The sequence below is a fragment of the Streptomyces sp. GL_148 genome (assembly GCF_057834205.1).
The window spans coordinates 1,419,884-1,477,110 of record NZ_CM174396.1 but is presented as its reverse complement, the minus strand read 5'-3'; the positions used below and the strand labels follow the sequence as shown (position 1 = coordinate 1,477,110).

Below are 57,227 nucleotides of genomic sequence, written 5' to 3'. Positions count from 1 at the left end.
CGACGACGCCTTCGCGGTGGGGCTGACCTGCGGGGGAGTCCTCGACGTCCTGATCACGCCGGTCCGCCGACACGACGCCGTGCGGCCCGTCATCGGCGCGGTGCTCGACGCGGCCTGCTCCGGTGCCCGCTCCGCGCTGGGCCGGGTGGTCTGCGGGCCGCCGGAGCAGGTGGGCATGGCCATCGCCGTGCACTCCGACGGTTCCTACGAGGGCCGCCTCGGCGGGGGCGCCGAGCTGGACCGGGCCGCCGCCGAGCGGGTCCGGGACTGGCTCGCGGCCGGCCGCACCGGCACCGCCGAGCTGGGCACGGCGGGCGGCCTGTGCGGGCAGCCCCTGACCCTGCTGGTCGAATCGGCCGCCGAGCCGCCCCGACTGCTGGTCTACGGGGCCATCGACTTCGCCGCCGCCCTGGCCCGGATCGGTGCCTTCCTGGGCTACCGGGTCACCGTCTGCGACGCCCGGCCCGTCTTCGTCACGGCCGCCCGGTTCCCCGACGCCGACGAGGTGGTCGTGGACTGGCCGCACCGGCACCTGGCCGCGGAATGGGAGGCGGGCCGCCTGGATTCCCGTACGACGGTGTGCGTCCTGACCCACGACGCCAAGTTCGACGTCCCGCTGCTGACGCTCGCGCTGCGGCTGCCGCTCGGGTACGTGGGCGCCATGGGCTCTCGGCGCACCCACGAGGACCGGGCCCGGCGGCTGCGGGGGGAGGGGGTGGAGGCGGCCGCGCTAGCCCGGCTGCGCTCACCGATCGGCCTGGACCTCGGCGGGGGAACCCCCGAGGAGACCGCGCTCGCCATCGCCGCCGAGTTCACGGCCGTCCGGTACGGCGGAACGATTCTCCCGCTGGCCTGGAACCAGGGCCCCGTCCATCGCCGGGCGGACCCGCCGGTGCCCGGCCGCAGGACCAAGGTCCCGTAGGAAGAGACCATTCGGCCCCACATGTCCTGGACGATCGGCCGGGGCGGTGTGAACTGCAGGTCGTGTGAGAATGAAGTACGTGCGTTCCTCGACTGCCCTGTCGGGGTCACCTCCGAACGACTGGGATGTTCAGCACGTGCGTTTTCTCAATGACCTGAAGCCGCCGTACGACCTGACGTACGACGACGTATTCATGGTGCCGAGCCGCTCCGCGGTCGGTTCCCGCCAGGGCGTCGACCTGTCCGCGCCTGACGGCACCGGCACCACCATTCCGCTGGTCGTGGCCAACATGACCGCCATCGCCGGCCGCCGGATGGCCGAGACGGTCGCCCGCCGCGGCGGCATCGTCGTCATCCCGCAGGACATCCCGATCGACGTCGTCACCGACGTGATCTCCTGGGTGAAGACCCGCCACCTCGTGCTCGACACCCCGATCACGCTGGCACCCACCCAGACCGTCGCCGACGCGCTGTCGCTGCTGCCCAAGCGCGCGCACGGCGCCGGCGTGGTCGTCGACGCGGACGGCCGCCCGGTGGGCGTCGTCACCGACCACGACCTGACCGGCGTGGACCGCTTCACCCAGCTCTCCGAGGTCATGTCGAAGGAGCTCCTGCTCATCGACGCCGACATCGACCCCCGCGAGGCCTTCACCAAGCTCGACGCCGGCCACCGCAAGCTGGCCCCCGCCGTCGACCAGGACGGCAAGCTCGTCGGCATCCTCACCCGTAAGGCCGCGCTGCGCGCGACCCTGTACACCCCCGCCACCGACGCCAACGGCAAGCTGCGCATCGCCGCCGCCGTCGGCATCAACGGCGACTTCGTGGCCAAGGCCAAGCAGCTGCTCGACGCGGGCGTGGACACGCTCGTCATCGACACCGCGCACGGCCACCAGGAATCGATGATCAGCGCGATCAAGGCCGTCCGCGCCCTTGACCCGAAGGTCCCGATCGTGGCCGGCAACATCGTCGCCGCCGAGGGCGTCAAGGACCTGATCGACGCCGGCGCCGACATCATCAAGGTCGGTGTGGGCCCGGGCGCCATGTGCACCACCCGCATGATGACCGGTGTGGGCCGCCCGCAGTTCTCCGCGGTGCTGGAGTGTGCGGCCGAGGCGAAGAAGTACAACAAGCACGTGTGGGCCGACGGCGGCGTCCGTCACCCGCGCGACGTGGCGATGGCGCTGGCCGCCGGCGCCTCCAACGTCATGATCGGCTCCTGGTTCGCCGGTACGTACGAGTCCCCGGGCGACCTGCAGCAGTCGGCCGACGGCCGCCTGTACAAGGAGTCCTTCGGCATGGCCTCCGCGCGCGCGGTCCAGAACCGCACCTCGGAGGAGTCCTCCTACGACCGTGCCCGCAAGGGTCTCTTCGAGGAGGGCATCTCCACCTCGCGGATGTTCCTGGACCCGGCCCGCCCCGGCGTCGAGGACCTGATCGACTCGATCATCGCGGGCGTCCGCTCCTCCTGCACCTACGCCGGTGCGGCCTCCCTCGCGGAGTTCGAGGAGAAGGCCGTCGTCGGCATCCAGTCCGCCGCGGGCTACGCCGAGGGCAAGCCGCTGCACGCCAGCTGGAGCTAGTTCCTCTTCACCACTGCGCCGGGGTCCCCGTGGGGGCTCCGGCGCAGTGCTGTCCGGGCCCGGCTTCCCCGCCGGTGGGGGCAACCGCGCCCCATCGCGCTCCCGGGGCCGCGCCCGCGGAACCGACGGGCGGAGGCTGGTGTCCGGTGCCACGCTGGTCGTACTCGATCCGCGAAAGGCAGTCGTCATGATCACCACTGACTTCGTCCCCGGCTCCCCCTGCTGGCTCGACCTCGGCGCACCCGACGTGCCCGCCGCCGCGGCCTTCTACGGCGCCGTCCTCGGGTGGGACTACGAGTCCATGGGCGAGGGGGAGGACATGGAAGGGGGCATGTTCCGGAAGGACGGCAAGATCGTCGCGGGGCTGGGCAAGCTCACCGAGGAGGGTGCCCGACCGGCCTGGATGATCTACTACAGCGTCCCCGACGCCGAGGCCACGACCCGCGCCGTCCGGAGCGCCGGCGGCACCGTACGGGTGGAGCCGCGCAAGCTCGACGAGTGGGGCACGATGGCGCAGTACAGCGACCCGCTCGGGGGCCAGTTCGCCGTCTGGCAGCCCGGGGAGAACAAGGGCGCCGACCTCGTGGACCAGCCGGGCTCGCTGTCCTGGACCGAGCTGTACACGAGCGACGCCGCGGCCGCCCGGGAGTTCTACGGGGGTGTCTTCGGCTGGCAGTTCAGTGACATGCCGATGCCGGGCGGCGAGGGCACGTACACCCTGATCACCCCGGCCGGACTGCCCGAGGGACGCATGCAGGGCGGCCTCATGGAGCTCTCGGCGGAAGACCTCGCGGTGGCGGGCGGAAGGCCCTACTGGCACCCGGTCTTCCACGTCACCGACTGTGACGCGGCGGTCGCCGAGGTCACCGCGCGCGGCGGCAGCGTGCAGATGGGGCCCGCGGACGCCGAGGGCGTCGGCCGGCTGGCGGTCTGCCTCGACCCGTCGAACGCCGACTTCGTGGTGCTGCACCCCTCCCGGGACTGAGTCCCCGCCCCGGGCCCTGACCTCCGTCTTTCCCCCCTCCAGCCCCCTCCTTCCCCCAGGCCCCGTCGCCGTCCAACCGGACGGCGACGGGGCCTGCCGCCTGCCGCCCGCCGGGGCGTCCCGGGACGACCGTTCACCGACAGGGGCGACCGGTGGGCGCAGGCCACGGCGGGATACGTCAACTCCGCGTGCACGGTCCGGCACGCTCAGGGCAGTATCCCGACCCGGAAGGGGAAGCCCATGCCGCCCATGTCCGCGAACGCAGGCACCGTCACGGTCACCGGCCGCCGCACCGACGCGCACGCCCTCGCCCGGCTGGAGAGGGAACACGGCAAGGCGCTCTACGGATTCCTCCTCGGCCTCACCTTCGGTGACCGCCACCGGGCCGAGGACCTCGTCCAGGAGACCCTGTTCCGGGCCTGGAAGCACCCCGAGGCTCTGGAGAGCGGCGCCCACGCCTCCATGCGGCCGTGGCTCTACACCGTCGCCCGTCGCGTGGCCATCGACGCCCGCCGGGCCCGCCTGTCGCGCCCCGCCGAGATCGGGCCCGACGGGCTGGAGCATTCGCCGGCCGACGAGGACCGCACCGAGCGGTCCGTCGCCGTCCTCGACGTCCGCGAGGCCCTGCGATTACTCAGCCCCGGTCACCGGGCCGTACTCGTCCAGATCTACTTCCACGGGGCCAGCGTCTGCGAGGCCGCCGAAGCGCTCGGGGTGCCCGCCGGAACCGTCAAGTCCCGTACCTACTACGCCCTGCGGGCCCTGCGCGACCTCCTGCCCGGCTACGGGCACGGCCACCGCCTGCCGTGAACGCCGAAGGGGCCACCGGCGGCGTGCCGGTGGCCCCTTCAGGTTGCGCGCAGGCGACGGTCTACTCGCCCAGAAGGGTGAACAGGCCTTCCCAACGGCTCACGATCCGGTCGGTCGAGTAGCGCTGGATGTTCTCGCGGGCAGCCTCGCCCATGCGGTCCCGCAGCTCCTTGTCCGCCAGCAACCTCCCGAGCTGCCGGGCCAGTTCGGCGGTGTTGCCGGGTGACGCGAGCAGTCCGTCCTCGCCGTCGGTGATGATCTCCCGGACTCCCGGGGCGACGTCGAAGGCGACACACGGCACGGCGGTGGCCATGGCCTCCATGGGAGCGAGGGGGAAGCCCTCACCACGGGAACTCAGGACGAATACGGAACCGTCGCGCAGAGCCCCCGGGACGTCGCTGGTACGGCCCATCCACTCAACGGAGGACTCGATGCCCAGCGCAGCGCTCTGCTTGTGCAGCGCCTCCTGCTCCTCGCCCGCGCCGTAAATGCGCAGCGTCCAGTCCTCGTGGTCCGGTGCGACCTGGGACCAGGCGTCGAGGAGCAGGTCGACGCCCTTCTCCTCGTGCAGACGGCCGATGCTCACCACCGTCTTGGCCTCGCGCTTGGACGGCTCGTCGGGGAAGAACGGCAGGGGGTTGGGCATGAAGCCGACGTTGTCGAACCGCTGGCGTATCCAGAGGTCCGCGTCCTCGCGCGTGAGGGTGAGCATGCGGTCCACGTCCTTGTAGAACCGCTTCACGCGCTGGAAGCGCGAAGAGCTGCGGCAGGTCGTGAAGGACTCGTGGCTCATGCCGATCACGGTGAGCCCGGAGGTGTCGGCGAGCGACACCCATTCCATGGCCCAGACCTGGGTGACGATGACGATCCCACCGGGGCGGGCGGCCCGGAACAGTTCCGTGAGCTTCGCGGCCTGCTCACGCATGCCGGCGTCACGGGCGGCCTGCCGGCGCTGTTCGGCGAGGTTCAGCTTGCCCTTGAGCCCGCGAAGGGGCTTCGGGCTCGGAGGGTGCACGTCGTAGAGCGTGGTGGTCCGGTAGGGCAGGTGGTCGCCGAGTTCCTGGCTGCGCCCCTCGGGCGGCGGTGTGACGCCCAGGACGTGGACCCGGTGGCCCCGCGCGCTGAAGAGGCGGGCCATCTGGTGGGACCAGCTGGTGATGCCTCCCAGCTCGTTCACGCTGTTGGAGACGAAGAAGATGTCCCGGGTCGTGGCTGCGGTCTGCTGGGTCATTAACGCCTCCAGTGCGCGAAGAACTGATCGATGATGCTCCGGCTGGCATTGCCCTGGTCGTACTCGCCGAACCGCGCGCCGAACTGCTCCCGCTTCGAGGCGTACTCGGATGCCTGGGCGTCCAGAGAGCTCACGGCCTCGTGGAACTCGTCCTCGGTGTTGAACACCGGACCGGGCGCGTGCTCCAGCAGGTCGAAGTAGGTGCCGCGGTCCTCGTGGACGTACGCCTCGTAGTCGTACGTGAAGAAGAGCATCGGCCGGTCGAGCAGCGCGTAGTCGAACATCACGGAGGAGTAGTCCGTGATCATCGCGTCGGCCAGGTTCAGCAGGGGCGTCACGTCGTGGTGCGCGGAGACGTCGATGACCCGGCCGCGCACGGTGGGCGGCAGAACCACGTGGTTGAGGTAGTGCGCTCGGACGAGGAGCACGTAACGGTCACCGAACTCGTCGGCGAAGCGCTCCACGTCGAAGGGGAGCTCGAAGTGGGCCTGCCCACCTCCCGCCTTGCGGAAGGTGGGGGCGTAGAGCAGGACCTTCTTGTCGGCGGGGATGCCCAGCTCGGCCGCGAGCGGGCCCCGCTCGCGTGCTCCGCCGTCGGCCTCGCGCTGACGGGCCTGCGCCAGCGCGTCGTTGCGCGGATAGCCCACCCGCAGCAGGGCCTTCTCCGGCAGGCGGAACGCCTTGGCCAGGGTCTGCACGTCGTGTTCGGACCTGATCAGGAAGCGGTCGAAGCGGTCCAGGCCGGCCTGCTGTGCTTCCTGCCGGGCTCGTGTGGCGGCCTTGAGCTCGGGCAGGTCGAAGCCCATGCGCTTGAGCGCCGAGCCGTGCCAGGTCTGGATGTAGGTGGTCTCGGGACGCTTCGTCAGCTTGAGCGGGAAGCTCTGGTTGTCCACCCAGAACTCGGCCTGCGCGAGTGCCTTGAGGTAGGGCAGCGACCAGGCGCGCACCAGGGTGGCGTCCTTGGGGAACCCCTTCGGGCTGCCGCGGTAGGACCAGATCGCTTCGAATTCGAGGCCCTGGCGCCGCATCTCCTCGTAGATGGCGCGCGGGCTGTCGCTGTACTGCCGGCCGATCATGCTTTCGAAGACGACCGTGCGCTTCTTGATGGGCAGCCGGCTGAAGACCTCGTGGTACAGACGGAGCTTGGTCTCGGTGGACGTGAGGGTCTTGCGCACCGACTTCGCCTTGCGGTACCCCGACTTGGCCAGGGCTCCCGGCTTGCCCCGCACGCCGCGCTCGATCAGTTCGAGGACGCGCTCGTTCGTCTGGTTCTCGGTGACGAGGCGGAAGGCGAGGTGCCCCTTCGCGGAGGCGTGGGGCTCGAGGTGATCGGCCACCATGCGGGTCAGGCGGGGTCGCACGGGCAGCACGCCGCCGGACAGGTCGACGTCGCCCACGGTGAGCCGTGTCGTCGTACGGGTCCCGTCCACGTCCATGGCGAGGCGCACGTCCCACACGGTGTCGATGATCCCCAGCGGGCGCAGGTCCTTGGTGAGGTCCGCCTCCGCCTCCCAGTGGACCGACTCGCCGTCGTGCCGCAGGACCCGCACGGGGAACGCGAAGGACTGCAGGCTGCGGCGCCGGGCGCTGAACAGCAGCTCGCCCTCCAGGCGGGCGCCGGCCGCGATCACGCCCAGGGGATTGGTGATACGGCCGGTCATCCGGAGCGTGGTGCCCTCGGCGGTGAGCGTGGAGATCTCATTGCGCAGGAACATCTGGCCGACCGGCTTCTGGTGGTAACCGAGGTCGGTCACGTCCAGGACGCTGCGGGCGAAGTCGTCGTCGAGGTACTGGTCGCACCAGTAGATCCGGCCCTCGCGCTCGGCCAGGGGGGAGGAGATCTTGACGCGGTTCGTGAGGCTGTCGACCGCCGGGATCAGGCGCTCCCAGTCGCCCTGGCTGAGCAGGTAGGCGCAGATGGCCTGGATGGGCTGGACCTTCGCGTAGGCCTCCGGGGCGATGCCCGCGAGGTACTCCTGGGAGTGCTTGGCGAACTCCAGGCGGTAGGCCTCGTCGCGGAACGGCAGGTCGCGCAGGTGCAGCACCAGGTCGTGCTTGAGGAACTTGACGTCCTTGGCGAGCTTGAGGTCGCTCAGCCCGTGCCGCTCCAGCAGGGCGTCGATGCGACGGTGTATCTCCAGCCGGTGGACGTAGTTGGCCATCTCGTGCCGGCTGTTGGTCACCGACTTCTCTGCGGCCTGTTCGTGGACGTGCCAGAAATAGACCTGGTTGGGGATCAGCGTGATGCGCTTGGCCGCCAGGTACGCGTCGGCGATGAACATCAGGTCCTCGTAGAGCATCCCCTTGGGGAAGCGGAGATCGTTCTCGAGGAGGAAGTCACGGCGATAGCACTTGTTCGTCGACAGGGTGTCCCAGACGAACAGGTCGGGAAACTCGGTGACGGATTCCAGCGTGCGCGTGGTCGAGTAGATCCACGAGTACCACTCGTCGCGCTTCTGGTTCCGGGTGTCCTTGTGCAGCCGGACGCACAGTCCGGACACGATGTCGGACTGGGTCTCCTCCGCCGACTCGAACAGGTTCCTGCACGCGTTGCGCTCCAGGACGTCGTCGCTGTCGAGGAACATGACGTAACGGCCCGTGGCGTGCTGGATGCCGAGGTTGCGCGGCTCGCCGCCGGCGCCGCTGTTCTCCGGGAGCTGGAAGGCACGGACTTTCCCGGGGTGCGCTGCGGCCAGCTCCTGGGCTACCTCGAACGAGCGGTCGGAACTGCAGTCGTCGACGATCACGACCTCGACGCTCTGCAGCGTCTGCTCCAGTACGGACTGGACCGCAGCCGGCAGCCGGTCGGCATCGTTAAATACGATCACGACCACGGATATGTCCGGCACAGCAACCTCAACCTTCTCCTCGACGGCATTGCCCTCAAACATATCTCCCCATCAGTCACACAATGGTCACAGGAGGGCGTGTCGGTGGCTGGCGATGCGCGATTGCATTTCTGGGCAAGTCGGTTCGTTAGGGAAACGTGATGGACCAGCCGGTCTTCCGGCTGGTCCTGGCAGCGGCGCGGTCCGGGCCGGGTGTCGTCATGGCCTGTTCTGCTCGGGCCATGACGACGGGAACCGCGCTCAGCGGCGGTGGATCCGGTCGATGCCGTACCACTTCGAGACGCAGGCGGAGACCCAGTCACGCTGGTAGTTCTTGGTGTAGAAGGGCTCGGCCAGGTTCCCGATGGGCAGGGGGCGGTACCCGACGTCGGAGGCGCCCTGCCGGGCTTCCTTCTGGATGCGGGCGTTCTGGGCGTCCCAGGCCACCGACCGGGTGACCGTGGTGGTGGTGAGCTTCTGGAGGCTCGGGACGAGCGCGGCCATCGAAGCCAGGACCAGGGCGCCCGCGGCCACGACCGCGACCGACGCGTACCGGGTCGTGGTCGCCCGGCTCGCCAGGAGCCGGCCGGCCCACTGTCCGAGCAGGGCCCCGTAGAGGCAGAGCGCCAGCACCATCGGGACCAGGTAGTTCGTCCAGGTCCGGGCGTAGGTCCACCCGGTCGGGCCGTAGCCGCTGCGCAGGCCCGCCGCCACGGCGAAGGAGCCCAGTACCACCACGAGCACCGGGAGCAGCCACAGGGCGATCCGTGTCATCCGCGGGACGGCACGGAGGCCCTCCGGCTGACCGGAAGCGGAAGCGGAAGCGGAAGGGGAGGTGCGCAGACCGACCGCGAGGCCGATCAGGATGCCGACGGCGGCGGCTCCGAGATAGGCCCACTGGCCGGTCACGGAGTCCCACATCAGCAGCCAGTCGTGGGTGGTGGCCCGGAGTCCCTCCGGGGAGAGCAGGGACTCCTTGGACGGGTTCTGGGCGCGGCGCCAGCGGGCGCCGGGGGAGGTGTAGAGCAGGACCAGACCGCTGAGGAGTCCGAAGCACCAGGCCAGGCACCAGGTGAAGGGGCGCCAGGTCCGCGCGAGCCCGAAGCGGGGCACTGCCAGCAGTCCGGCGCCGGCCCCGAGGAGACCGGTGACCAGCGTGAACGGCTCGCTCAGGGTGCCGAGCGCGGCTGCGATGAGGAACGTCGCCACGAACCCGGCCGTCCGGGTACGCCCGCCGGGCCGGCGGACGGTCCAGATTCCGAGCAGGAGCGCCCACACTCCGATGACGCTCGGAATGGTGTGGGAAACGGTGGCGGGGGCCCACAGCAGTGCCTGGTAGCTACGGGTTCCGGCGAAGTAGAGGAGGGCCTGGAGGACCAGGGCGGCGGCGATCAGGAGCAGCAGCCGGGGCCTGGCGCCGAGGAACCTCATGAACTGGCTGCCGAGCAGGACCAGGCCGAGCGTGAAGGTGACGGCGATGACGGTCGGCAGGATCTTGGTGCCGATGAGTCCGTCGCCGTAGATGACGCCGCTCAGGAAGGCGTTGGCGACCCGGCCGTTCTGGGTCATGTAGAAGTCGGACGTGATGCCGAAGACTCCCATGTCGCGGGATTTCCAGGCGGCGCACCAGTCGTCCGAGGTGGGACGCACGTAGAGCCCGAGAAAGCACCCGATGGCGACCATGGCCCCGGATATGGCCACGAGGATCCCGGAGGTGCCGAGCATGAGTCCGCGCGCGAACGCGCGCCGGTCGCTGCCACGGCCCGCTGCGGGGGAAGAACCGGGGGAATCCGCCCGAGGGCTTTCCTCCTGGGGCACGTCAGTCCTCATTCACCAATCCTTAACAGCGGCGCCGGTCGGGCCGTCGGCCGATCGCGCCTGCCGTAGAGGTCAGCGCAGGGTGGGCCCGGTCGCATCGATGTGCACGGTGCGCGCCCACCGGCATCCGGAGGTCGCGCGGGACCTGTGAGCCTCCGTCCACACCATGGAACTTACTCCATATGAGTGAGCGAGACCCCATTGGGCCCTTCGGCCGCCGGGCGGCGGGCCCGTCCTGGCGGGCTCCGCACGTCCCGTCCGAGATGGGCGGAGATGGGTGTGGATGGGTCACGGACGTCGGGGGAAGTGGCCGGGTGGGGTCGAGCTGTGTACGCCCGCGCGGTACTTGGGGATCCGCACCGTTATCTTCATGCCCGCGCCCACGCCCGTTTCGATGACGAGCCCGTGGCCGTCCCCGTAGACCTGGCGCAGCCGCTCGTCCACATTGGGCAGCCCGATGCCCGAGGAGGAGCCCGGCTGCTCCCCGGCCAGGATCCGGCGCAGCAGCGCCGGGTCCATCCCGACGCCGTTGTCCTCGATGGTGATCAGCGCCTCGGCGCCCGCGTCCCGGGCCGCGATGGTGATCTTGCATTCCTCGGTGGAGTCCTCCAGCCCGTGCTTGACCGCGTTCTCCACCAGCGGCTGCAGGCACAGGAACGGCAGCGCCACCGGCAGCACCTCGGGCGCCACCTGCAAGGTCAGCTTGAGCCGCTCCCCGAACCGGGCCCCGGCCAGCGCCAGGTACTGCTCGATGGACCGCAGCTCCTCGGCCAGCGTGGTGAACTCCCCGTGCCGCCTGAAGGAGTAGCGGGTGAAGTCCGCGAACTCCAGCAGCAGGTCCCGTGCCCGCTCCGGATCGGTGCGCACGAACGAGGCGATCGCCGCCAGGGAATTGAAGATGAAGTGCGGGGAGATCTGCGCGCGCAGCGCCTTGATCTCGGCCTCCATCAGCCGGGTCCGCGAGCGGTCCAGCTCGGACAGCTCCAGCTGTACGGACACCCAGCGCGCGACCTCGGTGGCGGCCCGCACCAGCACCGCCGACTCCCGCGACCCGTAGGCCACCAGCGCGCCCAGCATCCCGTCCTCGCCGGTCAGCGGGGCCACCACGGCCCACTTCAGCGGGCAGTCGGGCCGCTCGCACTCGGTGCGCACGCTCTGGCTGCGCCCCGAGTCCAGCATCACCGCGACCCGGGCCATCACGCGGTGCTCGTGGTGGTCGGCGCCCGGGCCGTCCCAGGCGAGGACGTGCCCGCGGTCCGTGAGGCACAGGGCCTCGGTGCCGAGGAGGGAGCGCAGGCGCCGGGCGGCCTTGCGGGCGGCGTCCTCGGTGAGGCCGGCGCGCAGCGGGGGAGCGGCGAGGGAGGCGGTGTGCAGGGTGTGGAAGGTGGCCCGTTCGACGGGGGTGCCGAGGTCGAGGCCGAGGGCACGCTCGCTCCGCCGGGCCTGCCGGAGCCCCGCCAGCCAGCCGGCGCCCAGCAGCAGCACCCCGCCGGCCACGGCGAGTACCGAGAGCAGTGCTCCGGTCATGGTGCGCCGCCCTTCGTCGAGAGCGGTGCTCCGCCCACCGCGGGGGCCGCCTCCGCCACGCCCTCCGGGAGGTGCAGCCGGGCCAGCGTCGCCGCCGTGCCCGGCGGGATCCTCCCGCGCGTACCCAGCGACACCGCCACCATCGTCAGGAAGCCCAGCGGGACCGACCACACCGCCGGCCACGCCAGCAGCGTGTTCGCCCACCCCGCCGGGGCCAGCCCGGCCCGCGTCGCCAGCACCGCGCCGAGCGCCGCTCCGCCCCCCGTCACCAGCCCGGCCACCGCCCCCGGCGGCGTCAGCCCGCGCCACCAGATCCCCAGCACCAGCAGCGGACAGAACGAGGACGCCGACACCGCGAAGGCCAGCCCCACCGCGTCCGCCACCGGCACCGCCGTCACCAGCGCGCTCCCGGCCAGCGGCACCAGGATCGCCACCAGCACCGCGACCCGGAAGCTGCGCACCCCGCGCGAAGGCAGCACGTCCTGGTGCAGCACCCCCGCCACCGCCATCGTCAGCCCCGAAGCCGTGGACAGGAACGCCGCGAACGCGCCTCCCGCCAGCAGCGCCCCCAGCAGTTCCCCGGCGAGCCCGCCCACCATCCGGGCCGGCAGCACGAGCACCACCGCGTCCGCCTCCCCGGTCAGGGCCAGCTCAGGGGCGTAGATCCGGCCCAGCGTCCCGTACACGGGCGGCAGCAGGTAGAAGGCGCCGACCAGGCCGAGCACCACCAGCGTGGTGCGCCGCGCCGCCCGCCCGTTCGGGCTCGTGTAGAAGCGCACCGCCACGTGCGGCAGCCCCATGGTCCCGAGGAAGGTGGCCAGGATCAGCCCGTACGTCGCGTACAGCCGCAGCTCGGGCCGGTCGCCGGACAGCGGCTCCGACCAGCTCGACACGCCCGGTCCGGCCTCCGCCCGGCCCTGCGGCACCGCGGAGTCCGGGGCGAACTCCAGCCGCGCGTGCGCCCGTACGGAATGCTCCCCGGCGCCGAGGGTCACGGGCTGCCCCGCGTACGCGTGCCCGTCCACCTGCCCGGTCACCGTCACCGTCAGCGGCGCGTCCAGGGACAGCCGTACGTCCTCGGCGAGCGTGACGGCGGTGTGCTCGCGGAACACCGCCGGGGCGTCGAAGGAGGCGCGCGGAGCGCCGTCCCCCGCCCAGGCGGCCAACAGGAAGAACGCGGGCACCAGCAGGGCGGTGAGCTTCAGCCAGTACTGGAAGGCCTGCACGAAGGTGATGGACCGCATCCCGCCGGCCGCCACCGCCGCCGTCACCACACAGGCGACGACCACCCCGCCCACCCAGCGCGGGGCCCCGGTCAGGATCTCCAGGGTCAGCCCCGCGCCCTGGAGCTGCGGCAGCAGGTACAGCCAGCCGACGCCGAGCACGAACAGCACCGCGATCCGGCGCACCGCCTGCGATTCGAGCCGGGCCTCGGCGAAGTCGGGCAGCGTGTACGCGCCCGAGCGCCGCAGCGGGGCCGCGACCAGGACCAGCAGCACCAGGTACCCGGCGGTGTAGCCCACCGGGTACCAGAGCATCTGCGGCCCCTGGAGCAGCACCAGCCCGGCCACGCCGAGGAAGGAGGCCGCCGAGAGGTACTCGCCGCCGATGGCCGCCGCGTTGAGGCGCGGGCCGACCGTGCGCGAAGCCACGTAGAAGTCCGAGGTGGTCCTTGATATCCGCAGGCCCAGCGCGCCGACCAGCACCGTGACCAGGACGACGACGGCGACCGCGGTCAGCGCGTACGTCTGGTTCACCGGCGGGTCCTTCGGCTGCGGCGCGGGCGCGGCCCTGCGCGGGTGCCGGGTCCCCGGTCGTGCGTCGGGTCCCGGTCGTCTGTCGGGGTCCCGGGAGTCTATGCACGCGTCCGGACCGGGCGACAGGCCCTGTCGCAGGTCAGGCCGGATCCCGCTCAGCGGGCGGGATCGCGGTGCTCCGCGCAGTCCCGCAGGGCGATCTCCAGCTCCACGTACGATTCCTCGGCGCGCCGGAAGGCCAGCGTCAGCGCCGCCTCGGCCCGGGGCGGCAGGTGTCCGTGCGCGCCCTCGTGGGCCTCGTACAGTACGTCGGCCCAGCGCGCGGCCGCGCTCCGCAGGCGGGCCAGCAGCACTTCGGCCTCGGCGGGAGAGGCCGGGCGGGTGCGGGGCAGTCCGGTCAGTGCGGCGAGCAGCGCCTGGATTTCGGACATCTGCTTCCTCCCAGGGCCGAAAATCCACGATACCCGCGGGGGTCCGCCCGGGCGGCCGGCCCGGGCGGCGCTGCGGCCGACGGTCCGGGCGGATCGCCGTACGCCCCTGCCCGCACGGTGAACGGTCCGTCGCCGCGCCGGACGGTCGGCGGTCGGCGCGCGCCGCGGGGGCCGCTTCCGCTCGGGGCCGCGCCCCGGACCCGGGGGTGGTTCAGCTCATCGCCTGGCGCATCAGGAGGTCGCGGAGCTCCCGTGTGTGCCTGCGGCTCACCTGGAGCTCGGCCGAACCGACGCGGACCGTGGTCGTCCCGGAGTCCAGGCGCAGTTCGTCGATGCGGGCCAGGGCCACCAGGTGGCGCCGGTGGATGCGGACGAACCCGCGCGCCGCCCACCGCTCCTCCAGCGTGGCCAGCGGGATCCGTATTAGATGGCTGGCGCCCTCGTCGGTGTGCAGCCGGGCGTAGTCGCCCTGGGCCTCCACGTACGCGATGTCCGCGATCGCCACGAAGCGGGTCACGCCGCCCAGTTCGACGGCTATCTGGTCGGGGGCGCGGTCGGGGGCCCGGTCCGCGCCGCGCGCGGCGGCGGCCGCCGCCACGGGGGCTCCGGGGGACTCGGTGGCGGCCGCGCGGGCCGCCGGTACGGCGGGCACGGCCTCGGTGGCGGCCGCCGCGGGCTGCTCCCCGAACCGGCCGGACTGCGCGCAGGCCCGCCGCACGGCCTCGGCCAGCCGCTCCGGCCGCACGGGCTTGAGCACGTAGTCCACGGCCTTCAGGTCGAAGGCCTGTACGGCGAACCCCTCGTGCGCGGTGACGAACACGATCAGCGGCGGCCGCGCGAACCCGGCCAGCAGCCGGGCGATGTCCAGCCCGGTCAGCCCCGCCATGTGGATGTCGAGGAAGACCACGTCGATGGCGTCGGCCCCGTCCGGGCCGCTCTCCAGCGCCCTGGTGATCCGGCGCAGCGCCTCGGTGGCGTCCGAGGCGCCCTCGGCGCTGTGCACCCGGGGGTCCGAGCGCAGCAAGTAGAGGAGCTCTTCGAGCAGGGGCTTCTCGTCGTCGACGGCCAGTACGCGCAGCATGGTGCGGAGTCTAGGTTCCGCCCGGCCGGGGCGAAACGGTGCGCGGCCCCCGCCCTCGGGGGAGGAGAGCGGGGGCCGCGCGGCCTGTTGGTCTACGGGACCGGTCTACTGGACCGTGATGAGCTTGCCGTCGGGGGCCACCGCGTACCAGGTGCCGCCGATGCCCTGCCCGTTGATGTCGCCGGCCTTCTTGTCACCGGTGAAGGTGTAGACGGGCCAGCAGTTCACCGTCTGCTGCTTCTTGCCGTCGGGGCGGTCGAGCACCAGGTAGTTCTTCTCGATGATCCCCTTGGTGTTCGCCTGGTCCACCGGCGGGACGACCGGCCACTTGGCCACGCAGCCGCCCTCGCACTTGGAGACCATGGGCCACGCGGTGTCGGGCTTGAAGCGGTAGACCGTCATCCCGTTGCCGTCGACGATGTGGTCGCCGAGCTTCGGGTCCTTGGCCACGGTCAGCGCGCCGGAGGTCTGGCCGGCGCCGCCGGGCGCGGGAGCCGCCTTCGCCGCCTTCTTGCCGTCGGGAGCCGCCGCGAACCACGTGCCGCCGACGCCCTGCCCGTTCGTGTCGCCCGCCTTGGTGTCCTTGCTGTACCGGTACACGGGCCAGCCCGCCACCGTCAGCTGCTTGCTGCCGTCGGTACGGACCACCTCGCCCAGCAGCGCCGGGTCCATGCCCGCCGCGGCGGTGGCGTCGCCGGCCGCGACCACCGGCCAGACCTTCGCGCAGTCGCCGTCGCAGGAGGACTTGGACGGCTTCGCGGTGTCCTTGTCGAAGCGGTAGAGGGTGAAGCCGGCGCTGTCGGCGAGGACGGAGCCGAGCTTCTCGTCCTGGGCGATGGCCAGTTGACCGGCGGGCTTCGCGTCGCCGGCCGCGGCCGCGGCGGCGTCGGAGCCGGATCCGTAGCCGTCTCCCGAGGAGGGGGCCTGGGAGGGAGCGGCGACGGCTCCGGCCGGCTTGGCGGCGTCGCCCGCCGAGTCGCTCCCGCCGCACGCGGTCGCGGTGAGTGCGACGACGACCGCCACGGCCGCCAGGGTGGTTCCGCGCTTGATGCCCATCTTGATCTCTCCCACGTGTGTGTCCCTGCCTGCGCCGCCGCGTCCGTCCGTCCGAGCGGAGTGGAGCGGCGGCAACTGTGTGCAGGACACGCCCTGTCGGAGCCGATCTGTTCAATTCCTCCGATGTGGGCTGTTTCACTCACCCCGCGCCGAACCCGGCCCGCTTCATGGCCGTGGCCACAGCGAGGCCGAGCGTGCGGTGTCCGGCGTCGTTGGGGTGCAGACCGTCCGCCAGGTGCTCGGGGCCGAGCACCTCCCGCCCCGGCAGCAGGACGAGGCGTTCGTCCCCGGCGGCGATCCGCTCCCGGGTGGCACGCTCCATCGCGTCGCGCAGGGCGCCCAGGGTGGCGCCCAGCTTGTTCGGGGTGCGCTCCGCGTCGGGGCGCAGCACCGGGGAGAGGAGGAGCAGCGGGGTCCGGGGGTGGCCCTGGCGGACCAGTTCGATGAACGCGCGGGTGGTCTCGTACAGGAGCGGGGCCGAAAAGGGCACGCGGGACCAGCAGTTGGTGCCGAAGGCGAGGGTGAGGGCGTCGGCGGGGAGCCCGGCGAGCTGCTCGGCGCAGGCCAGTTCCCCGCGCGCGGCGCCCGCGTAGCCGAGGTTGACGGTGTCCCAGCCGAGGGCCCGCCCGGCCACCGAGGGCCAGCCGTGCGCGGGCCGGGTGGACCACCAGCCCTCGGTGATGGAGTCGCCGTGCACCACCCAGCGGGTGGCGGGCGGAGCGGGGGCGAGCGGGCCGCCGATCCCGCGCAGGCCGAGGATCAGCGGGGACTGGGTCTCGGGCGGGTGGATGGTGAACGGGCCGGAGCCGCCCGGCAGTTCGAGGCGCACGACGGCCTCGGCGGCCGGCTCGGTGTACAGCTCGCCCACCACCCCGTGCCGGTCCCACAGGGCGAACCCGTGCGCGAGGTCGCGGAGCGCGTCGGTGGGGCCGGGCACGGTCGCCCGGTAGTGGATCTCCACCGCCCGGGCGCCGGGCGCGGTGAACTCCAGACGCACCCCGATGGGCAGCGTGGCCCGCTCGCCGGTGTCCCAGGGCAGCCGCATGGTGTCGGCCGGGTCGGCCCGCACGGGGCGTCCCCCGTCCAGCCAGGCCACGCCGCGGAGGAAGGGTGCCGGGTCCAGCCACGGCCCGGCGTGCGCGTCCGCGCTCGCGTTGGCGTTGGCGTTCGCATGGTCGGACGCGCCCAGGCCTGGGTCCGCGCCTGCACCTGCACCTGCACCTACACCTGCACCTGCGTTCGGTCCGGCTTCCCGTGTGCTCATCGTGCGCCTCCGACCGTCGGGTACGGGAACTTCACGCCGACGCCGCCGTCCACGACCAGCGTCTGGCCCGTCATGTACGAGGACTGCGGCGAAGCCAGGAAGTACAGCGCGGCCGCGATGTCCCGGGTCTCCGCGACCCGGCCCAGCGGGGCGTTCTCCGCGTTGAGCCGCCGCCCCTCGGGGCCCAGCAGGGCGGCGACCCGCGGGGTCCACACCACCCCCGGTGCCACCGCGTTGACCCGTACCCCGCGCGGGCCCAGCTCTACCGCCGCCGAGCGCACCAAGGACATCAGGCCGGCCTTCGCGGCCCCGTACGCGGCGTGCAGCGGGGCCGCGGTGAGCCCGGAGACGGAGGCGACGAAGACCAGCGGTCCGCCGCCGGCCGCGGCGACGGCCTCGCCGCCGTACTGGACGGCCAGCCAGGCGTGCCGCAGCACCAGATCGAAGTGCCAGTCCCAGCCCTCGTCGTCCAGTTCGGGCAGCGCGGCGTACCGGGCCATGCCGACGATGTCGACGACCCCGCCGACCGGGCGGCCGCCGAGCAGCTCCGGCGCCGCGGCGAAGAGCTCCCGTACGGCCTCGCGGCGCGTGACGTCGGCGGCGTACGGGACGCCCCCGGTCTCGGCGGCGACCGCGCGGGCCCGCTCCTCGTCCAGGTCCACGCACAGCACGTGGGCGCCGCCCGCGGCCAGCGCGTGCGCGGTCTGGCGGCCGATGCCGTTGCCCGCGCCGAGCAGGACGAGGGCGCGGCCGTCGAGGCGGTGCAGGGCGGCGTAGTCGGGGACGGGGGAGGTGTCGGGGACGAGGGAGGTGTCGGGGCCGCCGCTCACGCGGAGGCCTTCCGGGGCGTGTAGCGGGCCAGCTCCGGGATGACTTCCTTGCCCAGGATCTCCAGGGTCCGTAGGATCTCGCGGTGTTCCAGGTATCCCCACTGGACGTAGCAGATGAGCTGGTCGACGCCGAGGTCCGCGTACCGCTTGGCCTTGGTGACGATCGTCTCCGCGTCCCCGATGAGGATCATGTCCCCGTCGTTGAACTCCCTTACGGGTACGTTCCCTTCGAGGATCGGTGTGAGCAGCGGGAAGGTCCGCTCCCGTTCCTCGGGGCTCAGGTGCGGCAGCTCCCACTCCAGGGTGAACTGCGCCAGGTTGGAGTACCACCAGGCGACCGACTCCCAGACCCGCGGCCCCGGGTCGGTCCGCGGCGGGGTGGCGTGCACCAGGGTGTAGGCGGCGACCCGGTCCGTGGTGACGTCCGTGAGCGGTCGCGGGGCGGCGGCCGCCGCCCGGTAGGCGGCCACCTGGGCGGCCATCGCCTCCAGCGGCTGCATGATCGAGAAGGACAGCAGTCCGAGGCCGTGCGCGCCCGCGACCTCCGCGGAGCCGGGGGAGGTGGCCGCCATCCAGGCGGGCGGGTGCGGATCCTGCACCGGCTTGGGGGTGACCATGCGGCGCGGGAAGGCGAAACGCTCCGACTCGTACGCGAAGTACTCCTCGCGCCACATTCCGGTCACGATCTCGATGGCCTCGCGCCAGTCGTCGCGGGACTTCTCCCGGTCCACCCCGAAGGCCGCCTGCTCCATGGGCGTCGACCGCCCAGTGCCCCATTCCACCCGGCCGCCGGAGAGCACGTCGACGGTGGCGACCTTCTCCGCGATGCGCTGCGGCGGGGTGAAGGCGAAGGGGGTCAGGGTCACGCCGAAGCCCAGCCGGATCCGCTCGGTGAGCCCGGCCAGGTGTCCGAGGAGGACCTCGGGGGCCGGGCAGTGGGAGCGGCCCTCGCGGAAATGGTGTTCGACCGCCCATACGGTACGGAAGCCCATCCGGTCGGCGAGCCGGATCTGCTCCACCGCCTCCCGGTAAGCGCGCTGCTCAGCGGCCCGCTGGCCGTGCGGGTGGGCTCCCCGCCAGGGCCGCGGCACGTCGATCTCGTAGAGCACGTCCAGGTCCATGGCGGCACGCTGCGGCAGATCTGACGAAGTGTCAAGAATGCGGGTCGGGATCGCTTGCGCACTGATCGATCATCCCCGCGCAACAAAGGACCATCCAGGACAGATCCGCGCAACGATCAGTCGCCAATGTGCAAGGATGGTGCATTACGGGCGGTATCACTCAGCTCGTAGGCTCACTCGCTGTACGTGGAGTGGCGTGGACCGCCTGCTCGGCGGTCCCCCATGCCCAGGCCCTTCTCGGCTTGCTCCTGCTCCGGACCGCTGCGGTCGACGCCTGAAACCCCACCCGCAGTGACAAAGGAGTCCCCTCGTGCTCGATCACGGCCAGGCACCACCGCTCACCCCCGAGCGCCCCAAGGCGGTCCACCCCCTGCTGCGCCGCAAGCCGGTGGAGCAGCTGGTCGCCGAAGGCGGCCAGGGCGAGGGCGGCTCGCTGCGCCGCTCGCTCACCATGTGGCAGCTCACGATGATCAGCATCGGCGCCACGCTGGGCACGGGCATCTTCGTCGTCCTCGGCACCGCGGCCCCCAAGGCCGGCCCCGCCGTCACGATCTCCTTCGTCATCGCGGGCCTGACCGCGCTGTTCTCGGCGCTCTCCTACGCGGAGCTGGCGGGATCGGTGCCGGTCTCCGGGTCCTCGTACTCGTACTCCTACGCCACCATGGGCGAGCTCGTCGCCTGGGTCTGCGGCTGGTGCCTGGTCCTGGAGTACGGAGTCTCCGTCGCGGCGGTCGCCGTCGGCTGGGGCGAGTACCTCAACGAACTCCTCGACGGCACGATAGGGGTCACCATCCCCGAAGGCGTCTCGGCGCCGCTGGGCGAGGGCGGGTTCATCAACCTGCCGGCACTGGTCGTCGTCCTGCTCGCCATGGTCTTCCTGATGCGCGGCGCCAAGGAGAGCGCCCGGATCAACTCGATCATGGTCGCGGTGAAGATCGTCACCCTGCTGCTCTTCATCGGCATCGGCTTCATGGGCATCAAGGCCGGCAACTACGCCCCGCTCGCCCCGCTCGGCATCACCGGCATCAGCGCCGGCGCCGCCACGCTCTTCTTCTCGTACATCGGCTTCGACGCCGCCTCCACCGCCGGTGAAGAGGCCAAGAACCCCAAGCGCGACCTGCCCCGCGCGATCATGCTCTCGCTGCTGATCGTGACGGTGCTCTACGTCCTGGTCGCCTTCGTCGCCGTCGGCGCCATGCCGTGGCAGGACTTCGAGGGCACCGAGGCCGCGCTCGCCCAGATCATGACCGACGTCTCCGGCCACACCTTCTGGGGCGTCGTCCTCGCCGCCGGCGCCGTCGTCGCCATCGCCTCCGTGGTCTTCGCCGTCCTCTACGGCCAGACCCGCATCCTCTTCGCCATGTCCCGCGACGGCCTCGTCCCCAAGGTCTTCGCCAAGGTCGACGCGAAGAGCGGCGCCCCCCGCGCCAACGTGGTGATCGTCTCCCTCTTCTGCGGAACGCTCGCGGCCTTCATCCCGCTCGGCAAGCTGGCGGACGCCACCAGCATCGGCACCCTCTTCGCCTTCGGCCTGGTCAACGTCGCCGTCGTGATCCTGCGCAAGACCCGCCCGGACATGCCGCGCACCTTCAAGGTGGCGCTCTTCCCCGTCACGCCGATCCTGGGCCTGCTCGCCTGCGGCTACATGATGTTCAGCCTGGACACCGCCACCTGGATCGTCTTCGGTGGCTGGATGGCCGTTGGCCTCGTGGTCTACTTCCAGTACGGCATCCGCCGCTCCCGACTGGCCGCAGCCCAGCCGACCGCTACACAGTCGGCCGCAGTAGAGAAGTGATCCACCCGTAGTGCGACTGAACGATCTCGACGAACGCATCGTGCACGCCCTGGCCAAGGACGCCCGCCGCTCCTTCGCGGACATCGGCTCCGAGGTCGGACTCTCGGCCCCCGCCGTCAAACGGCGTGTGGACCGGCTGCGCGCCGAAGGAGCCATCACCGGCTTCACCGTCCGCGTGGACCCCGCCTCGATGGGCTGGGAGACCGAGGGCTTCATCGAGATGTACTGCCGTCACAACACCTCGCCGGACGACATCCGGCGGGGCCTGGAGCGCTACCCCGAGGTGGTGTCCGCGTCGACCGTCACCGGCGACGCGGACGCCCTCGTCCAGATCTTCGCCTCCGACATGCGGCACTTCGAGCGGGTCCTGGAGCGGATCGCGGGCGAGCCCTTCGTGGAGCGCACCAAGTCCGTGCTCGTCCTCTCCCCGCTCCTGCGCCGCTTCACCTCGGGCGCACCGGCGTAGCACCCCTGGTGCCACGCCGGGCGCACGAGGCGGAGCGGGCGGTGTACGGCCTCAGGCGTGCTGCGGGACCTCGTCCTTCATCAGGCCGCGCAGCTGCTCGCGGAACTCCGGGGTGTCCGTGTGGCTGTGCACGTCGACGGCGTGCTGCACGGAGGCGCGCAGGACTTCCTCTTCCTCACCCGCGATGGTGAGGGAGCAGTTCATCTCGCTCGGGTACTCCCTGCAGTCCAGAACCTTGCGCATGATGTACCTCCCTGGCCCGGCAGACGCCGGTGGACTCACCTCCCACCATCCTCTTCCCGGGCCCGGGGCGAAAGCCGGGGGCTCACCCCCGCCGGGCCCACTCCCCGGCCAGCAGCCGGTACGAGCGCACGCGGTCGGCGTGCGCGTGCGTGATCGTGGTGATCAGCAGCTCGTCCGCGCCGGTCGCGTCCCGCAGCCGTTCCAGCTGGTCCGCGACGGTGGCCGGCGAACCGGCGAACTGTGTCTCCACCCGGTCCGCGACCAGCTCGTGGTCCGCCGCCGACCAGCCCCGGGTCAGCCCACGGGCCTCCTCGGGCGACGGGAAGGGGATCGCGCCCTCGCCGGTCCGGATGCTGTGCACCCAGGGCGCGTACCCGGCGGCCAGCTCCCGCGCCCCGGCGTCGTCCGGGGCCACCACGACATCCGCGGACACGGTCAGGTGCGGCCGGTCCAGCCCGCCCGGCCCGGCCGAGGGCTTGAAGGCCGCCCGGTAGGCCTCGGCGGCTTCCAGCACGCTCGCCGGGCTGACGTGGTAGTTCGCCGCGAACCGCAGCCCGTTCGCGCCGGCCGTCTCCGCGCTCACACCCGCGCTGCTGCCCAGGACCCACACCTGGACCTCGGCGCCCTCCCCGGGCACGGCATGCGCCTCCACCCCGTCCGGCGAGCGGTACTCCCCGCGCAACAGGGCCAGTACGTCGCCCACTTGCCCGGGGTACTCCTGCGGGGTGGCCCCCGGCAGCTGCAGCAGCCGCTGCTGGAGCGCGATGCGCGGGTGATCGCGCAGGTGGGCGAAGGAGAAGGGCTTCGGGATGCGCAGCCCGTTCGCCGTGGTGTACGCCACCGGCGGCTCGGCCCCGCCGCGGCGCGCCGGCGGCCCGCCCGCCGAGCGCCCCAGACCCAGGTCGATCCGCCCCGGGTGCACCGCGTCCAGCAGGCCGAACTCCTCGACCGTCGACAGCGCGGTGCGGTGCCCGAGCTGGACCGCGCCCGAGCCGATCCGGATCGTGGACGTGGCCGAGGCCGTCAGCGCCAGCACGACGGCGGGCGAGGTCCCCGCGACACCCGGATTCAGGTGGTGCTCGGCGAACCAGTAGCGGGCGTAGCCGAACCGCTCGCTCTGCCGGGCGAGGTCGACGCTGTTACGGAGTGCTTCGGCGGCCGTGGAGCCGGACGCGATCGGTGCGAGGTCGAGGACCCCGAGCGGGATACCGGGCATGGTGTCCCCCCTTCTTCGGTGGCGGGCTTTCTTCGGTGGCGGGCTTCGGATGAGGTCGTGCGGTGGTCAGCCGCGCGCGGGGGCGAGGGCGCGCGGCGCCGCCAGCCCGAGGTGATCGCGCAGCGTCGGGCCTTCGTAATCGCGGCGGAACACCCCGCGCTCCTGGAGCAGCGGGACGACGGTGTCCGCGAAGGCGTCGAGCCCGCCGGGCGTCAGGTGCGGGACCAGGATGAAGCCGTCGGCCGCGTCCGCCTGGACCAGGGCGTCGATGCCCTGGGCGACGGTGAGGGGCGAGCCGACGAAGGACTGCCGCTCGGTCGTCTCGATCACCAGCTCCCGGATCGACAGACCCCCGGCGGCGGCCCGCTCCCGCCACTCGCGGGCCACGGCCACCGGATCCCGGTGCATGCGCACGCTCGCCCGTCCCAGCGCGATGGTGTTCTCCCCGGGCACCGGATCGACGTCCGGCAGCGGCCCGTCCGGGTCGTACCCCGACAGGTCCCGGTTCCACACGTGCTCCAGGCGCTTGATCGCGGTCGCCCCGCTGACCTGCTGGAGCCGCACCTCGCGGGCCAGCTCCCGCGCCTCGGCGTCCGTGTCGCCGAGCACGAAGGTCGCCGCCGGCAGGATCTTCAGCTCGTCGGGGGTGCGCCCGTACCGGCCCAGGCGCCCCTTGACGTCCGCGTAGAACGCGCGGCCCTCCTCCAGCGTGCCGTACCGCCCGAAGATGGCGTCCGCGGCGGCCGCCGCGAACTCCCGGCCCTCGTCCGAATCGCCCGCCTGGAAGATCACCGGCCGCCCCTGGGGGCTGCGCGGCACGTTGAAGTTCCCGGAGATGTCGAACTGCTCGCCCCGGTGGGCGAAGGCGCCGGGGCCCGCGTTCCGCAGGAACTCCCCGGAGACCGGGTCGGCGAGGATCTCGTCGCCGTCCCACGCGTCGAAGAGCTCGCGTGCGGTGTCCAGGAACTCCCTTGCCCGCTCGTAGCGTTCCTCGCGCGGCAGGAAGCCGCCGCGCCGGAAGTTCTCCCCGGTGAAGGCGTCCCAGGAGGTGACCACGTTCCAGGCGGCCCGGCCCCCCGACAGATGGTCGAGGGAGGCGAACTGGCGGGCCACCTCGTACGGCTCGTTGAAGGTGGAGTTGATGGTGCCGGCCAGTCCGAGGTGCTCGGTGACGGCGGCGAGCGCCGCCAGCACGGTGAAGGTGTCGGGGCGGCCCACCACGTCCAGATCGTAGATCTCACCGCCCTGTTCGCGCAGGCGCAGGCCCTCGGCGAGGAAGAGGAAGTCGAATTTCGCGCGCTCGGCGGTCCGCGCGAAATGGACGAAGGAATCGAAGTCGATCTGGCTCCCGGCGGCCGGGTCGCTCCACACGGTGGTGCTGTTGACCCCCGGGAAGTGCGCCGCGAGATGGATCTGCTTGAGCGGCTTGCTCATGGCTGCTGTCGGTCCTTCCTGGGGGATCAGGCGGCGGGGGAAGCGGTGGCGGCGGGAGCCGCCGGGGCGGCGGCGTACCGGCTCGCCGGGCGCGGCAGCCCCAGCAGGCCGCGGAGCGAGGAGGCCTCGTAGGCCCGCCGGAACGCCCCGCGCCGCCGGAGCTCCGGGACCAGGCCGCGGGTGATCGCCGGCAGGTCGTGGGCGAGCACCCCCGGCCGCAGCCGGAAGCCGGTCAGCCCGGCCTCCCGCCACTCCAGCAGCAGGTCGGCGAGGTCCGCCACGGTCCCCGCGAAGACGCGGGCGTCACTCGTGTACGCGGCCCCGTGCGCGGCGTCCAGCCGCTGGAGCCGTCGCTCCGCCGTCGCCGGCTTGTCGTCGAGGAACACCGTCAGCTCGCCGAACAGGTGCGGGATGCCGGGGAGCGCGGCGACGGCGGCGCGGACCTCGCCGGCATCCCGCGCGCTCACGTAGCCGATGTCGGCCGACCGCGCGAGGAAGGGGTACACGGCGGCGTCGGAGGCCAGCGCGCTGACTGGGGGCAGGCCCTGGGGCGGCCTGGGGGTGATGGACGGGCCCTTCACGCTGAAACGGGGGCCCTCGAAGTCGATGTAGTGCAGCTTGGTGCGGTCGATGAACCGTCCGGTGGCGGCGTCGCGGATCTCGGCGTCGTCCTCCCAGCTGTCCCACAGCCGCCGCACCACCTCGATGTGATCGGCGGCCTCCCCGTACAGCCCGGCCGGGTCCAGGGGCGCCGTGCGGCGCCCGAAGTGGCGTACTTCGTCCGGCCGTTCGGAGATCTGGATGCGCAGCCCCGCGCGCCCCCGGCTCACGTAGTCCAGGGTGGCGAGCGCCTTGGAGACGTGGAAGGGCTCGGTGTGGGTGGCCACCACGCTCGGCACCAGCCCGATGTGCCGGCTCAGCGGCGCCACCCGGGCGGCGACCAGCACCGCGTCGAGCCGGCCCCGCACCAGGTCGGTGCGGCCGTCGGGCCCCGCCGGATCGGTGGACTGCAGGCTCAGCGAGTCCTCGAAGGTGACGAAGTCCAGCAGCCCGGCCTCGGCCTCGGCGACGAGGGCGGCCCAGTAGGCGGCGGTGAACAACCGGTCGGCGTCCGCGCCCGGTTCGCGCCAGGCGGCGGGGTGCCAGCCCGCCCCGTCGAGGGCCACGGCGAGGTGGAGCGCGGAGGAGGGAGCGAGGGAGGGGGAAGGGTGCACGGGCATGGCGGAACGGCCTCCTGATCGGGCGGCGCGGCGAAGGGCGGAGCAGCTCGCGGAACGCGGGTCGCGGAACGCTGATCAGGAACGACAGAGGGAGCCGGCGACGCGCAGGAGGTCGATGTGCACGCGGGCGTACAGGTGGACGGCACGGCGCGGGACGAGCGCGTCACCGGCGGTTCGTACGGTCATGCCGGGCCACCCCCTTCACCTCGTGCCGTGCTCCGGTCGTCCTTCCGACGCTAGATCAGAGGGCACCGGGCCACAACGGATGGAATGTCAATCCGTGTTAATGCTTCGTGTCGGGCGTGCGAAGCCGCTGGAGGCCGGCTCGAGGCGAGCGCGCACTCGTGCGGGCGGTCTTGACGGCCCCTGGCGGTGCCACGAGACTGCGGACGCCAGCGTCATGAGGGTCGCGGACAGGAAGGGGGCCCGGTGGACCAGCTCACCGCCCCATCCGCCGCCACCACCCCGCTGCGCCGCTCCTGGCTCACCCGCCGGCTGCACATAGATCTCCTCCGCGTCTGCAGTGCCACGGCCCCGGCCTCCTGAGGCCCCGCCGAGCACGCCGCACGTACGCACACAGACCGAGGAGAGCCATGCCCCAGATCCATGTCCAGCCCTTTGTCCAGCCTCACGTCCAGCCTCACGTCCAGCCTCACGTCCAGGCGCCTGCCCAGCGGCCTGCCCAGGCACCCGCCCAGGCACCCGCCCAGAGCCGCATCGAGGCCCAGGCTCATGCCCCCGCCCAGGCCCCTGCCCAGACGCCCGCCCCGGCCCCGGCTCCCGCGCCCGTGACCGCCCGACCCCGGCCGCGGCCGCCCAAGGTCCTCCGGGGCCGCATCGGGACCGGGTTCTCGCCCGAACCGCACCGGTACCGGGTCTACGTCGCCGCCGACGACTGTCCGCACTGCCTCGGCGTGACCGCCGCCTTCGCCGACCTGGGCCTCCGGGACACCGTGGCCCTGACCGTCCTGCGGCCCGGCTCCGACCCCACGGGGCACGACGCGCTCCGCCGGGCCTACGAGGCCACCGGGCAGGACCACGACGGCACGCTCACCGTTCCCGCCCTCTGCGACGGCTGGAGCGGCCGGGTGGTCTCCAACCACGCTCCCGACATCCTGGAGGACCTGCGCAGGCTGAGCGTGCACCCGGCCTTCGGCCCGGCCTCGTAGGGGAGCCGCACGACAGCCGCACGACAGCCGCACGACAGCCCCGGGAGGGCCTCCGCAGGCCGAACGAAAGGGACCTCCGGATCGAGGGGTCGAAGGGCGCCCGCGGCGCATACAGAGGGCATGTGGAGCCCTCGCGCAACGAATCGCCGCGTACGACCGCCAAGACGCAACGAATCGATGCGCGGCGCGCAACGGTCACGGCTTGTCCCGGTCGAACGCGCGAACGTACCGTCTAAGGACCCCCACCCCTCCTGCCACAGAGGTACGCCCATGCCCCCGCTGCGCACCGCCCTCCTCCAGAGTTCCGGACGGCTCGGCGACACCGCCGACAACCTGAAGGCGCTCGAAGAGGCCGCGACGCGCGCCGCACAGGCGGGGGCCGGGCTCCTCGTGACCTCGGAGATGTTCCTGACCGGCTACGCGCTGGAGATCGAGGACATCGCCCGGCTCGCCGAACCGGCCGACGGCATGTCCGCCCGTGCCATCGGCGAGATCGCCCGCCGCCACGGGCTGGCCGTGCTCTACGGCTACCCCGAGCGGGACGGCGACGCCGTCTACAACGCGGCGCAGCTCGTCGGCCCCGACGGGGAGCGGCTCGCGAACTACCGCAAGACCCACCTCTTCGGCTGCTTCGAGCGGGCGGCCTTCACCCCCGGCGACACCCCGGTGGTCCAGGCGGACCTCGGCGGCCTCCGCGTAGGCGTCATGATCTGCTACGACGTGGAGTTCCCCGAGAACGTCCGGGCGCACGCGCTCGCCGGCACCGACCTCCTCCTGGTGCCGACCGCGCAGATGCACCCCTTCCAGTTCGTCGCCGAACAGCTGGTCCCCGTACGGGCCTTCGAGAACCAGATGTACATCGCGTACGTCAACCGCACCGGTCCGGAAGGCGAGTTCGAGTTCGTCGGCCTCAGCTGCCTGGCCAGTCCCGACGGGGTCACCCGGACCCGGGCCGGCCGCGGCGAGGAGCTGGTGTTCGGCGAGGCCGACCCCGAGCTGCTGCGCGTCTCGCGCGAGACCAACCCGTACCTGCGCGACCGCCGCCCCGGTCTGTACGCCTCGCTCGTCTGACCGCGGTCCGCGCACCGCGGTCACCCTCCCCCCGGCTTGCCCTTCCCCCCTGCCCCACCCCGCTAGGAGTCGTACCCCATGACGTCCACGGTGCCCACCACCGCCGTCCCGCACAGCGACGGCTCGATGCCGATCACGATGTTCGGCCCGGACTTCCCCTACGCGTACGACGACTTCCTCGCCCACCCGGCGGGCCTCGGGCAGATACCGGCGACCGAGCACGGCACCGAGGTCGCCGTCATCGGCGGCGGGCTGTCCGGCATCATCTCCGCGTACGAGCTGATGAAGATGGGCCTCAAGCCCGTCATCTACGAGGCCGACCAGATCGGCGGCCGGCTGCGCACGGTGGGCTTCGAGGGCGCGGGCACCGAGGAGCTGACCGCGGAGATGGGCGCCATGCGCTTCCCGCCGTCCTCCACGGCCCTCCAGCACTACATCGACCTCGTCGGCCTGGTCACCGAGCCCTTCCCGAACCCGCTCGCCGAGGCCACCCCCTCGACGGTGGTCGACCTCAAGGGCGAGACCCACTACGCCGAGACCATCGCCGACCTCCCGCAGGTCTACCGCGACGTGTCCGCCGCGTGGAACGCCTGCCTGGACGAGGGCGCCGACTTCTCCGACATGAACACCGCGATGCGCGAGCGGGACGTCCCGCGCATCCGGGAGATCTGGGCGAAGCTCGTCGAGAAGCTCGACGACGAGACCTTCTACGGGTTCCTCTGCAAGTCCGAGGCCTTCAAGTCCTTCCGCAAGCGCGAGATCTTCGGCCAGGTCGGCTTCGGCACGGGCGGCTGGGACACCGACTTCCCGAACTCGATCCTCGAGATCCTGCGGGTCGTCTACACCGAGGCCGACGACCACCACCGCGGCATCGTGGGCGGCTCGCAGCAGCTCCCGCTGCGCATGTGGGACCGCGAGCCCGAGAAGATCGTGCACTGGGCGCAGGGCACCTCCCTCTCCTCCCTGCACGGGGGCGCCCCGCGCCCGGCGGTCACCCGCCTGCACCGCACGGCGGGCAACCGCATCACGGTCACGGACGCCACCGGCGACATCCGCACGTACCGCGCCGCGATCTTCACGGCCCAGTCCTGGATGCTCCTGTCGAAGATCGCGTGCGACGACACGCTCTTCCCGATCGACCACTGGACGGCGATCGAGCGCACCCACTACATGGAGAGCTCGAAGCTCTTCATCCCGGTCGACCGCCCCTTCTGGCTCGACAAGGACGAGGAGACGGGCCGCGACGTCATGTCGATGACCCTGACCGACCGCATGACCCGCGGCACGTACCTCCTGGACAACGGCCCCGACAAGCCGGCCGTCATCTGCCTCTCCTACACCTGGTGCGACGACAGCCTGAAGTGGCTGCCGCTCTCCGCGAACGAGCGGATGGAGGTCATGCTGAAGTCCCTCGGTGAGATCTACCCGAAGGTCGACATCCGCCGCCACATCATCGGCAACCCGGTGACGGTGTCCTGGGAGAACGAGCCCTACTTCATGGGCGCGTTCAAGGCCAACCTGCCGGGCCACTACCGCTACCAGCGCCGCCTGTTCACCCACTTCATGCAGGACCGCCTCCCCGAGGACAAGCGCGGCATCTTCCTCGCGGGCGACGACATCTCCTGGACGGCGGGCTGGGCGGAGGGCGCGGTCCAGACGGCCCTCAACGCCGTCTGGGGCGTCATGCACCACCTCGGCGGCTCCACCGACTCCACGAACCCCGGCCCGGGCGACGTCTACGACGAGATAGCCCCGGTCGAACTCCCGGAGGACTGACCGCTCCAGGCCCTTCCGGCCCCCTGACACGGGCCGCCCCCGCGCGCGCGAGCGCGGAGGCGGCCCGTTCTCATGGCCGCACCCTGGCCGTGGGCCGCGCCGACGCGAGCGCTCTGCCGGGCCCTGGCCGTGCGGCCCCGCCCGACGGGGCTGCGATGGGTTTCCGCTGCGCGGGGCCTGTCCCCTACCCGCCCTTCCCCCGTTCCCCGGGGCTCCGCCCCGGACCCCGCGCCTCAAACGCCGGCGAGGCTGGAAGTGCCCTCCGGGCAGAATCCAGCCCCGGCCATGCAAAATCCACCCCCGCCGGGCAGAATCCAGCCCCTCCGGCGTTTGAGGAGCGGGGGTCCGGGGGCTGGCCCCCGGGTACGGCGCCGCACACGGCAGCGGGTCCGGGCGGAGCCCGGGGAACGGGGGAAGGGCGGGTAGGGGACAGCCCCGCAGGGCCCGCCCCCGGGGAGCGAGGCAGAGGGGGCCGCGCCCCGTCACCCCGACATGGGGCGACCCGGCGGGGCAGGCCGCACCCGGCAGCTGCGCCGACTCCGCAGGACGGCTCCGCGCAGCGGGGTCAGCCCGTAGGCGTGAGCAGGCAGCGGCCGACCAGGCCGACGCCCGCGTCGAGGGACTCGGTGAACTCCTCCGCGAGATCGGGGGAGCGGCGCAGCGACCAGAGCAGGCGGGCCGAGGCCCAGGCCCCCGCGCGGGCCCGCTCCAGGCTCCAGGCGCCGAGCAGATGCGTGAGCGGGTCCGCGATCTCCAGCAGGTCCGGGCCCGGCATCAGGTCCTCCCGGATGTGCTCCTCCAGGGAGACCAGGGTGTCACCGACCCGGTCGAAGTCCGCTTCGAGCGCGGCCGGCTCGCAGTCCAGCGAGCGGCAGGTGGAGACCACCGCCAGCGCCAGGTCGTGGCCGATGTGCGCGTTGATCCCGGCCAGCGCGTGCTGGAGCGGCCGGATCCCGGGATGGCGGCGGTACTGGAGGAGCGGCCGCCAGCAGGCCGGGGCCCGGTCGGCCTCCACCGCCGTCAGGTAGCGCTCGGCGAAGCGGACGCTGAGGGCTTCCGCCCGGCGGGGCGAGGGGAACGCGCCGTGCGTGATGCCCTCGTGCAGGGACTGCGTCACCGTGAGGTACACCCGGTTGAAGACGGCGACGCCGTCCCGCTCGGGGAGCCGCTCGTCCAGGGCGCGCATCCGCGCCAGCACCGCTTCCATGGGGACCATGGGACGCAGCGTCGCAGCCGCGGGCCGGGATCAGGGGAACTTGGCCGTACGCTTCCCCGGTTCGGGCGAAACTCCGTCAACCCCGCTTGTCCCCGGGCTCCCCGGCGGCGCTCCGCACCGTCCCGCCGTCCGCCTCGCCGTCTGCCTCGCCGTCCGTGTCGTCGTACGCCGACGTGCCCGCGTCCAGCAGCGGTTCCTGCTGCTTCAGGTGGGCCGGCGCGAAGTACCGCAGCGCGTGGTAGCCCGTGATCACGACGATCGTGCCGAGCGCGATCCCGCCCAGCTCGAAGCTGTCGCTGATGTTCAGCTCGACCCCGCCCACGCCGATGATGATGCCCGCCGCGGCCGGCACCAGGTTCAGCGGATTGCGCAGGTCCACCCGGCCGTTGATCCAGATCTGGGCGCCGAGCAGGCCGATCATCCCGTACAGGATCACGGTGATCCCGCCCAGCACCCCGCCGGGGATCGCGGCGACGACCGCGCCGAACTTGGGGCACAGGCCGAAGAGGAGGGCGAAGCCGGCCGCCGCCCAGTAGGCCGCCGTGGAGTAGACGCGGGTGGCGGCCATGACGCCGATGTTCTCGGAGTACGTGGTGTTCGGCGGGCCGCCCACCGCCGTGGACAGCATCGACGCGGCGCCGTCGGCGGCGATGGCCGTGCCGAGCTTGTCGTCGAGCGGGTCGCCCGTCATCTCGCCGACGGCCTTGATGTGACCGGCGTTCTCCGCGATCAGCGCGATGACCACCGGCAGCGCGATCAGGATCGCCGACCACTCGAAGGCCGGTGCGTGGAAGGTCGGCAGCCCGACCCAGTCGGCCTTGGCGACCCCCGACAGGTCGAGCCGCCAGTGGTCGACGGCCTCGGGGCCGCCCACCGTCGAGTGGATCTTGCCGAAGACGAGGTCGAAGACCCAGGAGATCCCGTACCCGAAGATCAGGCCGAGGAAGATCGCGATCCGCGACCAGAAGCCCCGCAGGCAGACCACGGCCAGCCCGGTGAACAGCATCGTCAGCAGCGCGGTCCACTGGTCCTGCGGCCAGTACGTGGAGGCCGTCACGGGCGCCAGGTTGAACCCGATCAGCATCACGACCGCGCCCGTCACCACCGGCGGCATCGCCGCGTGGATGATCCGCGCCCCGAACCGCCGGACCGCCAGCCCCGCCAGGAACAGCGCAGCGCCGACGACGAAGACCGCGCCCGTGACGACCGCGCTGTCCCCGCCGCCCGCCCGGATCGCGGCCGCGACGCCCACGAAGGAGAGTGAGCAGCCCAGGTACGAGGGGACCCGGCCGCGGGTCGCCAGCAGGAAGATGACGGTGGCGACACCGGACATCATGATGGCGAGGTTCGGGTCCAGTCCCATCAGGACCGGCGCCACGAAGCTCGCCCCGAACATCGCCACGACGTGCTGGGCGCCCAGCCCGGCGGTCCGCGGCCACGACAGCCGCTCGTCCGGCCGCACCACCGCGCCGGGGGCGGGGGTCCGCCCGTCTCCGTGCAGGGTCCAGCGCACGCCGAGGCCCATGTTCCACCGCATTTCGTTCGTTCTTCGTTCTTCGTCGCTCGTCGGGAGCGTGGTCACCTACGAGGCCGTAGGTGACCAGGCGACATGTTACGGCCGGATGGGTGCATGTTCGTCCCGGTTGGCGGGTGAGGCCCCCGCCGCCACCGGCCGCTGCCGCAGTACGGTCGCCCCCACGATCAGGGCGAACGACAGCAGCGTGACCAGCCCGAACGACACCACCAGCGAGGTCGCGTCGGCCACCGCGCCGATCGCCGACGGGGCGATCAGCCCCGAGGTGTACGTGATCGTCGCGACACCGGCGATGGCCTGCGCCGGGGCCGGACCGCTGCGCGCTGCCGCCGCGAAGGCCAGCGGGACCACGACCGCGATGCCGAGGCCGATCAGCCCGAACCCGGCCAGAGCCGCGGCCGGATGGTGGACGGCGACCACGAGCAGCCCGCCCGCGGTGGCCAGTGCGCCGCCCACGCGGACGGTGCGTACGGCTCCGAACCGGTCCACGACCTTGTCCCCGGCCAGCCGGGCGAGCGCCATCGTCAGCGCGAAGGCGGTGGTCGAGGCGGCCGCGAGGCCGGCGTCCGTGTGCAGCACGTCCCGCAGGTACACCGCGGACCAGTCCAGGCTCGCGCCCTCCGCGAAGACCGCGCAGAACCCGATCGCCCCGATGAACAGCGCGGACTTCGGGGGCAGCGCGAAGTGCGGCGGCGCCTCCCCGTCGGTGTCGGTGCGCAGGTCCAGGACGCCCCGTACGGCGACCAGCCCGGCCAGCGTCAGGGCGAGCGCGGCGATCAGGTGGTGCACCCGGGCGTCGGTACCGGTGTGCGCGGCGAGCGTGCCGAGGGCCGAGCCGATCAGGGCGCCCACGCTCCACATGCCGTGCAGCGAGGACATGATCGAGCGCTTCAGCCGGTTCTCGGTCTCCACGCCCAGCGCGTTCATCGCCACGTCCGACATGCCGGCGGTGGCCCCGTAGACGAAGAGCACGAAGCAGAGCGTCCACAGGTTCGGGGCGAGGCTCGGCAGGATGAGGGCGAGCGTCCACAGGCTCAGCAGCATCCGCAGGGCGGTGCGCGCGCCGAACCGGTGGTTGATGCGGCCGGCCAGGGGCATCGTGAGCGCCGCGCCGAGCGCGGGGAAGGCGAGGGCCAGGCCCAGGGTGCCGGCGCTGAGCTGCGCGTGGTCCTGGATCCAGGGGATGCGGGTGGCGAAGGAGCCGGTGACCGCGCCGTGTGCGCAGAAGACGCCGGCGATGGCGAAGCGGGCATGGCGCAGTCGCGCCGGGCTGAGGTCGGTTTCCCCGGTCATGACTCGTAAACTATCAGGGACCCTGCCTGATAGTTAGCCCCCGGAACTCCTAGGATGGGCGCCGTGACTCCTGCCAAGGCCCTGACCTCCACCACCCGCGCCGCCTCGCCCGCTCCGTCCCCCGCCTCGCCGAGCACGGCCCGGGCCATCAACGACCGGCTCGCCCTCCAGCTCCTCCAGGAGGAGGGCCCGCTGACGGCCCCCCAGCTCAAGGAGCTGACCGGCCTGTCCCGCCCCTCCGTCGCGGACCTCGTGGAACGGCTCACCGGAGCCGGACTGATCGAGGTCGTCGGGGAGTCCGGCGAACAGCGGCGCGGACCCAACGCCAAGCTCTACGGGATCGTCGCGCGGCGGGCCTACCTCGCGGCGCTCGACGTACGGACGGACAGCGCCACGGCGGTCGTCGCCGACCTCCTCGGCCGGCCGCTGGCACAGGCGGCCCTGCCGGTGGACGCCGTGGACGAGGCGGTGGACCGACTGGAGGAGCTCGTCCGGGAGGCGGGCGCCGACCGGCTCCACACGGTGGTGATCGGAGCGCCGGGGCTGGTGGCCCCGGGCACCGGAGAGCTCCGCGACACCGCCGGACTGCCCGCCTGGCACCGGGACCTGGTGGCGGCGGTGCAGCGGCGGCTGCCGGCGGTGGTCGTGGTGGAGAACGAGACCAACCTGGCGGCCCTCGCCGAGCAGCGGGTCGGCGCGGCCCGGGACCTGGAGTCCTTCGTGCTGCTGTGGCTCGGCGAAGGGGTCGGCGCCGCGGTGGTCCTGGACGGGCGGCTGCGCCGGGGCGCCTCCGGCGGGGCGGGGGAGATCGGCTTCCTGCCGGTGCCCGGGACGGGCGGCCTGCCGTCGGCCACGAACTGCGACGGCGGCTTCCACGAGCTGGCCGGGCGGGCCGGGGTGGCCGCGCTCGCCGCGGCCCACGGCTTCGACGGGCCGCTCGAGGAGGCCGTCGCGGGCGCCGCCGGACCGGCCTTCCTCGACGCCCTGGCCGACCGGCTGGCCCTCGGGGCGGCGGCCGTCGCGGCGGTCCTGGACCCCGGCTGCGTCGTGCTCGGCGGGGAACTCGGCCGCGCGGGCGGACCCGCCCTGGCGGCCCGGGTGGCCGGCCGCCTCACCACCCTGAGCCCGGTCCCGACCGAGGTCCGCGCCAGTACCCTCGGCGACCCGGCGGTGCTCACGGGGGCGCGGCTCGCCGCCCGCGAATCGGCGCAGTCCACCCTCTTCACGGCCTGAGGGTCACGGAAAGGCGAGGACCCGGTGGCCGCCGGGCCACCGGGTCCTCACATCTCTTCGCCTACGCGGTCACCCCGTGGGGTGTCAGCAGGCGCCCTGGTCCTTCCAGACGCCCCACTCGCCGGTGGTGCCGGGCTCCTCGTTCTGCGTCCACCACTGGGCCTTCCAGTTGTGGCCCTTGTGGGAGACGAGGTTGCCGCTGTTGTAGACCGTGCCCGCCACGTACGCCGGGTTGGTGCACGCACCGCCCGTCGGAGGAGTGGTGGTGGGAGGGGTCGTGGTCGGCGGGGTCGTCGTGGGCGGGGTCGTGGTCGGCGGGGTGGTGGTCGGCGGGGTGGTGGTGCCGCCCGGCTGGACCACGGTGACGCCGCGCGCCAGGTCACCGGCGAGCGCGTACGTCGTGCCGGAGATGTTCACCGTCCAGTTGGAGGGCGTGGACACCGGCAGGTAGTAGTTGAAGGCCAGGTCGACCGAGGCGCCCGGGGCGAGCGTCTGCCACGCCGGGAGCTTCAGCGAGACCCGGTGGAAGTCGCCTTTCAGGCCGCCGATGTTGCTGCCGGTGTGGTCGCTCTTGATCACCGTGGTGCCGAAGCCCGACTGGTCCGAGGCGTTGGCCGGGGACGAGGTCGAGTAGTCGAACTGGAACTCCGTGCCACCCGGCAGCGTGGCCGTGGTGTTGTTGGTGATCTTGAGCTTCGGGGTGATCGGGTAGTTCGAGTCGCCGAGCTTGAACTCGGTGAACTCCGTCTTGATGTCCACGGCCTGCGTCGGCAGCGCGGTGTTGGACTTCTTGGCGCCGTACGGAGAGGCGGCCTTGAACTTGTCGTACATCAGGGAGGTGAGCGTGTCGCCCATCTCGTACTGGCCCTTGGCGGCGTTCCAGCCGTAGTCGCCCGCCATCTCCCAGACCATGGTGCCGCCGATGCCGCGGTTGACCACGTAGTCGGCCTTGGCCGCCACCGACTGCTCGTCCTCCGTGGAGAGGAAGACCTTCGTCTGCGCGTTCCACAGCCACGGCGCGACCAGGGTCGAGTCGTACTTGCGGGCGTAGGTGCCGGTCAGCGTGGTGTTCGCCGGGAAGCCGTACTTGGTGACGTAGTCGCCGACGATCCCCTTTTCGAGGTTCTTGGCGTGCCACATCGGGTTGGAACCGGCCGGCGACTCGACGCCGTTGGTGTCCTTGTCGTGCCACAGGTTGTCGATGCCGACCGCGCCGTCACCGCACTTGGTCAGGCCCGCGCCGGCCGGGCAGGTGGTCGCGGAGGCCTTGCCCCACAGACCGTCGGTGCCGCCCTGGACGTTCTTGTGGCCGCGGGTGTAGTACGGCAGGCCGATGTTGATGCGGCCGGCCGGCATGGAGCCGCGGAAGTAGTGGTAGGCCCAGTCGGTGTTGAGGTAGCCGATGTTCCCGTACTGGGAGCTGCCGTACACGTTCGCGGCGGCCAGCTCGGCGTCCTTGCCGTCGTCGAAGAGCGAGGCGTTGGGGCCGACGTACTCGTTCCAGGCGCCGTGCAGGTCGTAGGACATGATGTTGACGTAGTCCAGATACTTCTGCATCTGGAAGGTCTCCATGCCGCGCAGCAGGTAGCCGGAGGAGGGGGCGGCGACGGTCACCAGGTAGTGCTTGCCGTCGGCGGCGCCGGCCCGGTCCAGCTTCTCGCGCAGGGACTTCATCAGGGCGTCGTAGCCCTTGACCAGACCGGCGCGGCGGGCATTGGCCAGCTGCCAGTCCAGCGGGTTGCCCGCGTCCTTCATGGTGGTGGGGTACTCGTAGTCGATGTCGACGCCGTTGAACCCGTACTTGCGGATGAACTCGACCGAGGAGTCCGCGAAGGTGTCGATGCCGGCCTGGTTGACCGAGCCGTCGGCGTTGGTGGCCATCGAGTAGAAGCCGCCCGACGCGACGCGGTTGCCGTCGTCGCCGAAGTAGCCGCCGGTCTCCGCCCAGCCGCCGACCGAGATCAGCGTCTTGACGTTCGGGTACTGCTTCTTGAATTTGTTCAGCAGATTGAAATTGCCCTTGTAAGGGAGCGCGGGGTCCATCTCGGCACCCGCGACACCCGGCCAGGTCATCCCGGTCGCGGAGTTGTTCGCGTTGTCGGCGCCGACGGAGATCTTGTTGTCGCTGCCCACGTGGGCGAAGGCGTAGTTCAGGTGCGTGACCTTGGACCACGGGATGTTGTGGGGCAGGTAGGCGGGCGCGCCGTCCTTGCCCGTGCGCCAGCCCGTGAAGTAGCCGATGACGCGGCGCTGGTGGTCGGCGCCCATCTTCTCGCGGCCCTCGGTGTCGTAGACCGAGCAGTACGGGACGTCCACGCCCGCGGTCTTGTACAGACCGTCGGGGCGACAGGACTCGTTGTCGGCGGCGTGCGAGACGCCCGCCGAGAGCCCGGCCACCAGCAGACCGGCGATTGCGGCGCCGGACGTCAGGAGCATGGCTCTCGTCTTGGTGGGGGACAGCATTGTGCCTCCTGGGGAGGGGAGGATGGCAGGACACAACAGGCTGGAACGTGGTGCGTGTTGGCCCGTGACGTGCGCACATCTGACGGGCTGTCTCCCGGGGAAGATGAAGGGAACGTTAAGAGGACTAGACCAACCCGTCAATAGGTCTGGACCAAAGTGCCGATCCGGCAGGGTCCGGCGCGGGCTCGTCAAGGCGTGCGTCAAGGCGCGTGTCAAGGCTCGCGTCAAGGACTTCCGGTAGAAATCCGACGGGGATCGAGTGCGGATCCGGTAGCTGTCGGGCCGGGATCAGGCGGGGCTGGATGGCGCAATCGGCGCGCTCGAGAATGACCGAATGTGTGACCCAGGCCACGTTGACTCACCCGCATGGCCGCCGATCACCCGTGGCACACTGGCTTCAGTACCAGTAGCAGCGCACTCCGGGGTCGGTGTAATTCCGAACCGGCGGTTATAGTCCGCGACCCGTCCGCAGCCAGCGGCCGGTTGACCAGGTGAAATTCCTGGACCGACGGTTAAAGTCCGGATGGGAGGCAGTGCGCGGCGGGCCAGTCACCGGTACGCCGCCGTCGGCGGTCCATCTGCACATCCCTCGGGACGTGCTTCGAACGGACCGTGTTTCCGGCCTCGGCGTCCCCGCGTGTGCTACCCGCTTCATCTGTCGTATCCCGACAGGCCCCGGAGTCCGTGCCCGATGAGGCAGGAGGACCCGGTGGCGACACACGCCGCGCACGCAGCACCCGACGCGGGCACCCGCGCCATGCGCCGAGCCATCGAGCTCGCCGCCCGCGGACTCGGCTCCACCAGCCCCAACCCGGTCGTCGGCTGCGTCATCACCGACGCCTCGGGCGCCGTCGTGGGCGAAGGCTGGCACGAGCGGGCCGGCGGCCCGCACGCCGAGATCCACGCCCTGAACGCGGCAGGCCCGGCGGCCCGCGGCGGCACCGCCTACGTCACCCTCGAACCCTGCAACCACACCGGGCGTACGGGACCCTGCGCGCAGGCCCTCATCGCCGCCGGGATCACCCGCGTGTTCTACGCGGTCTCCGACCCGAACCCGCAGGCCAGCGGCGGCGGCGCCACCCTGCGCGCCGCCGGGATCGACGCCGGCGGCGGACTGCTCGCCGAGGAGGCCGAGGCGGGCAACGCCGCCTGGCTGACCTCCGTACGCCTGGGCCGCCCGTACATCCTGTGGAAGTACGCCGCGACCCTCGACGGCCGCATCGCGGCCGCCGACGGCACCAGCCGCTGGATCAGCTCTCCCGAGTCCCGCGCCGACGTCCACCGGCTGCGCGCCGAGTCCGACGCCGTGGTCGTGGGCTCCGGCACCCTGCGCGCCGACGACCCGCACCTCGCGGTCCGGGGGATCGACGGCTTCACCGCCGCCGACCAGCCCCTGCGCGTGGTCCTGGACACCCACGCCACGATCCGGCCCACCGCCCGGGTCCTGGACGAGGCCGCGCCCACCCTGATCGCCGTCGCCGAGGACGCCGACACCCGCCACCTCGCCGGAGCGGAGCTGGCCCGGCTCCCGTACGACAAGTACGGGATCTCCGTGGACGCCCTGCTGCGCGAGCTGTACGGGCGCGGCATCCGCTCCGTCCTCCTCGAAGGCGGCCCCACCCTGGCCGGCGCCTTCGTCGCCGCCGGGGCCGTCGACAAGGTGATCGGCTACCTCGCCCCCGTCCTCCTCGGCGCGGGCCCCGCGGTCCTCGCCGACGCCGGCATCGGCACCCTCGCCGACGCGCTCCGGCTCCGGATCACCGAAACCGTCCGCATCGGCACCGACATCCGCGTCACCGCCGTCCCCGCACCGGCCCCCTCCGCCCCCACAGCCCTCAAGGAGCACTGAGTGTTCACCGGAATCGTCGAAGAACTGGGCGAGGTCGTCGCCGTCGAGGAGCTCGCCGAAGCCTCCCGCTTCCGCCTGCGCGGCCCGGTCGTCACCGAGGACGCCAAGCACGGCGACTCCATCGCCGTGAACGGCGTCTGCCTGACGGTCGTGGAGACCGGTGACGGCGAGTTCACCGCCGACGTCATGCAGGAGACCCTGAACCGCTCCAGCCTCGGCGCCCTCACCCAGGGCTCCCGGGTCAACCTGGAGCGCCCGATGGAGCTCGGCGGACGGCTCGGCGGCCACCTGGTCCAGGGGCACGTGGACGGAACCGGCGAGATCATTTCGCGGACCCCCTCCGAGCACTGGGAGATCGTCAAGGTCGCCCTCCCGGAGAACCTCTCCCGCTACGTGGTCGAGAAGGGCTCCATCACGGTCGACGGCGTCAGCCTCACCGTGGTCGAGGCCGCCGCCGACTGGTTCACCATCAGCCTCATCCCCACCACCCTCGCGCTGACCACCCTGGGCATCAAGAAGCCCGGCGACCCGGTCAACCTCGAGGTCGACGTCCTGGCCAAGTACGTGGAGCGGCTGCTGGCCGCCGGCGTCACCCCCCTGGCCCCGAACGTGCTGCACCGTGCGGGGGAGTCGCAGTGAACGCCCTGACCTGGCTCAACACCGAGGCCTTCGAGGTCTTCGGTCAGAAGGTCATCTGGTCCGACATGATCGGCAACCTGGTCGGCCTGGGCGCCCTCGCGCTCGGCTGGCGGCGCTCCATATGGACCTGGCCCGCCCAGCTCCTCTCCGGCCTGATCCTCGTCGGCGCCTACGCCTCCGCGCACCTCTCCGGCGGGGTCGGCAAGCAGCTCCTCGTCATCGGCGTGGCCGTGTGGGGCTGGCGCGCCTGGCAGCGCGGCAAGCAGGACGCCCAGGACGGCTCCATCGCCGTCCGCACCGCCTCCTGGAAGGAGCGCGGCCTCCTCCTGGCCGGCGCGGTCGCCGGGACCCTGGCCGTCGGCGGACTGTTCACCCTCTACCCGAGCCTGTCGTGGAGCCCGTGGGCCGACGCCTACATCTTCGTCGGCACCATCGTCGCGATGGTCGCCCAGGCCCGCGGCCTGGTCGAGTTCTGGTTCGCCTGGCTCCTCGTCGACCTGGTCGGCGTACCCCTCGCCTTCAACAGCGGACTGGCCTTCTCCGGCCTCGTCTACGTCGTGTACTTCGCCCTCGTCCTCTGGGGCGCCTACGACTGGTACCAGCGCTCGCGCACCACCACCGCCCCGGCTCTGGAAGGAGCAACGGCATGACCTCCCCGAACCCCGTCCTGAAGCCCGTGCCCGACGTCGAGCTGGAGACGTTCCGGCTCGACCCCGTCGAGCAGGCCATCCGCGACATCGCGGCCGGCCGTCCCGTGGTCGTCGTCGACGACGAGGACCGCGAGAACGAGGGCGACCTCGTCATCGCGGCCGAGAAGGCCACCCCCGAGATCATCGCGTTCATGATGAGCGAGTGCCGCGGCCTGATCTGCGCCCCGCTGGAGGGCGACGAGCTGGAGCGGCTCGAACTCCCGCAGATGGTCCAGCACAACACCGAGTCGATGCAGACCGCCTTCACCGTCTCCGTCGACGCGAGCGCGGCCCACGGGGTCACCACCGGCATCTCGGCCGCCGACCGCGCCACCACCCTGCGGCTGCTCGCCGACGGGGTCTCGGGCCCCGCAGACTTCGTCCGCCCCGGCCACGTCTTCCCGCTGCGCGCGAAGCCCGGCGGCGTCCTGGTCCGCAACGGCCACACCGAGGCCGCCGTCGACCTCGCCCGCCTCGCGGGCCTGCGCCCGGCCGGCGCCATCGTGGAGATCGCCGGCGAGGACGGGGTGATGCTGCGACTGCCCGAGCTGATCCCCTTCGCCCGCAAGCACGGCCTGACGATCATCTCCATCGAGGACCTGATCGCCTACCGCCGCTCCGCCGAGCCGACCGTACGCCGCGAGGCCCAGGTCAGCCTGCCGACCTCCTTCGGCCACTTCACCGCGTACGGGTTCCGCTCCACCGTGGACGGCGTCGAGCACGTCGCCCTCGTCCACGGCGAGATCGGCGACGGCGAGGACGTCCTGGTCCGGATGCACTCGGAGTGCCTGACCGGGGACATCTTCCAGTCGCAGCGCTGCGACTGCGGCCCCCAGCTGCACACCGCCATGGAGCGGGTCCAGGCGGCCGGCCGCGGTGTGATCGTCTACCTGCGCGGCCACGAGGGCCGCGGCATCGGCCTGCTGTCGAAGCTGCGGGCGTACGAGCTCCAGGAGCGCGGCCGCGACACCCTCGACGCCAACCTGGAGCTGGGCCTGCCCGCCGACGCCCGCGACTACGGGGCCGGCGCGCAGATGCTCGCCGACCTCGGCGTCCACAGCGTCCGGCTGCTCACCAACAACCCCGAGAAGTCGGCGGCGCTCATCAGCCACGGCATCAAGGTTTCCGACCGGGAGCCGATGCCCATGGAGGCGGGCGAGCACAACCTGCGCTACCTGCGCACCAAGCGGGACCGGATGGGCCACGACCTGCCCTGGCTGGACGGGGCCACGACCACGTCCGCCTGCGGCAACCAGTAACACCACCCGAGCACCACCCCGAGCACCACCCCCGAGCACCACCCCACACCACACGAATCGCACCGAGGAGCAGAGCTGTGAGCGGCAAGGGCGCACCCGAACTGAGCGTGAAGAACTGCGGAGACCTCCGCGTCGCCGTGATCGCGGCCCAGTGGCACGAAAAGGTCATGGACGGCCTGGTGGACGGCGCCCTGCGGGCCCTGCACGAGCTGGGGATCGACGAGCCCACCCTGCTGCGCGTCCCGGGCAGCTTCGAGCTCCCGGTCGTGGCGAAGGTACTGGCCGGTCGCGGTTACGATGCCATCGTCGCCCTCGGCGTGGTCATCCGCGGCGGCACCCCGCACTTCGACTACGTGTGCCAGGGCGTCACCCAGGGCCTGGTGCAGGTGTCCATCGACACCGGAGTCCCCGTCGGCTTCGGCGTACTGACCTGCGACAACGACGAGCAGGCGCTGGACCGTGCCGGGCTCGAGGGGTCGAACGAGGACAAGGGGCACGAAGCGGTCACCGCCGCCGTCTCCACCGCCATGATCCTGCGGGCCGTCACGAACCCTGGCGCCAGCAGGTAGCCGCCGACCCCGTATTCTGAGGACCATCATGGCGAACAAACCCCCCAAGAGCTTCGAAGAGCTCTTCACCGAGCTCCAGCTCAAGGCCGCCAACGGCGACCCCAGCACCTCCCGTACCGCCGAGCTGGTCGGCAAGGGTGTCCATGCCATCGGCAAGAAGGTCGTCGAAGAGGCCGCCGAGGTCTGGATGGCCGCCGAGTACGAGGGCAAGGAAGCCGCCGCCGAGGAGATCTCCCAGCTGCTCTACCACGTCCAGGTGATGATGGTGGCGCGCGGGATCTCCCTCGAAGACGTCTACGCGCACCTCTAGGCCGCAGCAGCTCTCAGGCCGCGGCAGTTCCGCGCGGGCCCCGGCACACACTGCCGGGGCGTCCGCGCGTCCACCACCCGTACCAGCACACCCTTTCGCACCTACGCACCAAAGGAAGCCCCATGCTGCGCATCGCCGTCCCCAACAAGGGTTCACTCTCCGGACCGGCGTCGGCGATGCTCCATGAGGCCGGCTACCGGATGCGCAAGGAGTCCAAGGAGCTCGTGGTCGTCGACCCCGACAACGAGGTGGAGTTCTTCTACCTCCGCCCCAAGGACATCGCGATCTACGTGTCCTCCGGCAAGCTCGACATCGGCATCACCGGCCGCGACCTGCTGCTCGACTCCGGCGCCAGCGCCGAGGAGATCCTGCCGCTGAACTTCGGCCGCTCCACCTTCCGCTACGCCACCATCCCCGGCACCGCGAAGGGCCCCGAGGACTTCCACGGGATGACCATCGCGACCTCGTACGAGGGAATCGTCGCGAAGCACCTCGCCGACAAGGGCATCGAGGCCTCCGTCGTCCACCTCGACGGCGCGGTCGAGACCGCCATCCAGCTCGGCGTCGCCCAGATCATCGCCGACGTCGTCGAGACCGGCACCAGCCTGCGCAACGCCGGACTCGAGGTCATCGGCGAGCCGATCATGACCTCCGAGGCCGTCGTCATCCGCGGCAACGGCACCGACCCCGAGGACCCGCAGGCCCAGCAGTTCCTGCGCCGCCTCCAGGGCGTCCTGGTCGCCCGCAGCTACGTGATGATGGACTACGACTGCCGCGCCGAGCACCTGGAGCGCGCGGTCGCCCTCACCCCGGGCCTGGAGTCGCCGACCGTCTCCCCGCTGCACAACGAGGGCTGGGTCGCCGTCCGCGCCATGGTCCCCGCCAAGGAGGCGCAGCGGATCATGGACGACCTGTACGAGCTCGGCGCGCGCGCGATCCTCACCACCTCGATCCACGCCTGCCGCCTCTGACGGGTCCGCCGGCGCTCCGCCGCGCGGCTTCCCCTCACGATCCGGCTCACCGTCCGGCTCACCATCCGGCACCACCCGAAGGCACCCGAAGAACATGGCCGACGCCACCGCCCAGCCCGCACCGCCCGCCCTGCCGGTCACCTTCCGGCCGACCCGCACCCGGGCCGTCCTGCTGGGCGTGGGCGCCGCCATGTTCGTCACGATCACCGCGATCGCGCTGATCCTCGAAACCCTGCACCCCGGTGAGCGGATCGCCTTCGTCTTCACCGCGGCCCTGCTCTCCTCCGTCCTCGTCCTGCTCAGCCGCCCCAAGGTGGTCGCCGACGAAACCGGAGTCACGGTCGTCAACCTCACCACCACCCGCCGCCTGGAGTGGGCGCAGATCCTGCGCGTCAACCTCCGCCCCGGCGACGCCTGGGTGTTCCTCGACCTGAGCGACGGCACCAGCCTGCCCGCCCTCGGCATCCAGCCCGGGGTCGCCAAGGCCCAGGCGATCGCCGACGCCCGCGCCCTGCGCGCCCTGGCCGAAGTCCGCGGATCCGGCTCAAAGAACGACTGACCCCGGCCGACCTCGTCGCTGCGTCCCATTGCGGCGGCGATCTCAATGACTAATCTGGTGTGGGGGCGCGATCGTGCGCCCTCCCACCGGCCCCGGGACCCCGAGGCCCGTGGGCACCTGCGACTCGAGGAGTGACTCCCTCCAGCAATGGACGGATCGTCCGGTAGTACACGCGCCGCCCTCCCCACGGAGGCGGCGGCATGACCATCCCGCTACTCCTGCTCGTGGCGGCATTCGCCCTGATCCTCGCCAACGGCTTCTTCGTGGCAGCCGAATTCGGCCTCGTCACCGTCGAGAGACCCGAGGCCGAACGCGCCGCGGCCGAGGGCGACCGCCGTGCCCGCACGGTCGTCGCAGCCCTGCGGGAGCTGTCCTTCCAGCTCTCCGGCACCCAGCTCGGCATCACCATCACCTCCCTCGTGGTCGGCATGCTCGCCGAGCCCGCCCTCGCCGCCCTGCTGGCCGGGCCGCTCGAAGCGACCGGCCTCCCCAAGGGCGTCGTACCCGGCGTGGCCGTCGTCATCGGCATGCTGCTCGCCTCCGCCGTCCAGATGGTCGTCGGCGAGCTCGTCCCGAAGAACTGGGCCGTCTCCCGGCCGCTCCAAGTGGCCCGTTTCGTGGCCGGACCGCAGCACGTCTTCTCCCGGGTCTTCCGGCCGGTCATCGCGGGCCTCAACGCCGTCGCCAACCGGCTCGTCCGGGCGCTCGGCGTGGAGCCCACCGAAGAGATGGCCTCCGCCCGCACCCCCGGCGAACTGGTCTCCCTGGTCCGCCATTCGGCCCAGGCCGGCGCCCTGGAACAGGACACCGCCGACCTCTTCGTACGGACCCTCTCGCTGGGCGAGCTCACGGCGCAGCTGGTCATGACCCCCCGGGTCAAGGTCAGCGCGCTCCAGGACACGGCCACCGCCGCCGACGTGCTCAACCTGACCCGCGCCACGGGCCTGTCCCGTTTCCCGGTCTACCGCGAGCGCATCGACGAGATCACCGGGGTCGTCCACCTCAAGGACGCCCTCGCGGTGCCCGAGGCCGAGCGCGCCCGCACCAGCGTCAGCGGGATCTGCGTCGCCCCGCTGCTGGTGCCCGGATCCCTGCCGGTGCAGCCGCTCCTGGAACGGCTGCGCAGCGAACAGCCGATGGCCGTGGTCGTCGACGAGTACGGCGGCACCGCCGGCGTCGTCACCCTGGAGGACATCGTGGAGGAGCTCGTCGGCGAAGTCCGTGACGAGCACGACCTCGCGGAGGACGGCAGCCCCGAACTGGCCGCCGTACCCGCCGAGGACGGCCGCCCCTCCTGGGAGGCCGACGGCAGCTGCCGCGTGCAGACCCTGCGCCGCATAGGCCTGGAGGTCCCCGAAGGCCCGTACGAGACCGTCGCCGGGCTCGTCGCCGACCTGCTCGGCCGCATCCCCGCCCCCGGGGACCGCGCCGAACTGCCCGGCTGGAAGCTCTCCGTGCGCCAGGTCCACCGCTACCGTGCCGAGCGGGTCCGCCTCGTGCGCACCGCTCCCGTGGGCCCCGGCGCTCCGGGCGGCCGCGGCTTCGACGGGCTCGCCCCGGCACCGTCCGCCCCCGCCGAGCTGGCACAGGTGGGTGGCCGGTGAACGCGCTCCAACTGCTGTTCGCCCTGCTCCTCGTCCTGGCCAACGGCTTCTTCGTCGGCGCCGAGTTCGCCCTCGTCTCCGTCCGCCGCAGCCAGATCGAACCCCTCGCGGCCGGCTCCAAGCGGGCCCGCCAGGTGCTCCACGGCCTGGAGAACCTGCCGCGCATGATGGCCGCCGCGCAGTTCGGCATCACCATGTGCTCGCTCACCCTCGGAGCCGTCGCCGAGCCCACCGTGGCCCGGCTCCTGGAGCCCGTCTTCCACGCCGCACACGTGCCCGAAGGCCTGATCCACCCGCTGGGCTACGCGGTGGCCCTCACCGCGGTGATCTTCCTGCACCTGGTCATCGGCGAGATGGTCCCCAAGAACCTCGCCATGGCCGCCCCCGAGAAGACCGCCCTGTGGTTCAGCCCCGGACTGGTCGCCTTCGCACGGGTCTGCGGACCGGTCACCACGGCGCTGGGCGCCTGCGCCACGCTGATCCTGAGGCTCTTCAAGGTGGAGCCCAAGGACGAGGTCGAGGCCGTCTACACCTCCGCCCAGCTCGGCCGCCTGCTGATGGACTCCCGGCAGGCCGGTCTTCTGGAGCCGGTCGAACAGGAGCGCCTGGAGGACGCGCTGGAACTGGGCAGCCGCCCGGTCACCGACGTCCTCCTCGCCCCGGCCCGGCTGGTCACGGTTGGTCCGGCGGTCACCCCGCGCCAGATCGAGCAGCTCACGGTCCGCACCGGGTACTCCCGCTTCCCCGTCCGCGCCGACAGCGGTGCCTTCATGGGCTACCTGCACGTGAAGGACGTCCTGGACCTGGAGGACCGCGAACGGGCCGTGCCCCAGCGGGTCTGGCGCCGCATGACCACGATCTGCTCGACGCTCCCGCTGGACGACGCCCTGACGGTCATGCGCCGCGACGCCACCCACTTGGCGCAGGTCGCGGACCCCTCCGGCCGGGTGCTCGGCCTGGTCGCCATGGAGGACGTCCTGGAGACGTTGGTCGGCGAGGTCCGCGACCCGGCCCACCGGGGGTACGCGAGGAGCGCGTAGCGGCCCCGGACCGTCCTCAAACGCCGGCGAATCCAGCCTCGCCGGCGTTTGAGGCGCGGGGTCTGGGGCGGAGCCCCAGAGAACGGGCGAAGGGCGGGTAGGGGACTTCGCGCCGCGCAGCGGCTACAGCGGCGGCGGCTCCGGCCGCTCCTGGGGGCCGCGGCCCGACAGGACCTCGCCGTAGGCCTGCATCAGGTCCGCCAGCCGCAGCGTGGAGAGGTCCTCCCGGGAGGGATCACCGGTGAAACCGGACAGCCGGAGGTCCCGGTACGCGCAGCTCTTCTCGTACAGCGTGCGCAGGAACCGCCCGTTCCCCAGCTCGTCGATCCACCCCTGCTCCACCACGTGCCCGCTGATGCTCCGCAGCTCCTCCAGGGCTTCCTCGTCCCACCGGTCCCCGTTCGCGTCCGCCAGCACCCCGCCGATCGAGGTGAGTTCCAGCGGCCGGTAGCTCGGGAAGTCCACCCGCGTGGTGAACCGCGAGGACAGCCCCGGATTCGTGGCGAGCAGCCGGTCCATCCCCGCCGGATAGCCCGCCAGGATCACCACCAGGTGGTCGCGGTTGTCCTCCGCCCGCTTCAGCAGCACCTGAAGGGCCTCGTCGCCGTACGCATCGCCCTTGCTGTAGCCGGAGTTGGAGAGGCTGTACGCCTCGTCCACGAACAGCACCCCGCCGATCGCCGAGTCGATCAGCTCGTTCGCCTTCACGGCGGTCTGCCCGAGGAACTCGCCGACCAGGTCCGCGCGCCCGGCCTCCACGAGGTGGTCGCCGCCGAGCAGGCCCAGCGCGTAGAAGACCCGGCCCAGGATCCGCGCCACCGTGGTCTTGCCCGTGCCCGACGGTCCGGAGAAGACGAAGTGCCGTTTCGGCGGCTGCACCGGAAGCCCCTGCCCCGTCCGCAGCCTGGCCATGTGCAGTTGCGCGGAGAGCGCCTTCACCTGCCGTTTGACCGGCTCCAGGCCCACCATCCGCTCCAGCTCCGCGAGCGCCTCGGCCAGCGCCGCCGGATCCGCCGGCCCGGCCGGCAGCCCCACGGGTCCCGGCTGCGCGGGCAGCGATGCCTTGCGCCGTACGCCGGACGGCAGTCCCGCGCCGGGCCCCGGCGCTCCCGGGCCGTGCCGCGGCTCCGGCGGGTCGGCCGCCGCGAGCGGGTCCGGATCCGGCTGCCCGTCCGCGGCGATCCCCTGGACCGGACCGCCGCCCAGCGCCACTGCCGCGAAGTCCCCGCCCGACGGGGTGGGTCCGTGCCCGCCGAAGGCCTCGTAGCCGGCGCCGCTCGCGTACCCGGCCAGGCCGTCGGCGTCCTCGCTGTCCTCGATGGCCGTCAGCCGGGCCGCCGTGTCCATGAACGCCGGGTCCACCCGGTGCACCGCCCGGTACAGCGGCAGCGCCGCCGCGCTGCGCCCGGTCCCCTCGTGCGCCCGCGCCAGCCAGTAGCGCAGCTCCTTGCGCTGGGGCTGCTCGCTGCGGCAGCGCATCAGCGAGGCCGCCAGCAGCGGCTCGGCCTGCCCGTACATCTCCAGCCGGACCCGGGCCATCCCGCCGAACAGGCCCGCTTCGATGCCCAGGAGCGGATCGTCGACCAGCGATTCGGTGGAGCGGACCAACTGCTCCCAGTCCTTGACCAGGTACGCCCGGCAGGCGTGCAGGAAGCGGACGTGCGGGTCGGTGTCCACGGGCGGCAGGGCCGCGAGCGCTTGGTCCAGCTCGGGGACGTGGCGCCCGTCCAGCCAGTGCGAGGCGTGCGCCAGCAGCAGGTCCCGTCTGGTCTCCAGTACGGGCTGCACCCACCAGCCCAGCCAGTACCAGGAGTTCAGCGTCCGCCGGTGACGGGCCCGCTGTTCCCCGAAGCGGTCCCGGTGGGCGTACATGCGCAGTAACGCGTTCGTGGTGTCGACGCGGAGCGCGTGCAGGCCCAGCCAGGCATCCGCCATCGCGGGGTCGAGTCGTACGGCCGTCCGGAACTCCTCCTCGGCCTGCGGGTAGGCGCCGATCGTGCAGGCGTCCACTCCTCGCAGCCAGGCGAGTTCGGCCGGGGCGTGCGCGCTGCTGCCGTGCGCGGCGAAGTCCATCACATCCCCCACAAGCGTCTCTAGAACTCTGTGTGTGCCTGAGTGGTTCAGGTTTTTCGGGCGCGGCGTGGCCGTGTGCGGTCGCCACTTCGGGGTCCGAACCTCGGGGTGAGGTGGTGGACCTGGGTGGCGTGCAGGTGGTGGAAGCCGGTCCGCTCGACGGCGCTGGTGCGTCGTCGACAGGTTCTGCGTGAGAGCCGTACCCGGCCGGCCGGGAGGTAGCTTTCCGGCTGGTCGGATACGGGTACTCCATGACCTGATACCGGCCCGAATGCTGCTGGTGTCTGGGTGTCATGCCCCGCCGGACGCTGTACCGACCCCTGGGGGCTGGTGGCGGGGACCGTACGCACGTCGGGCATACGGCGGGAAGTCCTCGGGCCCGGAGGCTGTCCGGCGGCGCGCCGGGCGCCCGGGCCACGAGGACCGGACGGCCTGCTGCGAGTGGGACGCCCCTTGCCCAGGGTGCTCCTGGTCCCGCGCGGCCGGGGCAAGGGGTTGTCCGCGCGGCGCTCCCGGCGCAGGTGGCGGGTGGTCTGCTTCGGGCGGCGCACACCGCGCACGGTGCCGTCGACGGTGGTGCGGATGGTCCGGGTGCCGGTAGCGCGTTCGGTGACGGTGTAGGTCTGGGCGAGCAGGCCGCGCGAGACGATCCGGCGGGCGGCTGTGTGGTCGCGGTCCATGGACAGTCCGCAGCCGGTGCAGTGGGCCCACTTCCAGCCCCGCTCACCCAGCCGGTCAGGGGCCGGATGGTGGGTGAGGGCGCCCAGGCACCCGGGACAACGGGCGGAGGTGCCGCGGGCGGGGACGGTGACCACCGCGATCCCGGCCTTCGCCCCCAGGTGCCGGATGGCTTCGGCGATGGTGCCGCGGACCTGCCCGGACAGGCGGGCGTTACCGCGCCGGTGGCCGCGTGCTTCCAGGGTGGCGAGGTGTTCGCGGTGGGTGCGCAGCCGATGGAGTTTCGCGCTGACCGTGGTGGCGCCGAAGATCAGGGGGCGGCCGTCGGTCACCACCCGCCGCGTCTGGCCCCGCCCGGTCAGGCGGCCGACCGTGCCGGTGAGGAGGGTGTTGAAACCCCAGTCGAAACCCACTGCCACCTCGTGCCCGCTCGCCTTGGTGGCGGGGGCGGGCCGTGAGTGCGGCAGGTCCACCGCGACACGGCCGCTGCTGGTGGGGCGCAGGGTGGGTGTGTGCAGCACCGAGTCCGCCCCTACGGTGCCTGGCAGCCGGATGCCGATCACATGCCAGGCCCACTCCCTGCCCGAGACGGGGGCCGCGCACAGCGGGAGTTTGACCCGCAAGCGGGCCGTCACCTCATCCACCCGCTCCATAGTGACCTGCTGGCGGTCCATCGCGGCGAGAAGAACCTGCGGGGCGATCCGGGGCGGGTCCTCCAGTACGCACAGCCCGAGCGGAAGGCGCCGGTTCTCAGCCACATAGGCCCGGATCTGGCGGGTGCGGTTACGGAACTCCGCACCACTCACCCCAGCAGGCAGGAGGGTTCGCAGCGCCGTCCAATCCGCCTCGCTACGCCGCCCCGGATCGGCCGGCCAGGTCGCCAGGACCGCCGCCACCAAACTCCGCCGGTGCAAAGCCAGGCGCAGAGTACGCGCCGCGTACTCCTCGGCCGCCCGGCGCACCCGGTCCGACACATACACGCCCTCGCCCTCGGCGGCGGCCTTCGGCCAGTGAAGGCGGCGCATCGCCATCCACCCCTTGGACGGCAGCACCTCGCCCCGCCCGTCCACACCGGCGGCCAGCACATCCAGCGACGCCTCATCCCACCGCGAGGCCACCAGCAGCTGGGTCAACTCCTGGCACAGGGAAGCCAGAAACCCCACCCGCTCCCACAGCATCCGTCGTCCGACCAGCTCGCTGCCGCCCTCGACCACGGCACGGAAGGCAGTACACGTCGCCGTCGCCATCAACCTCGCCACGCCCACCACCCCTCCCCGCGATCCCGGACCCGCCAAAGCCGGCGCCCACCCGTATCCGATCGGCCTAACGACCGACCATCGCACAAAGACACCCATCACCACAGCAATTGGCTACCGATGGCTACAGGCCCCGTCACGCAGCATCCACGGACCCCTAAGCGAAGTGCCCAACAGTTGGAGACGCCGCCCCCGTGGTGCCCAGCAACCCCCGCGATGCGTACGCGAGTTGTTCCTGCGCCGATGAAATCAGGGGTGCATCGTACCTGCGGTTACGCACCTTACGTAGGGTGCGTCGAAGACCTGCCGGGTGCGCATACGGGCGGCCGGCAGTGACACAGGGTGAGAAATCGGCCGCGATGTGCCCCGTGCGACGCCGCGACGGAGGAGTGCCGGGCGGGATTCGGCGGGGGGCCGGATGGCGGCACGAAGCCCCCGATCACGGGGGAACGATCGGGGGCTCCGAGTCCTCGGCGGCCGGTGAGGGCCGCTTCTTCAGAACGTAAGGCCGTCCCGGCCCCCCGGTCAAGCGGCCTGGAGGCGCCCGCGAAAAGGGTCTTTCCGTGACCCCTCAGCCCTGGGGGGCCTCATCACCTTCAGTCACCCGAGCGGCGATTCCAGCCGCCCCAGCCGCCCCGGAAGTCCACTCGTATCCCGTACCGCTCTGCCGCACCAGGGTGTCCGCGAAGGGGCGCGAAGGATCATCCGAGAAGTGCGCGAGCTCCGCGCGCTCCCATTCGTCCCAGAAGTCGGACAGTTCACGCCCGTCCCGGTCGCGCCCGCGCCCCCAGGACTTGGCGCGCGGAGTCTCCATCCACAGCAGCCGCGCCAGGTGCGGGCGCAGGGCGCGCCGTCCGGCGCCGACCCCCTCCACGAGCAGCACCGGCCCCGGCTCCAGCACCCGCCCGGGACCGAACCGCCGCTCGATCCAGTCGTACGCGGCCCAGTGCGCGGCCCGCCCCGCGGCGAGCGGCTCCAGCACCTGCGCGCGCAGCCGCCCCACCCAGCCGAACAGCTCCTCATGGGTGGCCACATCGTCGAGCCGCAACACGGGAGCCCCGCCCAACGCCTCGGCGAGCGCCCCCGCGAAGGTGCTCTTCCCGGACCCGGCGTGCCCGTCGATCCCGACGAGGCGGACGGGCCCGAGGGAGGGCGGCAGCGCGAGAATCTCGCGCGCGAGGGCCTGAAGTGACGCCTGATGTTCCACGCCCCCACCGTATGACCTCCGCCCCCGCGATGACCTCCGGCCCGGACCTGCCCTGCGGGGCCGTCCCCGACCCGGCCTTCCACCATCCCCCAGACTCCGTCCGGGGGGACCCCCAGCCGGACGCTGCCCGGACCCCGGTCCTCAATCGCGGGACGGGCTGAAAGCGGGGCCCCGAGCTGCGCCCGGACCCCCTGGGGCTCGGCCCCGGACCTCGCGCCTCAAACGCCGGCGGGGCTGGATTTCGCTCGGCGTGGGCTGGATTGCCCGTAGGGCAATGTCAGCCCCTCCGGCGTTTGAGGAGCGGGGGTCCGGGGGCTGGCCCCCGGGTACGGCGCCGCACACGGCAGCGGGTCCGGGCGGAGCCCGGGGAACGGGGGAAGGGCGGGTAGGGGACAGCCCCGCAGGGCCCGCCCCCGGGGGAGCGGGGCAGAGGGGGCCGCGCCCCGTCACCCCGACACGGCCCCCGGCTTCACGGCCCCGCAGGCGGGAACTGGAAGGGTGGGCGGGAGCCGACCCGCCGCACCGACCCCTGGGGGCCACGCCGATGACCGCAGCACCCACACCCCGCCGCGCCCTACTGGCGGTAGCCCTGGCGGCAGCCGCCGCGACCATCCCCGGCGGCCACGCCTCCGCGGCCGGGCCGAAGCCCGCCCCCCGGGGCCCGGGGCAGGCCCCGACCACCCCGCCCCCGGCCGGAGCCACCGCCGGAGCCACCGCGGAAGCCACCGCCGAAGCCACCCGCAAGACGGTCGACAACCGCTTCTGGTACTCGTACGCCCACTGGACCGCCGGCCTCCACCAGGGCACCACCGCCATCGGCGGCGCCCGCCCCGGCCTGGAGTTCAAGACCCCGACGGGCCGCACCGAGTACAAGGACCCGCACACCGCCAAGAAGAGCACCTGGGAGTACGCCACCTGGACCTCCCCGGTCCACACCTCCACCGTGCCCGCGACCGAGGCCATCGCCTCGTGGAACGCCCGCACCCCGGCCGGCACCTGGATCCAGGCGGAACTGCGCGGCACCTACACCGACGGCGCCGCCACCCCCTGGTACGTGATGGGCCGCTGGGCCTCCGGCGACGGCGACATCCGCCGCACCTCCGTGGACGGGCAGACCGACGGCAAGTCCACCGTCTGGACGGACACCCTGGCCGTGGACGCCCCCGCGAGCGGGCTGCGGATCAAGGACTGGCGGCTGCGCCTGACCCTGTACCGCAAGCCCGGCACGAGCCGCGGCCCCACGGTGTGGCTGGCCGGAGCCATGGCCTCGGACGTCCCGGACCGGTTCACCGTCCCCGCCTCCGTCCCCGCCGCCTCCGGCGGGGCCCACGAGCTGAAGGTGCCGAGGTACTCGCAGGAGACGCACGCCGGCCAGTACCCCGAGTACGACAACGGCGGTGAGGCCTGGTGCAGCCCCACCTCCTCGCAGATGATCATCGAGTTCTGGGGCCGCAGGGCCAGCGCCACCTCCGTGGCCTGGGTCAAGAAGGGCTACGCGGACCCCCAGGTCTGCCACGCCGCCCGCTCCACCTACGACGCCGCGTACAAGGGCTGCGGCAACTGGCCCTTCAACGCGGCCTACGCCGCCACCTACCGGCAGCTCGCCGGCGTGGTCACCCGCCTCTGCTCCCTCACCGACCTGGAGACCCTGGTCCGGGCCGGCATCCCGGTCATCACCTCCCAGTCCTTCACGGCCGAGGAGCTCACGGGCGCGGGCTACGGCACGGCCGGCCACCTGATGACCGTCATCGGCTTCACCGCCGCCGGCGATGTGATCGCCAACGACCCGAACTCGGCCGACAACGCCGCCGTGCGCCGCGTCTACCGGCGCCGGCAGTTCGAGAACAACTGGCTGCGGACCAAGCGGCACAACGCGGCCGGCAAGGTCGTCTCCGGCACCGGAGGCGTCTGTTATCTCTACGGTCCGATCCGCCCGAACCCGGCCCAGGTCCTCGCGCTGCGGGCGGTCGGAGTGCTCTGAGATTTCGCGTTGCCCCGGACGGCATGTAAGTGGAATATAAAGGGCAAAAGGGCAATAGGAGCTTCTCTAGGAGGCAGCCCGCCATGACCACCCAACCGAGAATGGAACACCACCCCGACCTCGCTGAGATGCGCTCGCGGTTCGAGCGGGTCACCAGCACCCCGAGTGCGCAGGCCGTCGAGGCGCTGGCCCTGATGACGGGCCTGTACATCGCCGCCTCGCCGTGGATCGCCGGATTCAGCGGGCTCAGCTCGCTGGCGATCAACAACCTGATCGCGGGCCTGGCGTACTGCCTGTGCATGAGCGGACTCGGCTCCGCTTACGAACGCACCCACGCCATGGCCTGGACGGCGGTCGGTCTCGCCGCCTGGACGATCGTCGCTCCCTTCGTCATCTCCGGCGACGTCAGCACCACCCGCACGGTGTGGAGCAACGTCCTCGCCGGCGGTATCGCCTTGTGCCTGGCCCTGGCCATGGCGGGCATGGCGGGCCGCGACCGCACCACCTGATCCGGCACGCACCACCCCTCACGCCCCCGGTCCGCACCACGCGGCCGGGGGCGTGAGACATGCCACCCGTGACCATCGTCTCTACCGCGAGGGCCGCCCCCGCTGTCACATTGGAGGGCATGACCGCACACAGCGCCGCCCTGACCGCCCGTGCCCGCAACCTGGTCCGCACCGGGGGGCCCGAGGACGATTCCTCCTCCTGGCTGGAGCACGTGCTCGGCTGGACCCTGGTCGTGGTCGTGGCCATGTTCGTCACTCAGGTGGGCTGGTTCTTCTAACCGCCGCTCCTTCTCACCTCCGCGGTCCCGCCCCGGGCCGCTGATCCGGCCCCGGCCCCTTTCCCCTCCCCGGGTTCGGCCTCCGGCTCCACCCGCCAGTGCCGGTCCGGCACGCCCACCAGCCCGTACAGCGCCCGCACGGGCGAGCGCGCCGGCAGCAGCACGACCCCGGCCAGCAGGGCGAACGCGCCGACCCCGGCCCACCACCCCAGCAGCCGGACGAGGACGCTCGCGCCCACCGCCCCCGCGAAGGGCAGCCCGTAGACCCCCGACCCGGCGATCGCCACCGCGACCACCCGGGGCACCTTGAGGTCCGCCGCGGCGCCCGGCAGCCGCCAGCCCTCCACCAGCCAGCCGATCTCGGCCAGCAGCATCGTGCCGATGACGGCCGTCCCGAAGGTCAGCACGGCGAGGAAGGTGCCCGAGGTCGCGAAGGCCAGGCACTGGTTGACCACCGATTCACCGGCGGGGCCGTCCGCGGACCAGCCGGCGAAGGCCCGCGGATCGGCGCTCAGCAGCCGCTCGTACCCCGTGCCGTCCCATCCGTGGATCAGGGTGAAGAACAGCAGGAAGTACCCGGCCACCGCCTGCAGGTACCCCCAGTACCCGGCCCCGACCAGGACGAACAGTCGCGCCGCCAGGAACCCGAGCAGCGCGCCGGCCACCACCGAGGCCCCGTAGAAGAGGGCGAAGCCGGCCCACACCCCCTCGTGGTCGCGGGCCACGTGCATAGTCGACCAGGCCGGGTTCTGCCAGAGCAGGTAGATCCCGGTCGGGGCGGGCAGCAGGGCCGCGTAGAGCAGGGTGAGCGTCAGGTACGGATTGGCCGCGCGGCTCCTCGTACGACGGGCCCAAAAGGGAGGGGCCTCGCCCCGGACCGACCGCTCCCACCACTGGAGCTGGCGCCCGGCGGCCACCGCGAAGGTGGCGCCGATGCCGTACGCCCACAGCGGCGCGGCCTGGGCGGGGATCACGAGGCCACCAGCCGCAGGTCATCGGTCTTGATCACGTCGGAGGTGACGAGTGCCTGCTCCGCGCTGACCCGGGTCATGAAGACGAACGGCGGGATGACCGGGGGAGCGGGCAGCCCGTCCGGGCTGAAGGTCACGCAGAGCAGCCCCTCGATGCACCCGCTGAACCTCGTCAGGTACAAGGTCACGTCGCCGCTCAGGTCGAGCCTCTTGGCGGCGAGCCCGTACTCCTCGCGGCCGTCGCGGCTGCGCAGCTCGTAATCGGTGAGCGTCGCCGCCCGCATCCGCAGCACCAGCACCTTCAGCGGCCCGTCCACGGTGGGCACGTGGGTGACCCCCGCGAAGGCGAACCCCTGGGGGGCGAAGAGCGAGGTGGCCACGGTCGGGGGAGTGCGCGCGGCCATCGGCGGACCGGCCTGGGCGGCCCTCGCCTCACCGGTGCCCGCCACCAGCGAGGCGAGCAGCACCACCGGCAGCGCGGCCGCCAGCGTGCGCGGCCCGCTGCCGTCCAGGCTCGGGATGTACGGTCCCTCCTCGCCCGCCTCGGGATCGGGCAGCGGGGTCCATCCGAAGGCCAGTGCGCTGCCCGCGATGCCGAGCAGCATGCCGAGGAGGAAGCCCCCGAGGTTGGTCGCCACGAAGGACAGCACCGAGAGCAGCAGCGCGTGGACGGAGACGTAGGCCCGGGCCTGCGGCAGCAGCCACAGGAACAGGCCGGCGGCGATCAGCGCGAGGCCGATCCCGATGGCGGCGATCCCGCCGAGGCCCAGGCTGACCAGCACGGTGAGCGGGGACAGCGGGACCAGCAGCAGCTCGGTCCCGCCCAGGATCACCAGCAGCCCGCCCCAGAAGGGGCGGGTGCGGCGCCAGGCGCGCAGCCGCCGCCGGGGGCCGGGCAGCGGGAGCCGCCGCTCCAGCCACCCGCTGCCCGGCCCGGCGGCCCCGCGCAGGCCTAGAAGCACTTCGTGCCGTCCAGGCTGACGTTCAGCTTCAGGCCCTTGAGGTGGAAGTTGCCGCCGGTCGCCGACCAGGCGTGCGACTTCACGTCCACGACCTCGATGTCCCCGGCCTGGAGGCCGAACTTGCCGGCCTCGCCCTTGATCCCGCCGACCTGGTCGAGGGTGGAGGCGTCACGGCCGATCTGGGCCGTCCCGAAGACGGCGTCGCCGGCCAGGTCCTCGCCGTCGATGACGAGATTGCTGGCGGTGACGTTGCCGGCCGGGCCGCCGGCGGTCAGCTTGAAGACCACCTTGCCCACCGGGGTGTCCACTTCGGCGGCCTGGCAGATGTCCGTGAGGGTGGCCTCGCCGATGCCGAGCAGCGCGACGGGATGCCCCTTGCCGTCGACGGAGCGGTCGGTGTGCACGTAGGAGGCCAGGCCCTTGCTGCTCAGCTTGGACGAGGAGACCTGGAAAC

General features: G+C 72.3%; 49 protein-coding genes and 1 riboswitch (2 of these 50 running past the window's edge). Of the genes, 23 read left to right on the top strand and 26 right to left on the bottom strand.

What is annotated here, in order from left to right:
* From AC3IYI_RS06695 to AC3IYI_RS06680, 4 genes are all read left to right on the top strand, one after another.
* Positions 1-922 carry the 3' portion of an XdhC family protein gene (locus AC3IYI_RS06695; RefSeq protein ID WP_489409324.1) on the top strand. The gene continues 242 nt to the left of window position 1, outside the view, so the window shows 922 of its 1,164 coding nt (coding positions 243-1,164); its start codon lies beyond the left edge, outside the window; it ends in the stop codon at positions 920-922.
* A gap of 136 nt (positions 923-1,058) precedes the next feature.
* A complete protein-coding gene (locus AC3IYI_RS06690) occupies positions 1,059-2,501 on the top strand; it encodes a GuaB1 family IMP dehydrogenase-related protein (RefSeq protein ID WP_489409323.1) in 1,443 nt (480 codons plus the stop codon).
* A 187-nt stretch (positions 2,502-2,688) separates the two neighbouring features.
* A complete protein-coding gene (locus AC3IYI_RS06685; protein ID WP_489409322.1) occupies positions 2,689-3,486 on the top strand; it encodes a VOC family protein in 798 nt (265 codons plus the stop codon).
* 249 nt (positions 3,487-3,735) lie between these two features.
* A complete protein-coding gene (locus tag AC3IYI_RS06680; protein WP_489409321.1) occupies positions 3,736-4,296 on the top strand; it encodes a sigma-70 family RNA polymerase sigma factor in 561 nt (186 codons plus the stop codon).
* A gap of 61 nt (positions 4,297-4,357) precedes the next feature.
* Here the strand turns inward: AC3IYI_RS06680 and AC3IYI_RS06675 are convergent, their stop codons facing one another.
* The 11 genes from AC3IYI_RS06675 to AC3IYI_RS06625 all read right to left on the bottom strand — a co-directional run bounded on the left by AC3IYI_RS06675 (position 4,358) and on the right by AC3IYI_RS06625 (position 19,240).
* Positions 4,358-5,527, bottom strand: a complete 1,170-nt coding sequence (locus tag AC3IYI_RS06675; protein WP_489409320.1) for a glycosyltransferase — start codon at positions 5,525-5,527, stop codon at positions 4,358-4,360.
* A complete protein-coding gene (locus AC3IYI_RS06670) occupies positions 5,527-8,418 on the bottom strand; it encodes a bifunctional glycosyltransferase/CDP-glycerol:glycerophosphate glycerophosphotransferase (protein ID WP_489409319.1) in 2,892 nt (963 codons plus the stop codon). The genes AC3IYI_RS06675 and AC3IYI_RS06670 overlap by 1 nt, the downstream gene beginning before the upstream one ends.
* A gap of 198 nt (positions 8,419-8,616) precedes the next feature.
* Positions 8,617-10,185 (bottom strand): DUF6056 family protein, encoded by a 1,569-nt coding sequence (locus tag AC3IYI_RS06665; RefSeq protein ID WP_489409318.1) that lies wholly within the window; start codon positions 10,183-10,185, stop codon positions 8,617-8,619.
* 276 nt (positions 10,186-10,461) lie between these two features.
* On the bottom strand, positions 10,462-11,700 hold the full coding sequence (locus tag AC3IYI_RS06660) for a sensor histidine kinase (RefSeq protein WP_489409317.1): 1,239 nt from the start codon (positions 11,698-11,700) through the stop codon (positions 10,462-10,464).
* Positions 11,697-13,457, bottom strand: coding sequence for a sodium/solute symporter (locus AC3IYI_RS06655; RefSeq protein ID WP_489409316.1), 1,761 nt, complete (start codon positions 13,455-13,457; stop codon positions 11,697-11,699). Before AC3IYI_RS06655 ends, AC3IYI_RS06660 begins: the two co-directional genes overlap by 4 nt.
* Positions 13,458-13,612: 155 nt before the next feature.
* Entirely contained in the window at positions 13,613-13,888 is a 276-nt protein-coding gene (locus AC3IYI_RS06650; RefSeq protein WP_489409315.1) for a hypothetical protein, read from the bottom strand.
* Positions 13,889-14,099: 211 nt separating this feature from the next.
* Positions 14,100-14,969, bottom strand: a complete 870-nt coding sequence (locus AC3IYI_RS06645) for a LytR/AlgR family response regulator transcription factor (protein ID WP_489409314.1) — start codon at positions 14,967-14,969, stop codon at positions 14,100-14,102.
* Positions 14,970-15,074: 105 nt separating this feature from the next.
* Positions 15,075-16,025, bottom strand: coding sequence for an SCO0930 family lipoprotein (locus AC3IYI_RS06640; protein ID WP_489411451.1), 951 nt, complete (start codon positions 16,023-16,025; stop codon positions 15,075-15,077).
* Positions 16,026-16,164: 139 nt separating this feature from the next.
* On the bottom strand, positions 16,165-17,121 hold the full coding sequence (locus tag AC3IYI_RS06635; RefSeq protein WP_489409313.1) for a GDSL-type esterase/lipase family protein: 957 nt from the start codon (positions 17,119-17,121) through the stop codon (positions 16,165-16,167).
* A 164-nt stretch (positions 17,122-17,285) separates the two neighbouring features.
* Positions 17,286-18,119: an SDR family NAD(P)-dependent oxidoreductase gene (locus AC3IYI_RS06630; protein WP_489409312.1), complete on the bottom strand. Its 834-nt coding sequence runs from the start codon at positions 18,117-18,119 to the stop codon at positions 17,286-17,288.
* Positions 18,116-19,240: an LLM class flavin-dependent oxidoreductase gene (locus AC3IYI_RS06625; protein ID WP_489409311.1), complete on the bottom strand. Its 1,125-nt coding sequence runs from the start codon at positions 19,238-19,240 to the stop codon at positions 18,116-18,118. The genes AC3IYI_RS06630 and AC3IYI_RS06625 overlap by 4 nt, the downstream gene beginning before the upstream one ends.
* Positions 19,241-19,550: 310 nt before the next feature.
* Between AC3IYI_RS06625 and AC3IYI_RS06620 the strand changes: the two genes are divergently transcribed.
* Positions 19,551-21,035, top strand: coding sequence for an amino acid permease (locus tag AC3IYI_RS06620; protein ID WP_489409310.1), 1,485 nt, complete (start codon positions 19,551-19,553; stop codon positions 21,033-21,035).
* 10 nt (positions 21,036-21,045) lie between these two features.
* Positions 21,046-21,501 (top strand): Lrp/AsnC family transcriptional regulator, encoded by a 456-nt coding sequence (locus AC3IYI_RS06615; protein WP_243334460.1) that lies wholly within the window; start codon positions 21,046-21,048, stop codon positions 21,499-21,501.
* A gap of 51 nt (positions 21,502-21,552) precedes the next feature.
* On the opposite strand, the gene AC3IYI_RS06610 is transcribed toward AC3IYI_RS06615, so the two are convergent.
* The 5 genes from AC3IYI_RS06610 to AC3IYI_RS06590 form a co-directional block, all read right to left on the bottom strand.
* A complete protein-coding gene (locus AC3IYI_RS06610) occupies positions 21,553-21,744 on the bottom strand; it encodes a DUF1059 domain-containing protein (protein ID WP_489409309.1) in 192 nt (63 codons plus the stop codon).
* An 82-nt stretch (positions 21,745-21,826) separates the two neighbouring features.
* Positions 21,827-22,960: an LLM class flavin-dependent oxidoreductase gene (locus AC3IYI_RS06605; protein ID WP_489409308.1), complete on the bottom strand. Its 1,134-nt coding sequence runs from the start codon at positions 22,958-22,960 to the stop codon at positions 21,827-21,829.
* Between the two features lie 66 nt (positions 22,961-23,026).
* Entirely contained in the window at positions 23,027-24,394 is a 1,368-nt protein-coding gene (locus AC3IYI_RS06600; RefSeq protein WP_489409307.1) for an NtaA/DmoA family FMN-dependent monooxygenase, read from the bottom strand.
* A 26-nt stretch (positions 24,395-24,420) separates the two neighbouring features.
* Positions 24,421-25,614, bottom strand: coding sequence for an LLM class flavin-dependent oxidoreductase (locus AC3IYI_RS06595; RefSeq protein WP_489409306.1), 1,194 nt, complete (start codon positions 25,612-25,614; stop codon positions 24,421-24,423).
* 75 nt (positions 25,615-25,689) lie between these two features.
* A complete protein-coding gene (locus AC3IYI_RS06590) occupies positions 25,690-25,800 on the bottom strand; it encodes a putative leader peptide (RefSeq protein WP_489409305.1) in 111 nt (36 codons plus the stop codon).
* A 602-nt stretch (positions 25,801-26,402) separates the two neighbouring features.
* Here AC3IYI_RS06590 and AC3IYI_RS06585 point away from each other — a divergent pair.
* From AC3IYI_RS06585 to AC3IYI_RS06575, 3 genes are all read left to right on the top strand, one after another.
* Complete coding sequence (locus AC3IYI_RS06585; RefSeq protein WP_489409304.1) at positions 26,403-26,783, top strand: hypothetical protein; 381 nt, start codon at positions 26,403-26,405, stop codon at positions 26,781-26,783.
* 270 nt (positions 26,784-27,053) lie between these two features.
* Positions 27,054-27,854, top strand: coding sequence for a carbon-nitrogen hydrolase family protein (locus AC3IYI_RS06580; protein WP_489409303.1), 801 nt, complete (start codon positions 27,054-27,056; stop codon positions 27,852-27,854).
* Between the two features lie 78 nt (positions 27,855-27,932).
* Positions 27,933-29,630 (top strand): flavin monoamine oxidase family protein, encoded by a 1,698-nt coding sequence (locus AC3IYI_RS06575; protein WP_489409302.1) that lies wholly within the window; start codon positions 27,933-27,935, stop codon positions 29,628-29,630.
* A 565-nt stretch (positions 29,631-30,195) separates the two neighbouring features.
* Here the strand turns inward: AC3IYI_RS06575 and AC3IYI_RS06570 are convergent.
* The 3 genes from AC3IYI_RS06570 to AC3IYI_RS06560 form a co-directional block, all read right to left on the bottom strand.
* Complete coding sequence (locus AC3IYI_RS06570; protein ID WP_489409301.1) at positions 30,196-30,846, bottom strand: DUF5995 family protein; 651 nt, start codon at positions 30,844-30,846, stop codon at positions 30,196-30,198.
* Positions 30,847-30,922: 76 nt separating this feature from the next.
* Positions 30,923-32,371 (bottom strand): uracil-xanthine permease family protein, encoded by a 1,449-nt coding sequence (locus tag AC3IYI_RS06565; protein ID WP_489411450.1) that lies wholly within the window; start codon positions 32,369-32,371, stop codon positions 30,923-30,925.
* A gap of 87 nt (positions 32,372-32,458) precedes the next feature.
* Positions 32,459-33,673 (bottom strand): MFS transporter, encoded by a 1,215-nt coding sequence (locus AC3IYI_RS06560; RefSeq protein ID WP_489409300.1) that lies wholly within the window; start codon positions 33,671-33,673, stop codon positions 32,459-32,461.
* Between the two features lie 54 nt (positions 33,674-33,727).
* Between AC3IYI_RS06560 and AC3IYI_RS06555 the strand changes: the two genes are divergently transcribed.
* Positions 33,728-34,906: an ROK family transcriptional regulator gene (locus tag AC3IYI_RS06555; protein WP_489409299.1), complete on the top strand. Its 1,179-nt coding sequence runs from the start codon at positions 33,728-33,730 to the stop codon at positions 34,904-34,906.
* Positions 34,907-34,990: 84 nt separating this feature from the next.
* On the opposite strand, the gene AC3IYI_RS06550 is transcribed toward AC3IYI_RS06555, so the two are convergent.
* Positions 34,991-37,369: a chitinase C-terminal domain-containing protein gene (locus tag AC3IYI_RS06550; protein ID WP_489409298.1), complete on the bottom strand. Its 2,379-nt coding sequence runs from the start codon at positions 37,367-37,369 to the stop codon at positions 34,991-34,993.
* 410 nt (positions 37,370-37,779) lie between these two features.
* A riboswitch (FMN riboswitch) is annotated at positions 37,780-37,910 on the top strand.
* Positions 37,911-38,060: 150 nt separating this feature from the next.
* On the opposite strand from AC3IYI_RS06550, the gene ribD reads away from it, so the two are divergent.
* The 10 genes from ribD (at position 38,061) to AC3IYI_RS06500 (ending at position 46,858) form a co-directional block, all read left to right on the top strand.
* A complete protein-coding gene (gene ribD / locus AC3IYI_RS06545; protein WP_489409297.1) occupies positions 38,061-39,218 on the top strand; it encodes a bifunctional diaminohydroxyphosphoribosylaminopyrimidine deaminase/5-amino-6-(5-phosphoribosylamino)uracil reductase RibD in 1,158 nt (385 codons plus the stop codon).
* Positions 39,219-39,857: a riboflavin synthase gene (locus AC3IYI_RS06540; protein ID WP_489409296.1), complete on the top strand. Its 639-nt coding sequence runs from the start codon at positions 39,219-39,221 to the stop codon at positions 39,855-39,857. It abuts the gene before it with no gap.
* Complete coding sequence (locus AC3IYI_RS06535; protein ID WP_489409295.1) at positions 39,854-40,507, top strand: nicotinamide mononucleotide transporter family protein; 654 nt, start codon at positions 39,854-39,856, stop codon at positions 40,505-40,507. Before AC3IYI_RS06540 ends, AC3IYI_RS06535 begins: the two co-directional genes overlap by 4 nt.
* The gene (locus tag AC3IYI_RS06530) at positions 40,504-41,805 is read left to right on the top strand and encodes a bifunctional 3,4-dihydroxy-2-butanone-4-phosphate synthase/GTP cyclohydrolase II (protein ID WP_489409294.1); all 1,302 of its coding nucleotides are present in this window, start codon (positions 40,504-40,506) and stop codon (positions 41,803-41,805) included. Before AC3IYI_RS06535 ends, AC3IYI_RS06530 begins: the two co-directional genes overlap by 4 nt.
* Before the next feature lie 77 nt (positions 41,806-41,882).
* Positions 41,883-42,374, top strand: a complete 492-nt coding sequence (ribH, locus tag AC3IYI_RS06525) for a 6,7-dimethyl-8-ribityllumazine synthase (protein WP_266910570.1) — start codon at positions 41,883-41,885, stop codon at positions 42,372-42,374.
* A 28-nt stretch (positions 42,375-42,402) separates the two neighbouring features.
* A complete protein-coding gene (locus AC3IYI_RS06520) occupies positions 42,403-42,684 on the top strand; it encodes a phosphoribosyl-ATP diphosphatase (protein ID WP_489409293.1) in 282 nt (93 codons plus the stop codon).
* Between the two features lie 122 nt (positions 42,685-42,806).
* The gene (gene hisG / locus AC3IYI_RS06515) at positions 42,807-43,655 is read left to right on the top strand and encodes an ATP phosphoribosyltransferase (RefSeq protein WP_489409292.1); all 849 of its coding nucleotides are present in this window, start codon (positions 42,807-42,809) and stop codon (positions 43,653-43,655) included.
* A gap of 94 nt (positions 43,656-43,749) precedes the next feature.
* Positions 43,750-44,214: a PH domain-containing protein gene (locus AC3IYI_RS06510; protein ID WP_489409291.1), complete on the top strand. Its 465-nt coding sequence runs from the start codon at positions 43,750-43,752 to the stop codon at positions 44,212-44,214.
* Between the two features lie 200 nt (positions 44,215-44,414).
* Entirely contained in the window at positions 44,415-45,818 is a 1,404-nt protein-coding gene (locus AC3IYI_RS06505) for a hemolysin family protein (RefSeq protein ID WP_489409290.1), read from the top strand.
* The gene (locus tag AC3IYI_RS06500; RefSeq protein WP_243334497.1) at positions 45,815-46,858 is read left to right on the top strand and encodes a hemolysin family protein; all 1,044 of its coding nucleotides are present in this window, start codon (positions 45,815-45,817) and stop codon (positions 46,856-46,858) included. Before AC3IYI_RS06505 ends, AC3IYI_RS06500 begins: the two co-directional genes overlap by 4 nt.
* Before the next feature lie 123 nt (positions 46,859-46,981).
* Here AC3IYI_RS06500 and AC3IYI_RS06495 read toward each other — a convergent pair whose 3' ends face one another.
* The 3 genes from AC3IYI_RS06495 to AC3IYI_RS06485 form a co-directional block, all read right to left on the bottom strand.
* Positions 46,982-48,931, bottom strand: coding sequence for an AAA family ATPase (locus tag AC3IYI_RS06495; protein WP_489409289.1), 1,950 nt, complete (start codon positions 48,929-48,931; stop codon positions 46,982-46,984).
* Between the two features lie 47 nt (positions 48,932-48,978).
* Positions 48,979-50,856: a zinc ribbon domain-containing protein gene (locus AC3IYI_RS06490; RefSeq protein WP_489409288.1), complete on the bottom strand. Its 1,878-nt coding sequence runs from the start codon at positions 50,854-50,856 to the stop codon at positions 48,979-48,981.
* Between the two features lie 580 nt (positions 50,857-51,436).
* Positions 51,437-52,072: a uridine kinase family protein gene (locus AC3IYI_RS06485; RefSeq protein WP_489409287.1), complete on the bottom strand. Its 636-nt coding sequence runs from the start codon at positions 52,070-52,072 to the stop codon at positions 51,437-51,439.
* A gap of 544 nt (positions 52,073-52,616) precedes the next feature.
* On the opposite strand from AC3IYI_RS06485, the gene AC3IYI_RS06480 reads away from it, so the two are divergent.
* The 3 genes from AC3IYI_RS06480 (at position 52,617) to AC3IYI_RS06470 (ending at position 54,840) form a co-directional block, all read left to right on the top strand.
* Complete coding sequence (locus AC3IYI_RS06480; protein WP_489409286.1) at positions 52,617-54,053, top strand: C39 family peptidase; 1,437 nt, start codon at positions 52,617-52,619, stop codon at positions 54,051-54,053.
* 83 nt (positions 54,054-54,136) lie between these two features.
* Positions 54,137-54,562 carry an SPW repeat protein gene (locus AC3IYI_RS06475; RefSeq protein ID WP_489409285.1) on the top strand — a complete coding sequence of 142 codons (426 nt, stop codon included), beginning with the start codon at positions 54,137-54,139 and terminating at the stop codon, positions 54,560-54,562.
* Between the two features lie 119 nt (positions 54,563-54,681).
* Complete coding sequence (locus tag AC3IYI_RS06470) at positions 54,682-54,840, top strand: SCO1431 family membrane protein (RefSeq protein ID WP_243341628.1); 159 nt, start codon at positions 54,682-54,684, stop codon at positions 54,838-54,840.
* Here the strand turns inward: AC3IYI_RS06470 and AC3IYI_RS06465 are convergent.
* The 3 genes in view from AC3IYI_RS06465 to AC3IYI_RS06455 are tightly spaced (each overlapping or abutting the next) and all read right to left on the bottom strand, a layout consistent with a single transcriptional unit that may run on beyond the window.
* Positions 54,837-55,814, bottom strand: a complete 978-nt coding sequence (locus tag AC3IYI_RS06465) for a hypothetical protein (RefSeq protein WP_489409284.1) — start codon at positions 55,812-55,814, stop codon at positions 54,837-54,839. The two genes, AC3IYI_RS06470 and AC3IYI_RS06465, sit on opposite strands and share 4 nt — an antisense overlap.
* Complete coding sequence (locus tag AC3IYI_RS06460; RefSeq protein WP_489409283.1) at positions 55,811-56,773, bottom strand: DUF6114 domain-containing protein; 963 nt, start codon at positions 56,771-56,773, stop codon at positions 55,811-55,813. Before AC3IYI_RS06460 ends, AC3IYI_RS06465 begins: the two co-directional genes overlap by 4 nt.
* Positions 56,764-57,227, bottom strand: partial view of a DUF6230 family protein gene (locus AC3IYI_RS06455; RefSeq protein ID WP_489411449.1) — the 3' portion only. 85 nt of this gene lie beyond the right edge of the window; the window shows 464 of its 549 coding nt (coding positions 86-549); its start codon lies beyond the right edge, outside the window; the stop codon is at positions 56,764-56,766. Before AC3IYI_RS06455 ends, AC3IYI_RS06460 begins: the two co-directional genes overlap by 10 nt.

Bases quoted from the DNA above. Each gene is read 5' to 3' on its own strand.
- AC3IYI_RS06530 (WP_489409294.1), top strand. From the start codon at position 40,504: ATGACCTCCCCGAACCCCGTCCTGAAGCCCGTGCCCGACGTCGAGCTG.
- AC3IYI_RS06645 (WP_489409314.1), bottom strand. From the start codon at position 14,969: ATGCTGCGCGTACTGGCCGTCGACGACGAGAAGCCCCTGCTCGAAGAG.
- AC3IYI_RS06480 (WP_489409286.1), top strand. From the start codon at position 52,617: ATGACCGCAGCACCCACACCCCGCCGCGCCCTACTGGCGGTAGCCCTG.
- AC3IYI_RS06685 (WP_489409322.1), top strand. From the start codon at position 2,689: ATGATCACCACTGACTTCGTCCCCGGCTCCCCCTGCTGGCTCGACCTC.
- AC3IYI_RS06510 (WP_489409291.1), top strand. From the start codon at position 43,750: ATGGCCGACGCCACCGCCCAGCCCGCACCGCCCGCCCTGCCGGTCACC.
- AC3IYI_RS06565 (WP_489411450.1), bottom strand. From the start codon at position 32,371: ATGGGCCTCGGCGTGCGCTGGACCCTGCACGGAGACGGGCGGACCCCC.
- AC3IYI_RS06600 (WP_489409307.1), bottom strand. From the start codon at position 24,394: ATGAGCAAGCCGCTCAAGCAGATCCATCTCGCGGCGCACTTCCCGGGG.
- AC3IYI_RS06650 (WP_489409315.1), bottom strand. From the start codon at position 13,888: ATGTCCGAAATCCAGGCGCTGCTCGCCGCACTGACCGGACTGCCCCGC.
- AC3IYI_RS06555 (WP_489409299.1), top strand. From the start codon at position 33,728: ATGGGCGCCGTGACTCCTGCCAAGGCCCTGACCTCCACCACCCGCGCC.
- AC3IYI_RS06625 (WP_489409311.1), bottom strand. From the start codon at position 19,240: ATGGACCTGGACGTGCTCTACGAGATCGACGTGCCGCGGCCCTGGCGG.
- AC3IYI_RS06660 (WP_489409317.1), bottom strand. From the start codon at position 11,700: ATGACCGGAGCACTGCTCTCGGTACTCGCCGTGGCCGGCGGGGTGCTG.
- AC3IYI_RS06505 (WP_489409290.1), top strand. From the start codon at position 44,415: ATGACCATCCCGCTACTCCTGCTCGTGGCGGCATTCGCCCTGATCCTC.
- AC3IYI_RS06590 (WP_489409305.1), bottom strand. From the start codon at position 25,800: ATGACCGTACGAACCGCCGGTGACGCGCTCGTCCCGCGCCGTGCCGTC.
- AC3IYI_RS06670 (WP_489409319.1), bottom strand. From the start codon at position 8,418: ATGTTTGAGGGCAATGCCGTCGAGGAGAAGGTTGAGGTTGCTGTGCCG.
- AC3IYI_RS06675 (WP_489409320.1), bottom strand. From the start codon at position 5,527: ATGACCCAGCAGACCGCAGCCACGACCCGGGACATCTTCTTCGTCTCC.
- AC3IYI_RS06490 (WP_489409288.1), bottom strand. From the start codon at position 50,856: ATGGCGACGGCGACGTGTACTGCCTTCCGTGCCGTGGTCGAGGGCGGC.
- AC3IYI_RS06470 (WP_243341628.1), top strand. From the start codon at position 54,682: ATGACCGCACACAGCGCCGCCCTGACCGCCCGTGCCCGCAACCTGGTC.
- hisG (WP_489409292.1), top strand. From the start codon at position 42,807: ATGCTGCGCATCGCCGTCCCCAACAAGGGTTCACTCTCCGGACCGGCG.
- AC3IYI_RS06560 (WP_489409300.1), bottom strand. From the start codon at position 33,673: ATGACCGGGGAAACCGACCTCAGCCCGGCGCGACTGCGCCATGCCCGC.
- AC3IYI_RS06595 (WP_489409306.1), bottom strand. From the start codon at position 25,614: ATGCCCGTGCACCCTTCCCCCTCCCTCGCTCCCTCCTCCGCGCTCCAC.
- ribD (WP_489409297.1), top strand. From the start codon at position 38,061: ATGAGGCAGGAGGACCCGGTGGCGACACACGCCGCGCACGCAGCACCC.
- AC3IYI_RS06495 (WP_489409289.1), bottom strand. From the start codon at position 48,931: ATGGACTTCGCCGCGCACGGCAGCAGCGCGCACGCCCCGGCCGAACTC.
- AC3IYI_RS06550 (WP_489409298.1), bottom strand. From the start codon at position 37,369: ATGCTGTCCCCCACCAAGACGAGAGCCATGCTCCTGACGTCCGGCGCC.
- AC3IYI_RS06680 (WP_489409321.1), top strand. From the start codon at position 3,736: ATGTCCGCGAACGCAGGCACCGTCACGGTCACCGGCCGCCGCACCGAC.
- AC3IYI_RS06605 (WP_489409308.1), bottom strand. From the start codon at position 22,960: ATGCCCGGTATCCCGCTCGGGGTCCTCGACCTCGCACCGATCGCGTCC.
- AC3IYI_RS06570 (WP_489409301.1), bottom strand. From the start codon at position 30,846: ATGGTCCCCATGGAAGCGGTGCTGGCGCGGATGCGCGCCCTGGACGAG.
- AC3IYI_RS06640 (WP_489411451.1), bottom strand. From the start codon at position 16,025: ATGGGCATCAAGCGCGGAACCACCCTGGCGGCCGTGGCGGTCGTCGTC.
- AC3IYI_RS06610 (WP_489409309.1), bottom strand. From the start codon at position 21,744: ATGCGCAAGGTTCTGGACTGCAGGGAGTACCCGAGCGAGATGAACTGC.
- AC3IYI_RS06665 (WP_489409318.1), bottom strand. From the start codon at position 10,185: ATGAGGACTGACGTGCCCCAGGAGGAAAGCCCTCGGGCGGATTCCCCC.
- AC3IYI_RS06475 (WP_489409285.1), top strand. From the start codon at position 54,137: ATGACCACCCAACCGAGAATGGAACACCACCCCGACCTCGCTGAGATG.
- AC3IYI_RS06575 (WP_489409302.1), top strand. From the start codon at position 27,933: ATGACGTCCACGGTGCCCACCACCGCCGTCCCGCACAGCGACGGCTCG.
- AC3IYI_RS06580 (WP_489409303.1), top strand. From the start codon at position 27,054: ATGCCCCCGCTGCGCACCGCCCTCCTCCAGAGTTCCGGACGGCTCGGC.
- AC3IYI_RS06520 (WP_489409293.1), top strand. From the start codon at position 42,403: ATGGCGAACAAACCCCCCAAGAGCTTCGAAGAGCTCTTCACCGAGCTC.